Here is a 56,392-nt window from a genome sequence, read left to right on the forward strand (position 1 = left end):
GAGGCCAGCGAGGCCGGCGAGCTCCTGGTTGGTGAGGCGGCCATCGTCCTGGAGTGCGTCGAGAATCTTGAGGTCGAAGCCATCAACTGAGATCATGCGTATTTCGCCCATTCTGTGCATGGATCGTGTGTAAGATAGCGAAATAGCGGCGGATTTGCACACTCATTGCGCGCTCCATGAAGGATAGTTCTGCCAGCAGCAATTTGGGAGAACACCATGGGTCCGTTTCCGCACGATGCGCCGCCGGCCAGGATCAGCACCGACAATCCGATGGGAACCGACGGGTTCGAGTTCGTCGAATATGCGCATCCCAACCCGGAAGAGTTGCACGCGCTGTTCAAGCTGATGGGCTATACGGCCGTGGCGCGCCACAAGGCGAAGAAGATCACGGTCTATCGCCAAGGCGACATCAATTATCTCGTCAACGAAGAGCCCGGCACCCACGGCCACGACTTCGTCGCCGCGCACGGCCCCTGTGCGCCGTCGATGGCGTTCCGTGTTGTCGATGCGAAGGCGGCCTATGATCGCGCGATCGCGCTCGGTGCCAAGCCGGCCGACGTGTCGTCGTCGCAAAGGACGCTCGACGTCCCCGCCATCAAGGGTATTGGCGGCAGCCTGCTGTATCTGGTCGACCGCTATGGAGACAACGGCTCGGCCTATGATGCCGAGTTCGAATGGTTAGGGGCGCGCGATCCGCGGCCGTTCGGCGCGGGCCTGTTCTATCTCGACCATCTCACCCACAACGTCCATCGCGGTCGCATGGATGTTTGGGCCGGCTTCTACGAAAAGCTGTTCAACTTCCGCCAGATCCGCTTCTTCGACATCGAGGGCCGCGCGTCGGGCCTGTTCTCGCGCGCGTTGACCAGCCCGGATGGCAAGATCCGGATTCCGATCAACGAGGATGCCGGCGATTCCGGCCAGATCGAGGAATATCTGAAGACCTATCGCGGCGAAGGTATCCAGCACATCGCCTGCGGCTGCCGCGACATCTACCAAACCATCGAAGGCCTGCGCGAGGCCGGCCTGCCCTTCATGCCGCCTCCGCCCGATACCTATTTCGAGAAGATCGACGCGCGCCTGCCCAAACACGGCGAGGACGTCGCACGTCTCAAGACCAACGGCATTTTGATCGACGGCGAGGGTGTCGTCGATGGCGGTCAGACCAAGGTGCTGCTGCAAATCTTCTCGGCCAACGCGATCGGGCCGATCTTTTTCGAGTTCATCCAGCGCAAGGGCGACGATGGATTCGGCGAGGGCAATTTCAAGGCTCTGTTCGAATCGATCGAGGAGGATCAGATCCGGCGCGGGGTGTTGAAGGTGGACAGCGCGGCATAGCTCAGTGCCGTAGGGTGGGCAAGCGTAAGCGTGCCCACCAGTTCTGTAGCGATCTGCGAGAGATGCTCGGCACGGCGCTATGCGCCTTTTTCACCCTGCGGATTCGTGCGCTGAGGCTTACTTCGCTGCCTTCCACGCCTTCGTGACCGCACCGATCTCCGCCGCTTCCGGCTCGCGCACCGTGGAGGGTGTGCGCGAGAAGCGCGGCGCGGGCGCGGGCTGCTTCACGCCATGGCGCTCGATGAAGACGTTGCGCGCGACCATGTGCGGGTGTTGCGTGGCTTCCGACATGGTCAGCACCGGCGCGAAGCAGATGTCGGTGCCTTCCATGATCTTGCACCAGTCTTCGCGCGTCTTGCTCTTGAACACCGCCTTCAGCTTCTCCTTCAGCGCCGGCCAGGCGTTCCGATCCATCTGCGCGTCGAAATCGGCGTCGGTCAGGCCCGCATGCTGGCGCAGTAGCGCGTAGAATTGCGGCTCGATCGAGCCGATCGAGACGAAATGGCCGCAGGCGCATTCGTAGACGCCGTAGAAATGCGCGCCGCCGTCGAGGAAGTTCTGGTTGCGCTCCTCGGTCCAGCGTCCCATCGTGGTCATATCGAAGAAGAACGACATCAGCGACGCCGCGCCGTCGCACATCGCGGCATCGACCACCTGGCCCTTGCCGGATCTCTGCGCCTCCAGCAGTGCGGCCAGCACGCCGACGACGAGATAAAGCGCGCCGCCGCCGAAATCGCCGACCAGGTTGAGCGGCGGCACCGGTGCCTCTTTGGTGCCGATCGCGGCAAGCGCACCGGTGATGGAGATGTAATTGATGTCGTGGCCGGCGGCGTTGGCAAGCGGGCCTTCCTGGCCCCAGCCGGTCATGCGGCCATAGACCAGCTTGGGGTTGCGCGCGAGCACCAAGTCCGGCCCGAGCCCGAGCCGCTCCATCACGCCGGGACGGAAGCCTTCGACCAGCGCATCGGCGCTGGCCAGCAGGTCGAGCACTTGCGCGATCGCCGCCTTGTCCTTGAGGTCGAGCTCGATCACCTTGCGGCCGCGGCCCGCCACCGACTTCATGCTCTTCCTCGCGCCGACGCGATCGAGCGTGACGACGTCGGCGCCCATGTCGGCCAGCATCATGCAGGCGAACGGGCCGGGTCCGATGCCGGCGAATTCGACGATGCGAAAACCCGACAGCGGGCCGGAGGTGCGGACGGAGGAGTTTTGAGCTGGTTTGTCGAGCACGTTGTTGTTTCCTCGGGTCGCAGCGCGCGTGCGCGATGAGCGCATTCGCCTGGACGTTTCCTCTATCGAGTTAATTGATCAATTAACTTTTCCCGCCTTACACCGAACGAGGCAAGCGCTTTTCATGCATGGGCGCATAATAAAAGCGGCGCGCACCGAAGTGCGCGCCGCGGAAAATTTGCGTCGAGGCGCTGAAGCGCGAACATCACCCAGCCGCGGCTACCGCGCGCTGCGCCATTACCTTGACGAGGTTGGCCCGGTACTCGGCCGTGCCGTGGATGTCAGCCAGCAATCCGTTCGCAGAAATACTGACGCTGTCGAGCGCCGATGGCGACCAGTTCGCCTTCAGCGCGGCTTCGATTGCGGGCACGCGCATCACGCCAGACTGCGAGGCGCCGGTGGCGGCCACCCGAACCTCGCCGGACTTGGTCTGCGCGACGAACACGCCGGTCAGTGCGAAGCGCGAGGCCGGGTGCCGCATTTTTTCGTAACCCGCTTTTGCCGGAACCGGGAACGACACCGCGGTGATGATCTCGCCGTCTTCGAGCGCCGTGGTGAACAGGCCCTGGAAGAAATCCTCCGCCGCAATCGATCGCTTATTGGTCTTTACGGTCGCGCCGAGCGCCAGCAGCGCGGCCGGAAAGTCTGCGGCAGGATCGTTGTTGGCAATCGAGCCGCCGATCGTGCCGCGATAGCGCACGGCAGGGTCGCCGAGCACCGAGGTGAGATAGGCAATCGCGGGGATCGCCTTCTTCACAGCGGCATTCTGCATGATGTCGTAATAGGTCGTGGCGGCCTTGATTGTCAGCGTATCGCCTGACAGCTCGACGCCCTGCAACTCCTTGATCCTGCCGAGGTCGATCACGTCGGAGGGACTGGCAAGCCGCTGTTTCATGACCGGCAGCAGTGTCTGTCCGCCGGCGAGAAATTTCGCCTCGCTGCTCTTGCCGAACAGGCTCACGGCTTCTTCGACCGAGGAAGCCCGATGATAGGTGGTCTGGTACATCTTCGTTCCTCCCTCTTAAGCCGCGTGGATCGTGCGCCACACCCTGTCCGGGGTTGCGGGCATTTCCAGATTGTTCTTGCCGATCGCATCCGTGATCGCGTTGATCACGGCCGCAGAAGCGCCGATCGCGCCGGCCTCACCGCAACCCTTGATGCCCAGGGGATTGCCCGGGCACAGCGTCGTGGTGTGGGAGAGATTGAACGAGGGCAGATCGTCGGCGCGCGGCATGGAGTAATCCATGAACGAGGCCGTGACCGGCTGGCCGTTGGCATCGTAGATCGCGTGCTCGAGCAGCGCCTGCCCGATGCCTTGGGCGAGTCCACCATGAACCTGTCCCTCGACGATCATCGGGTTGATCAGCCGGCCGAAATCGTCGGCCGCGACGAAGTTGACGAAGGACGTCTTGCCGGTGCCGGGATCGACCTCGAGCTCGCAGATATAGGCGCCGGCCGGGAAGGTGAAGTTGGTCGGGTCGTAGAAGGCGCTTTCCTTCAGGCCGGGCTCCATTCCTTCAGGCAGATTGTGCGCGGTGTAGGCCGCGAGCGCGACCATCGGGAAGGCGATCGCCTTGTCGGTGCCCGTGACCTTGAACTCGCCGTTCTCGATGACGATGTCGGCCTCAGAAGCCTCCAGCGCATGCGCGGCAATCTTCTTGGCCTTGGATTCCATCTTCTCCATCGCCTTCAGGATCGCAGTGAGACCTACGGCCGCCGAGCGGGAGCCATAGGTGCCCATGCCGAACTGCACTTTGTCGGTGTCGCCATGGACGATCGAGACCTGGCTGATGGGAACGCCCAAGCGATCGGCGACGAGCTGGCAGAAGGTGGTCTCGTGACCCTGGCCGTGGCTGTGCGAGCCGGTCAGGATCTCGATGGTGCCGACCGGGTTGACGCGCACCTCAGCCGATTCCCACAGGCCGACGCCGGCACCCAGGCTGCCGACGGCCTTTGACGGCGCGATGCCGCAGGCCTCGATGTAGCAGGATACGCCGATGCCGCGCAGCTTGCCTTGTGCCTTTGCTTGTGCCTTGCGGGCAGGGAAGCCGGCATAGTCGATCGCCTTCATCGCCGCATCGAGCGAAGCATTAAAGTCGCCGGTGTCATAGGCCATGATGACAGGCGTCTGGTGCGGGAACTGGGTGATGAAGTTGGTCCGGCGCAGTGCGGCCGGATCGACGTTCAATTGCCGCGCCGCCGTTTCCATCAGCCGCTCGAGCAGATAGCTGGCCTCGGGACGGCCGGCGCCGCGATAGGCGTCGACCGGCGTGGTGTTGGTGTAGACCCCGATCACCTCGGCATGGATCGCCGGGATGTTGTACTGGCCGGACAGCAGCGTTGCGTAGAGATAGGTCGGCACCGACGACGAGAACAGCGACATGTAGGCGCCGAAATTGGCGTAGGTCTTCACTTTCAACCCGGTGATCTTGTTGTTGGCGTCGAAGGCCATCTCGGCATGCGTCACATGGTCACGGCCATGCGCGTCGGTGAGGAAGGCCTCGGTGCGGTCGCCGGTCCATTTCACGGGACGGCCGACCTTCTTCGAGGCCCACAGCGCCACCATCTCTTCGGGATAGATGAAGATCTTCGAGCCAAAGCCGCCGCCGACGTCGGGCGCGATCACGCGCAGCTTGTGCTCGGGGGCGATGTTGTAGAACGCCGACAGCACGAGGCGGGCGACGTGCGGGTTCTGCGACGTCGTGTAGAGCGTGAAATGCTCCTCCGCCGCGTCGTAATCGGCGATCGCCGCGCGCGGCTCCATCGCGTTGGGCGCGAGGCGGTTGTTGGTGACGTCGAGCTTGACCACATTGGCGGCCTTCGAGAAGGCTGCATCCACCGCACTCTCGTCGCCGATCACCCAGTCGTAGACCTGGTTGCCGGGGGCTTCGGGGTGAAGCTGCGGTGCTCCGGGCTTGATGGCGGCGTGCATGTCGGCGACCGCCGGAAGCTCTTCGTAATCGACGACGACGGCTTCCGCCGCGTCGCGCGCCAGATTCTTGCTCTCCGCGATCACGACAGCGACGGCCTGTCCAACGAAGCGCACCGTCTCGGGCGCCATCGCCGGCCATGCGCCCATCTTCATCGGGCTGCCGTCCTTGGAAGTGATGGCCCAGCCGCAGATCAGGTTGCCGACCTTGTCGTCGACGAGCTGCTGTCCCGTGAGCACCGCGACAACGCCCGGCATCTTCAGCGCGGCGGAAGAGTCGATCCCCTTCACCTTGGCGTGCGCGTGCGGGCTTCTGATGAAATACGCATGGGTCATGCCCTGCAATTTGATATCGTCGACGTAGCGGCCCTTGCCGGTAATGAAACGCTTGTCTTCCTTGCGCAGCACGCGTGCGCCGATGCCTTCAACACCCATGTCTGGTCCTCCCGACCGGAATTTGTTGACCCGCGCTTTCCATCGAAAGCGCCAGTGATTTTCTTGTTCGCTGCGGCCTTTACTCGGCCGCCTGCGCAACCTTCATGCGACCGGCCGCATCCAGCACGGCCTTGACGATGTTGTGGTAGCCGGTGCAGCGGCAGATATTGCCCTCGAGCTCCTGACGCACGGTGGCCTCGTCGAGCTGGCCCCCGTGGCGCTGCACGATGTCGATCGCCGACATGATCATGCCCGGTGTGCAATATCCGCATTGCAGGCCGTGATTGTCGCGGAAAGCGGCCTGCATCGGATGCAGTTCGTCGCCCTTTGCGATGCCTTCGATCGTGATGACGCTCGCGCCGTCTGCCTGTCCCGCCAACATGGTGCAGGATTTCACCGCACGGCCGTCCATGTGGACGACGCAGGCGCCGCACTGGCTGGTGTCGCAGCCGACATGGGTGCCGGTGAGGTTGAGGTGATCGCGCAGCAGCTGGACCAGCAGCGTGCGGTCCTCGACGTCAACGGCAACGGCCTTGCCGTTGACCGTCAGTTTGACAGTAGACACGGTGAAGTCCTCCCGAGATTGATTTTGATTGTTTCCAATTAGAGACCGGCGACCCGGAACTTTGCAACTGGGATTTTGGTCGCCGGCGTCATGGAAAAGTCATTGATCCAGAAGGGCGTGCAATGATTTGCCAGCGAGCCGCTGGACCCGGACGGCGCGGCCCTTCTAACCATGGGATGCCAGCCGTCGCCTTTTTGTAGCCGGTCAGCCTTTGGCCCGATGACCTTGGAATCGGGAGATGCACTGAGTTTACCGCCCCTTATCGATTGTGCCTTAGTTTTGCGCATCCAGGTCTGGGGCGGGGCGCCTCCGGGTCGCGGCTGAATGAAAATGGGGGTGGGAATGTCTGGGCGTATCGGGTCGCCGTCGAAGCGAACACTACTTCCGGCTCTCAGGTTCCGTACCAAGATCATCCTGGGCTTTGCCGCAGTGCTGGTGATCTCGGCCGGCAGCATGGCCTTCTCATATTTCGGCTTTGAGCGGGTTTCCTCCGGGGTCGGGTCCTACCGCACCAGCGTTTCCGAGGCCGACCTTGCCCGCAACATCGACCGCGAGCTGCTCGCCTATCGTTCGGCTGCCCGCTACTTTGTCGTTACCGGCAAGGAGGACGACGCCAAGGCGGCGCTGGAGGCAGAAGCCAGCCTCAAGAGCGCGATCGACCTGGCCATCAAGAACGCCAAGAAGCCGGCGCGGCAAGAGGGCCTCAACAAGCTCGCCAAGGAGTTTTCCAACTTCTCCATGACGTTTGCCAAGATCCTGCAGGCCAAGCGTGACAGCGTGCTGCTGGTCCAGAACCAGCTCCAGCGCAACGCCAATCTCCTGAAATACAAGCTCGATGACATCGGCAACAACGCCTCCGACGCGGAGGCGCAGGCGATCGAGTTCGGCACCAAGCAGGTCAATGCCCAGTTCCAGACCGCAAGCTCCGCCGCGAGCAATTTCATCCTCAATTCCGACCAGGCGGTCGCGGCAAGCGCGCTGGCGCGGCTGAAATTCGTCGAGAACTCACTCGGTGCAATCTATTCCATGGACGACAAGATCGTCGCCGGGCTGAAGGACGCCAAGGCGCTGCTGGGGGCCTATCGGGAAGCGCTGGAGAAGCTGATCGCCAACGCCAAGCTGGTCGATGAGCTCGTGACCGAAATGAGCGGCTCGGCCGGCGCCATCCTTCAGGGCTCCACCGCCATGAAGGCGGACCTCATCGCCGAACAGCAGCGGCTGGAGGCGGAGTCGGAAGCAACCATCGGGCAGACCGAGCAACTGGTGCTGATGCTCGCCGTCGGCGGCACGCTGCTGGGGGCGGTCCTCGCCTTCCTGCTCGGTACCGGCATCTCGCGTCCGATGATTGCGATGTGCAAGGCGATGCGGGAGCTGGCCTCGGGCAATTTCGACGTGGTGCTGCCGGGTCTTGGTCGCAAGGACGAGATCGGCGAGATGGCCGGAGCGGTCGAGGAGTTCAAGGTTCAGGCGGTGGCCAAGGCCGAGCGCGATGCCGCCGCCAGCGAAGCCCAGAACCGGGAGCAGGCTGCAAGCCGGCGCGCCGAGCTGATCCGCTTCGCCGACGATTTCGAGAACGCGGTCGGCGCCATCGTCTCCAACGTCTCGGCTTCCGCCGTGCAGCTGGAATCGGCAGCCTCCACGCTGACCCGCACCGCCGAGACCACGCAGAGCCTGTCGAGCCAGGTCGCCGGCGTCTCCGAGCAGGCGTCTTCTAACATGCAATCGGTCGCGACCGCGACCGAAGAGCTCTCGGCCTCGGTCGAGGAGATCGGCCGCCAGGTCCGCGATTCCAGCCGCATCGCCGAGGCCGCCGTGGTGCAGGCTAAGGAGACCGACGGCCGTATCGGCAAACTGTCGCATGCCGCCCAGCAGATCGGCGAGGTCGTCAAGCTGATCACGGCGATTGCTGAGCAGACCAATCTTCTGGCGCTCAACGCCACCATCGAGGCGGCGCGCGCCGGGGAGGCCGGCCGCGGCTTTGCCGTGGTTGCGAGCGAAGTGAAGTCGCTGGCGAGCCAGACGGCGAAGGCGACCGATGAAATCTCCTCGCATATCACCGGCATGCAGGGCGCCACGGCCGAATCGGTCGCCGCGATCAAGGAGATCGGTGCGACCATCGGTCAGATCTCGTCGATCTCGACCTCGATCGCGAGCGCCGTCGAGCAGCAGGGTGCGGCGACGCAGGAGATCGCCCGCAGCGTCCAGACCGTCGCGCGGGGCACCCAGACCGCAGCCACCGATATCGGCGAGGTCAACCGCGGCGCCGCCCAGACCGGTTCGGCCTCGGAAGAGGTGCTGAACTCGGCCAAGACGCTGTCGAGCGAAAGCACCCGCCTGCGCGCCGAACTCGACCGCTTCATGGCCAATATCCGCGCGGCGTAAGTTCACTGCGCGTCAAGCCATTCTGCGGCCGAAGCCCTCGCTATCGCCTCACATTCGGCCGGTCGTCCCGATCGGCGCTCTGCTCATCCGGGATGACGAGTTGAGTGAACTATCCCCCCGCGTCAGCTAACCGCCAGTTGCGGTGCCACAAATTTACCACAGCTTATCCTTTGCCCCGTAACGTGCCGGAGAGTCAGGAAGCGGGCTGCTTCCGGGCTGCGCCTGGTTTTCCGCGAATGGAATGGGGTGGGGGAATGTCGGTCAAGTCGAAGTCGAAACCATCGAAGCTGCCAACGCTGCGTTTTCGCGCAAAAATCATCCTCGGCTTCGTGGCGGTGCTAGCCATCCTCGCCGTCAGCATGGCTTTCGCCTATTTCGGCTTCGAGCGGATCGCAGGCGCCGTGGCCTCGTATCGGACCAGCGTATCGGAAGCCGATCTGGCGCGGACCGTCGATCGTGAACTGATCGCCTATCAGGGGCTCGCGCGGGCCTACACCCTGACCGGCGCCGCCGACGACGAGACCGCGGCCAAGGCCGCCGAAGAGAATCTGAGGGGCGCGATCGGCAAGTCGTTGTCCGCCACGACCGGCGCCGCGCGCCGCGAGCAGGTCGGCAAACTTGAGGCCGAGTTCCAGCGCTTCACGAAGGTGTTCAGTGAGATCATCACTCTGACACGCGAAAACAACAAGATCGCGGCCGATGAGCTCAACAGCGTCGGCAACAAGATCCGCTTCAAGTTCGACGATCTCGGCGACACGGCGGCGCTGGCGGGTCTTGCATCCGTCCAGACCACAGCTAAGGACATCACCTCGCAATATCTGGCGGTCTCCACCTCGGTCAGCGCCTTCGTTGCCAAGCCGGAGCCGAAGACCGCCGATGGCGTGATCGCCCGCATCAAGTTCCTGGAGACCTTGCTGGTCTCGATCTACGCGAACGACCAGAAGATCACCGACCGCGTCACCGAGATCGGCAATCTCCTGAAGCAGTATCGCACCTCCTTCGTAAAGCTGACCGAAAACGTGAAGGTCATTGTCAAGCTGAATGGCGAGATGACCAAGACGGCCGCGTCCATCGTGAAACTTTCGGGCGAACTGCGCTCGGATCTGACTGCCGACCAGCAGCGCATCGAGGCGAGCGCCAATGCGACGATCGGGGACACCGAGCGGCTGATGCTGATGATGGCGCTCGGTGGCCTTGCCGTCGGTGCCGCGCTGGCCTGGATGCTCGGCAACGGCATCTCGCGTCCGATGATTGCGATGTGCAAGGCGATGCGGGAGCTGGCCTCGGGCAATTTCGACGTGGTGCTGCCGGGTCTTGGTCGCAAGGACGAGATCGGCGAGATGGCCGGAGCGGTCGAGGAGTTCAAGGTTCAGGCGGTGGCCAAGGCCGAGCGCGATGCCGCCGCCAGCGAAGCCCAGAACCGGGAGCAGGCTGCAAGCCGGCGCGCCGAGCTGATTCGCTTCGCCGACGATTTCGAGAACGCGGTCGGCGCCATCGTCTCCAACGTCTCGGCTTCCGCCGTGCAGCTGGAATCGGCAGCCTCCACGCTGACCCGCACCGCCGAGACCACGCAGAGCCTGTCGAGCCAGGTCGCCGGCGTCTCCGAGCAGGCGTCTTCTAACATGCAATCGGTCGCGACCGCGACCGAAGAGCTCTCGGCCTCGGTCGAGGAGATCGGCCGCCAGGTCCGCGATTCCAGCCGCATCGCCGAGGCCGCCGTGGTGCAGGCTAAGGAGACCGACGGCCGTATCGGCAAACTGTCGCATGCCGCCCAGCAGATCGGCGAGGTCGTCAAGCTGATCACGGCGATTGCTGAGCAGACCAATCTTCTGGCGCTCAACGCCACCATCGAGGCGGCGCGCGCCGGGGAGGCCGGCCGCGGCTTTGCCGTGGTTGCGAGCGAAGTGAAGTCGCTGGCGAGCCAGACGGCGAAGGCGACCGATGAAATCTCCTCGCATATCACCGGCATGCAGGGCGCCACGGCCGAATCGGTCGCCGCGATCAAGGAGATCGGTGCGACCATCGGTCAGATCTCGTCGATCTCGACCTCGATCGCGAGCGCCGTCGAGCAGCAGGGTGCGGCGACGCAGGAGATCGCCCGCAGCGTCCAGACCGTCGCGCGGGGCACCCAGACCGCAGCCACCGATATCGGCGAGGTCAACCGCGGCGCCGCCGAGACCGGTTCGGCCTCGGAAGAGGTGCTGAACTCGGCCAAGACGCTGTCGAGCGAAAGCACCCGCCTGCGCGCCGAACTCGACCGCTTCATGGCCAATATCCGCGCGGCGTGACGCTCGGACCGCGCCACTTCCTCCGTCGTCATGCTGGCCAAGGCCAGGACCCATTTCCCCCGGGAAACCGTTGCTGCGCGAAGCGGGTAACTCCGAGTCTTCGCCAAACCACGTCTTGTGATGATGGGTCCTGGATCAGCGCTTCGGTTGCCCAGGACGACTGCGGAGCTCTGAAACTCACTCCTTCCCGAAAGCCCGCTTCAGCTCCACCTTTGCGCGCTCCAGTCGCGTGCGCTGCGTCTTCGGTAGCGTCTTGCCGGCGCGGTTGATGTAGAACGTCAGCATCGACAGCGCAGAGCGATAGGCGCCGGTCTTGCGACGCGAGCTGTGCTCGGCCGAGCGCTTCAGGGAGCCCGCGATTTTCCTGGGGTCCTTGAGCTTGAACACACCGTGCTTGAGATCGAGCGCGTTGCTCTCCTTCGTCACACGTTGCGACCATCGCTTCGGTGCTGCGCGGCGGCTTGACCTCTTGCGTGTCGTGCTGGCCTTGCGGCGCGCGGTGTTGCGCGCGCCTGTCTTCCGCGAATGTGTCGTCTTTCTGACCTGAGCCATGCGTCAACTCCTTGCAGCTCCATCGGAAACGGATGTTCTTGGAGGCTGTTCCCAAGGGAACTCGACTTCATGGCAGACGTTGTCGCAGGCAGGCGGAATGCCGCACCCCCATGATCGGATCGACCCCGTCCATGCCATGTGAACCGGGGCCGCTTCCATTGATCAGACGCAACAACGCGATGGAATTGCAGGAAAGCCCAGCGCTGAATTATGGACCTGCGATCTCGGCGGTGGCGACGGATCGCATCGTCGAGACCAGCATCCCCTCGCGGCTCGACGCGCTGCCGTGGAGCGGCTTTCACACGCGCGTCGTGCTCGCGCTCGGCATCACCTGGATCCTCGACGGACTCGAGGTGACCCTGGCCGGCGCGCTCTCGGGCGCGCTGAAGCAGAGTCCCTCGCTGCATTTTTCCAATCTCGATCTCGGCATTGCCAATTCCGCCTATCTCGCCGGCGCGGTGCTGGGTGCGCTCGGCTTCGGCTGGCTTACCGATCGCATCGGCCGCAAGAAATTGTTCTTCATCACGCTTGCGCTCTACCTCTCGGCGACGGCTGCGACGGCTCTGTCATGGGATGTGGCGAGCTACGCGGTGTTTCGTTTCCTCACCGGTGCCGGTATCGGCGGCGAATACACCGCGATCAACTCAACCATCCAGGAGCTGGTGCCGGCGCGGTATCGCGGCTGGACCGATCTCGTGATCAACGGCAGCTTCTGGATCGGCGCTGCGATGGGCGCGGTGGCAGCCATCGTTCTGCTCGATCCTGCCGCGATGGGGCCCGACATGGGCTGGCGCCTCGCCTATCTGATCGGCGCGACGCTCGGCCTCGTCGTGCTGTTGATGCGGATGTGGATTCCGGAGAGTCCGCGCTGGTTGATGATCCATGGTCGGCCCGACGAGGCTCATGCGATCGCCGATGAGATCGAGCGTTCGGTCATTGGACACGGCCAGGATACGAGCGACGGTCGCTTTACGAAGATCCGCCTGAGGATGCGCGATCACACGCCGATCGCCGAGGTCATCCACACGCTGTTCTCGGTTTATCGACAGCGCGCGCTGGTCGGCCTCATGCTGATGAGCGCGCAGGCATTTTTCTATAACGCCATCTTCTTCACCTTCGCGCTGGTGTTGACCGATTTCTACGGCATCAGCGCCGATCACGTCGGCTGGTACCTGCTACCCTTCGCCGCCGGCAACTTCCTCGGCCCGCTGCTGCTCGGCCGTCTCTTCGATACGCTCGGCCGCCGCGCCATGATCATGTTCACCTATGGCATGTCAGGCCTGCTGCTGGCGCTGTCAGGCTATCTATTCTCGATCGGCGCGCTCAGCGCGCAGGGGCAGACCATCGCCTGGATGGTGATCTTCTTCTTCGCCTCGCCCGCCGCGAGCGCGGCCTATCTCACCGTCAGCGAGAACTTTCCCTTAGAGGTTCGCGCGCTGGCGATCGCGGTATTCTATGCAGTCGGCACGGGCATCGGCGGCGTGATCGGGCCGGCGCTGTTCGGCGTTCTGATCGACACGGGATCGCGCACCAGCGTATTCGCCGGCTATCTGCTGGGGGCAGCCCTGATGATCGCGGCTGCAATCGTGGCGTGGCGCTATGCCGTCTCGGCGGAGCGCAAATCGCTCGAACAAATCGCACGGCCGCTTGCCGTTATGGAGTAGACTATGAAATCGGAACTGGCGGAAATGGAATTGGACGAGAAGCTCACCATCCCTGGTGACGACGAGACGCCGGAAACGGTGCCGGTGCCGCACGCGCTCGTGCCGCATCTGAACGAGACCGCGATCCTGCTCGACATCGACGGCACGCTGCTCGACCTGATGCCGACGCCGCGCGAGGTGTGGGTGCCGCCGGGCCTTTCGGACACGCTCAACCGATTGGTGGAATGTACGTCAGGCGCGCTGGCGCTGGTCAGCGGCCGCTCACTCAACGATATCGATCTGATTTTCGCGCCCGACGTGTTTTGCGCCGTCGCCGGTCACGGCGCAGAGATGCGGCTGTCCGCGGACAATGAAGCTGATGCCGTGCATGCGCCGCCGCTGGACAAGGAGCTGAAGCGACGGCTGGCTGCGATTGCCAAGCTCAGCCCGGGCATTCTGCTCGAGGACAAGGGCTATTCGCTGGCGCTGCATTACCGCCTGGCGCCGCATGCGGAGAAGGCGATCTACGAATCCGTGTCGCTGATCCGCGCGGACCTGCCCAGTGCGCCGATCGAGGTGCTGCCTGGCAAGTTCGTCTGCGAGATCAAGCATTCAGGCTTCACCAAGGCGAGCGGCGTGCGCGAGTTGATGAAGCACGAGCCCTTCAGGGGGCGTCGTCCACTGTTCATCGGTGACGACGTCACAGATGAGACCGTGTTCGCGATCATGCCTGATATGAATGGGCTCGCCTTCTCGGTCGGCCGCCGCGCCATGGGTGTGAATGGTCACTTCGATGCGCCGAGCGATGTGCGCGCGTTCCTTGCGCACCTGCTCGATCCGAGGTGAAACAAAGGCAGCGCCACTTCGCAAACACAATGCGCGCCACCCTTTCGTGGCGCATCGCAATGCATCCTGCGCAATTCCGGGCGCACGAGCTCTCTTTGCGCTGAAATCCTTGGTTCCGCGAGCGAAACCAGTTCCAACGCGCACGCCTGATTTTGGTTTCAATTCGTTGAAACGATGATCAGGAACCATATTGATGAACGGCAGTTAAACGGGTGGAATGAAACAGGAGGGGACGGCCTGTGAACTTAGTCGTCGTTTCAAATCGCGTCGCGCGCGGCAAACCCAATGAACCCATGACGGGTGGCCTCGCGGCGGCCTTGCTGCCGGTCGTGGAACATTCGGGAGCTATTTGGGTGGGTTCTTCAGGCCGCGTGCGCGATGGCCATCAGAAGGAACCGTTCGCCGAGATCGAAGCGCTGGGGTCGGGCGCGATTGCGACGTTGGATCTGCCGGCGGCGCATTACGGCGGCTATTACGAAGGCTTTGCCAATTCGGCGTTATGGCCGGCACTGCATTCGCGCAGCGATCTGATCCGCGTCTCGCGCGAGGATTATGTCAGCTATCGCGAGGTCAACGCCTTCATGGCGCGCGCCTTGATGCGCTTCCGAAAAGCAAAAACTGCGTTCTGGGTGCAGGATTATCACTTCCTTGCGCTCGGTGCGGAATTGCGCGATCTCGGCGTCGATGATCCGATCGGTTTCTTCCTTCATACGCCGTGGCCGGTCGCCGCGGTGATGCAGGGCGTGCCCAATCATCGCGAGCTGATCACGGCGATGCTGGCCTATGATCTGCTCGGCTTCCAGACCGATGAGGATTGCCAGAACTTCCTCGGTTATGTCGGCGGTGAGCTCGGCCTCGCCGTTGAGAACGGTGTTGCGATCTCTCAGCATGGCCGCACCCGCTGTGAAGTGTTTCCGATCGGCATCGATGCGGAAAAGTTCGCAGCTTATGCCGCGAAATCGGTGTCGCATCCCGACGTGTCTCGGTTGCGGCGCAGCCTCAACGGCGAGCGCCTCGCGATCGGCGTCGATCGCCTTGATTATTCGAAAGGCCTCGTCAACCGCATCAGCGCGTTCGACCGGCTCTGGACCGAGCAGCCGCAGTTTGCGCGCAGCATTTCGCTGCTCCAGATCGCGAATCCCTCGCGGGGTGGCATCGAGGCCTATGGCAACCTCCAGAACGAGGTCGCTCGTCTCGTCACCGACGTCAACGGTCGCCACGGCGAAGTGGACTGGACGCCGATCCGCTACCTCAACAAGGGCTTCAGCCAGGCCGTGCTCGCAGGCCTCTACCGCACCGCGCAGATCGGCGTGGTAACGCCGCTGCATGACGGCATGAACCTCGTCGCCAAGGAATATGTCGCCGCGCAAAACCCGGCCGATCCCGGCGTGCTGGTGCTGTCGAAGTTCGCGGGCGCGGCCAACGAGCTCGACACCGCCTTGCTGGTCAATCCGCACGACATCGACGGCATGGCGCGCGCGATCGCGGTCGCGGCCTCAATGCCGCTCACCGAGCGCAAGATGCGCTGGGACGCGATGATGAAGAAGCTGCGCGGCCACACCATCCAGCAATGGTCCGCCGATTTCGTCGCTGAGCTCGAGAAGTGCCGGACGGAGAAGGCCGCCGTCGCGCCGCTTGCCGCGCAACCGCCGCAGGCGCTACGTTGGCTGAAGTCGGCGATCTCAGGCGTGCGGTTGATCTAAGGTCTCGCCTCAGGCCGGGCTTGTCCCGGCCATCCACGTCTCACGCCTCGGCTTGAACGTGAGTGCCCGGGACAAGCCCGGGCATGACGGTGCACTGCGAGGGCGGCCCGCGGCGTCAATAACAATACGACACGCCATCCAGAATCGCGCACTGCCGCTTGTTCGGCGCGTTCGGATCATCCATCGGCGCCATACCCTTACCCTGGCCGACGAACACGCCTGGCCCGACATGCACCGAGCTTTTTTTGCCGATGATCATGCTCGGATGCGGCGAGGCGCTCGAGCGTGTGCCGTCCGGCCAGATGATGGCATCGCCCGACAGCATTCCGCGCCGCCCGTCGTCGCAGCTCACCTCGACGCCCTGCCGCGTGCAGACCTGCGCCAGGGCCGGCGCGGCGAGGGCGATACCCAAGGCCGAAATCAGGCTCAGCGCGGTGATGGTCTTGCAGATGGTCATGGCGTCCCTGGCATGTCTGGCGTCCTCACGTGAATCGTCGCCCCAAACCCACCGATGGTTCAGCCGACCGGCGCGTCAGGACGTTGGCCGGCGCGAGATATTCTCTCGTAAATCCAATATGTTGCGGAAAATTTCACCCGATTTTACCGCGATCCCTTGCAAAATCGTCGGCGCCCCTTCAAGAGAGGGCGCTCCGGAGAGATGGCCGAGTGGCTTAAGGCGCACGCTTGGAAAGCGTGTGTGCGGGAAACCGTACCGTGGGTTCGAATCCCACTCTCTCCGCCATTGGTTTCATCCCGCCAGCTTCCATCTCCCGTCTCCGGCCCGCTTCAGCACGGGATCGCTCACCCGCACGTGCTCGGCCAGGAAATCGATGAACGCACGGACGCGTGCCGGGAGCGGCGCAGTGTGGCCGACATAGACGGCGTGGATGTCTTCGCGGTCGCCGGGATTGTGGCTTTGCAGCACCGGGACGAGGCGGCCCGATTCGATGTCGGGGCCGATGTGGAAAAGGGCAAGGCGCGCGAGGCCGACGCCGCCCAGCGCAAGGCGGCGCGCGGCTTCGCCGTCGCTGGCGCGCGCGACGGGCGGCGGCACCGCTTCTTCGGTGTGGTCGCCGCGCTTGAATGGCCAGCCCCGGATACTGCGCGGAAACGTCCAGCCGATGCCGCGGTGATTAGCGAGATCGGCCGGCGTCCTCGGCGTGCCGCAGCGTGCGAGATAGTCGGGCGCGCCGACCACGACCATGCGGCTGGTGCCGAGTTTTCGGGCGATGAGACGTGACGCACGCAACGGGCCGACCCGGATCGCGACGTCGGCGCGCTCCTGCATCAGGTCGATGACCGTATCCGTGAGCACGAGATCGAGCGTGACGTCGGGATGCTCTTCCAGGAACCGCGGGATCAGCGGCATCACATGCAGCATGCCGAATGGAATGTTGCTGTTCACCGTGACGCGGCCGCGTGGGGCCGCACCAGAGGCCGCCTCGCGCTCGGCTTCCTCCATCTCTGCGAGGATGCGCACGGCCCGTTGGTAGAACGCCTGCCCTTCTTCGGTCAGGGTCAGCTTGCGTGTGGTGCGGTTGACGAGGCGCGAGCCGAGCCGTGCCTCCAGCCGTGAGATCACCTTGCTCACGCCCGATGGCGTCAGGCGCAGTTTTCGACCGGCCTGGGTGAATCCGCCGAGGTCGACGACGCGGACGAAGACCTCCATCTCGGCGGAGCGGTTGGTGTCGAAACGGCCCATGTTGAATTCACGTCACAAATGATTGGATTGCGGCCATGCTAACGGTTTTGCCCACGCGCGGCTATCTGCGTGGCTCGTCTCATCCATCGGAGCCACGCATGCCTTCCGCCGTCCTTGCGCTCACCGCCGGTGCCTTTGGCATCGGCACCACCGAATTCATCATCATGGGCCTGTTGCTCCAGGTCGCCGCCGAGATGCACGTCTCGGTGCCCGTCGCGGGCCTGCTCATCTCCGGCTATGCGCTCGGCGTGTTCGTCGGCGCGCCCGTCCTGACGCTGGCGACGCGGCGAATGCCACGGAAAACCGTGCTGCTCGCGCTGATGGCGATCTTCACGCTCGGCAATGCGGCCTGCGCACTGGCACCGAACTACGAATTGCTGATGGCCGCGCGCGTGTTGACTTCCCTTGCCCATGGTACCTTCTTCGGCGTCGGCTCGGTGGTGGCGACCAGCCTCGTCGCCGAGGACAAGCGGGCCTCGGCGATTGCCACCATGTTCATCGGCCTTACGGTCGCGACATTGCTGGGTGTGCCCTTCGGCGCCTGGGTCGGCCTGATGCTCGGCTGGCGCGCGGCGTTCTGGGCCGTGACGGTCATCGGTGTGATCGCCTTTGCCGTGGTTGCCGCGCTGGTGCCCGGCCATGTCGGCAACGGCGACAAGCCGGTCTCGCTTGCCGACGAAGTCTCGGTGCTCGGCCGCCCGCAGGTGCTGCTCGGCCTTGCTATGACCGTGTTCGGCTTTGCCGGCCTGTTCGTCGTCTTCACCTACATCCAGCCGATCCTGACGCGCTTCACCGGTTTTTCGGAGGCCGCGGTCTCACCGATCCTGCTGGTGTTCGGCGTCGGCCTCGCGATCGGCAACGTCGCCGGCGGCAAGCTCGCCGACCGCGGGCTCGCCGGCGCGCTGATCGGGACGCTCGCTGCGCTCGCCATCGTGCTTCTTGGCCTTGCCGCCGCGCTGTCGCTCAAGATCGCCGCGGTCGTGCTGATCCTGCTGCTGGGCGTCGCCGCCTTTGCGACCGTCGCCCCGCTCCAGCTTCGCGTGCTGGAAGCGGCAGGCCCAGATGGCCGCACGCTCGCCTCCAGCCTCAACATCGCCGCGTTCAATCTCGGAAACGCCCTCGGCGCCTGGGCCGGCGGCGTCACCATCGACCGCGGACTCGGCCTTTCGGCGCTGCCTCTGGTCGCAGCCGGCATCACCGCTGTCGGTCTCCTGCTGGCGCTGTGGAGCCTCCGGCTCGACCGCGCCCAGGCCGCCGTTGCGGCTTGCCCCGCGGAATAGCGCAGCGGTGCGTTCGCGGACAATTCGCCGCGTCGCGCCATCGCGCCATGCAGAAAACGCACCTGTACACGTCCTTTGGCCATCCGTAACGTCTGCGGCGCAATTTCAGGAGATGCGACGTGGCGAAGGCGACGACCAAGAAGAAAACGGCTTCGAAGAAACCGGTAAAGACCTCCAGCAAGAAAAGCACAAGCCGCAAGGCCGTCGCTGCAAAGAAGGCAAAGAAAGCCACGCGACTCAAGCCGGCCTCACCGCGCCGTCCCAAGGGGCCGGCTTGGCAATGGTCGGCCGTCGAGACCGCGGCCGCGATCCGCTCCGGTGCAATCTCCGCCGTCGAGACGGTCGAAGCCCATCTCGAACGGATGCGCGCCGTCAATCCCCGACTGAACGCCGTCGTCGTCGATCTCTCCGAAGAGGCGTTAAAAGCGGCGCATGCGGCCGACAGGCAGCGCGCAAAGGGCGGCGAGCTCGGCCTCCTGCATGGCGTGCCTGTAACCATCAAGGAAAATGTCGACTACGAAGGGCGGCCAAACTTCAACGGCGTTCCCGCTAACAAGGACCTCATCGCGCCGTCCGATTCCCCCGTGGTGCGCAACTTGAAAAAGGCCGGCGCGATCGTGATCGGGCTCACCAACACACCGGAATACTCCTTCCGCGGCTTCACCGACAATCCTCTGCACGGGCTGACGCTGAACCCCTGGGATCCGAACATCACCTGCGGCGGCTCCTCGGGCGGCGCGGGATCGGCGGTGGCGGCCGGCATCGGCACCATCGCCCATGGCAACGACATCGGCGGCTCGCTGCGCTGGCCGGCGCATTGCAACGGTGTTGCCACCATCAAGCCGACGCAGGGACGGATCCCCGCTTTCAACGGAAGCGCCACCGCCGAGCGGCCGATGCTGGCGCATCTGATGTCGGCGCAGGGGCCGCTCGCCCGCCACGTCGCCGACGTTCGTCTCGCCCTGGAGGTGATGAGCCAACGCGATCCGCGCGATCCCTGGTGGGTGCCGGCGCCGCTCGTCGGGCCGAAGCCAAAGGGGCCGATCAAGGTCGCGCTGGCCAAGATCCCTGATGACATGGACGTCGACCCGCAGGTTGCCGCGGCGCTGCGCCAGGCCGCGGATCATCTCGAGCGGTCCGGCTATCGCGTCAGCGAGGTCGAGGTGCCCGACATCAACGGCGTCTGGCAGACCTGGTGCGACATCATCACCAACGAGACCGTTGTCATGCAGGAAGCCAGCATGCTGAAGGTTACGTCAGAGGATTTTCACAAGGCGTGGGGTGGCATGAAGACCAAGGCCAACGTGCTCGATCTCAAAGCCTGGATGCAGGCCACGGCCGCGCGCAACGGCCACATCCGCGCCTGGCAATTGTTCTTCGACGAGTATCCGGTCGTGCTGGCGCCGACCACGGTGAAGCCGACGCCGGGCCCGCGCGAGGATACCGTCAGCCCCGAGCGCGTGCGCGAGATCTTCTGGGGCGAGATCCGTTTCATCTCCGCGATCAACGTGCTGGGCCTGCCTGGCGCGGTGGTGCCGGTGGCAGTGCATGACGGCAGGCCGATCGGCGTGCAGCTCATTGCGGGGCGCTATCGCGAGGATCTCGCGCTCGATGCCGCGGCCGCGATCGAGAAGCGCGCCGGCGTGCTCGCTCATCGACTGTGGGAGACGATGGCCTGAAGCCAAGCAGGCTGTCGACGGGTTGACGGTGCACCCTCTTCCCTTATGCGGTCCCCAAAACCCGTAAGGGGAGAAGGGAAAAGCAACGCCGCTGGCGCGGCAACCTCGTCAATTCGTTAATCCAGTTTAACCCCAATTCTGGCCACCTCGCCAACAAGCGTTAGGGTTACTTCCTCGATCTCTAGGCGAATTATTGTCCGCTTTACCACCCCCCTCTAACAGGAGGATGGCGGACAACGCACGCGCCTCATACAGGCCGATAAGTGCGGCCCGCTCCACGCGGAGGTGGCACGATGCGCAACGAGACGATCGCTATTCACGCCGGCTACGAACCGGAAGCCACAACGCACGCCGTCGCCGTGCCGATTTACCAGACCGCAGCCTATGCCTTCGACAGTGCCGATCATGGCGCGGCGCTCTTCAATCTCGAGGCCGAGGGCTTTCGTTACAGCCGCATCGCCAATCCGACCAGCGTGGTGCTGGAGAAGCGAATCGCTCAGCTCGAAGGCGGCGTCGGCGCGCTTGCGGTTGCGACCGGCCAGGCGGCGCTGCATTTCGCCTTTGTCAATGTCGCCGATCACGGCGGCAACATCGTCTCGGTGCCGCAGCTCTACGGCACCACGCACACGCTGCTCTCACACATCCTGCCGCGGCAGGGCATCACTGGCCGCTTCGCCGACAGCGACAAGCCCGAGGCGATCGAGAAGCTGATCGACGAGAGTACCTGCGCCGTGTTCGCCGAGACCATCGGCAACCCCGCCGGCAATGTCTGCGACATCGAGGCGCTGGCGAAAATCGCGCATTCGCATGGCGTGCCGCTGATCGTCGACAACACGGTCGCGACTCCGATTCTGCTCAAGCCGTTCGACTACGGTGCCGATATTGCCGTGCATTCCCTGACCAAGTTCCTCGGTGGCCACGGCACCACGCTCGGCGGCGCCATCGTTGATTCTGGAAACTTCCCCTGGGGGAAACACGCCGACCGATTCCCGGCTTACAACAAGCCGGATGCGTCCTATCACGGCCTCGTCTATGCCGAGCGCTTCGGCAGGACCGCCTACATCGAGCGCGCGCGCAGCGTCTATCAGCGCACGATGGGTTCGGTGCTCTCGCCTTTCAATGCCTTTCTGCTGCTCCAGGGCATCGAAACCGTGGCACTGCGCATGGAGCGCCACGTCGAGAACGCCCGCAAGGTCGCCGAATTCCTCCGTGGCGATCCGCGGGTGGCCTGGGTCAATTACACGGGCTTCCCGGACAGCCCCTATTATCCGCTGGTGCAGAAATATCTGAACGGCAACGCCTCTTCGCTGTTTACCTTCGGCATCAAGGGCGGCATGGAAGCCGGCAAGACCTTCTATGATGCGCTGAAGCTGATCACGCGCCTCGTCAATATCGGCGATGCCAAGTCGCTGGCCTGCCATCCGGCGTCGACGACGCACCGGCAGATGTCGGCAGAGCAGCAGCGCGTAGCGGGCGTGCTGCCGGAGACGATCCGCCTGTCGATCGGCATCGAGCATTCCGCAGACATCATCGAGGATATCGATCAGGCGCTGGAAAAGGCCTGTCCGTCGTCGCGTCTGCAGGCCGCGGAGTAGGCGGCGGCGCCAATGACGATCTTGATCGACAGGGATCAAGTCATATCAAGCCCGGCACTGGTGCCGGCCGAAGGTGATCTCGCGCGTGATCGCGGCGCCGAGCTGACCATCGGGCTGATCAACAACATGCCGGACCCGGCGTTGAAGGCGACCGAGCGGCAGTTCATGAAGCTGCTCCAGGCGGCTGCAGGCTCGCGTCGCATCCGCTTCCACTGCTTCTCGCTTCCTTCGGTGAGGCGCTCGCCGGACGCCAAGTGGCATATCGAGAGCGAATATTCCGATCTTGCGGATCTCAGGCGCCGTAAATTCGACGGGCTGATCGTGACCGGCGCCGAGCCGGTCGCGCCCGAACTCGACCAGGAGCCGTACTGGCGCGACCTGACGGAGCTGATCGACTGGGCCAAGGTCAACACGCGCTCGACGATCTGGTCGTGCCTCGCCGCGCATGCGGCGGTGCTGCACCTCGACGGCATCGCGCGGCGGCGGCTGCCGAGCAAATGTCACGGCATCTTCGACTGCGAAGCCGTGACGCGCGATCCGCTGACGCGCGGTGCGCCTATGCCGCTCAAGGTCTCGCATTCGCGCCTGAACGAGATCGCCGAGAGCGAGCTCGTGGAAGCCGGGTACCGGGTGCTGACGCGCTCGGAAGAGGCCGGTGTCGACGTCTTTATCCGCCAATATGCCAGCCGCTTCGTGTTCTTCCAGGGCCATCCGGAATATGACGCGCTGTCGCTCCAGCGCGAATATCTGCGCGACGTCGGCCGCTATCTCGCCCGTGAGCGCGAGAATTATCCGAACTTGCCCGTGAGTTATTTTGACGCAGCGACGGAAGAGAAGCTGGCCCGCTTCGAGAAACAGGCACGGCACCAGCGCCATCCCGCGCTCACCAACGAACTGCCTGCGCTGAATTTGCGCGCCGATATCGCCGCCGGCACCGCAGCGGCAGCGTTATTCCGGAACTGGCTGCAATATCTCGGTACGGATGCCGGCGTATCGGTCCCTGCGTGTTAGCCGAAGGGTGTTGGCTCCATGTTAGGATTACCCGAGCGTTAGGCTTGCCTCAACCAGCGCACGAATGTTTCAGTAGCGAATACGGAATCACGGGAAATGCAGCGTGTGGTCGGCACTCCAGGGACGCGTGAGCAATCGGCTGGCTCGGCATTTCCGCGCCGCGCCGCACCGGTTGCCTGCGCGCGCGCCGATGGTGAGCTTCACCTTCGACGATGCTCCAGATAGCGCCGCAGGCGAGGGTGCCGAACTCCTCGAGAAACATGGCGGTCGCGGCACATTCTACCTCTCGGGCAGCCTGATCGATCAGCCGTCGGATCACTGGCAGGGCCTGTCGAATGACGCGATCGTGCGGCTTCACCGCGCCGGCCACGAGATTGCCTGCCACACCTTCTCGCACCAGAGCGCGGTCGATCTCGACGAAGCCGCCATGGAACGCGAGATCGAGCGCAACCGCGACCACTTCCGCAGCATTGATTCCTCGATCATGCTGGAGAACTTCGCCTATCCGTATGGTCTCGCCTCGGTTTGGCGCAAGCCGCAGCTTGCAAGAGCCTACCGTTCGGCGCGCGGCATCCTTCCCGGCGTCAATCACGGCGTCATCGACCTCCAGTTCCTGCGTGCTTCGCCCTTGATCGACCGCGACATCGATACGACAGGCATCGATCGCTATTTCGACGAGGCGGTCGCAAGCGGCGGATGGCTGATCTTGTACGGCCATGACGTCGCCGACAGGCCGAGCCCCTATGGTTGCACGCCGCATTTGATGTGCCATGCGCTGAAGGCGGCCGAGAAGCGCAGTGTGCCGATCGTGACCGTCGCGGAGGCGCTGCGAAGGATCGGGGCATAGCGGCTGTTCTTCCCTTCTCCCCTTGTGGAGAAGGTGGCGCGAAGCGCCGGATCAGGGGTATGTCGCCGCGAAACAAGTCTCATCGAATGCGCGGTCAGAGACCCCTCACTATGCGGCCAGCCACTCTCTCCCACAAGCGGAGAGGGGAGCACTATACCCTGCCGCGCAAACGGTCTTGCCATGCCCGCTCGGTCGTGCGACTGGCGTTGACCGAAAGCTCAATGTCCTCACGCCCATGTCCTCTCCTTCCACCGCTCCGCTGTCCGCGCCGGCCAACGGCCGCGACGCGCTGTCGGTCTTGCATTCGGTGTTCGGTCTGCCGGGGTTCCGCGGCGCGCAGGGTGAGATCATCCGGCACGTGACCGAAGGCGGCAATTGCCTTGTGCTGATGCCGACCGGCGGCGGCAAGTCGCTCTGCTATCAACTCCCCTCACTGCTGCGCGAAGGCTGCGGCATCGTGGTCTCGCCGCTGATCGCGCTGATGCGCGATCAGGTTGCAGGCCTGATCGAAGCAGGTGTCAACGCAGCCGCGCTGAACTCGTCGTTGACTCCGCACGAAGCCTCGGAGGTGGAGCGTCGCCTGATCGCGGGCGATCTCGACCTGCTCTATGTCGCGCCGGAACGGCTGGTGACGCCGCGCTGTCTGTCGATGCTGGCGCGGGCGAAGGTGGCGCTGTTCGCGATCGACGAGGCACATTGCGTCTCGCAATGGGGCCACGACTTCCGGCCCGAATACGTCGGTCTGTCCATCATCGCCGAGCGCTTTCCCGATGTCCCACGCATCGCGCTGACCGCGACAGCCGACGATCTGACCCGCAAGGAAATCGTCGAGCGGCTTCAGCTTACCGGCTCCCCGCAATTTGTCTCCAGCTTCGACCGGCCCAACATCCGCTACGAGATCGTCGACAAGCGCAATGCGGTGTCGCAGCTGAAGGAGTTCATCCGCGAGCGCCACATGGGCGATGCCGGCGTGGTCTATTGCCTGTCCCGCAACCGCGTCGAGGAGGTCGCTGCCGCGCTTCAAGACGCAGGCATGGCCGCGCTGCCCTATCATGCCGGCCTCGACAGCAGCGTGCGCTCCCGGAATCAGGACCGCTTTCTCAACGAGGACGGCATCGTCATCGTCGCGACCATTGCGTTCGGCATGGGCATCGACAAGCCTGACGTGCGTTTCGTCGCCCATCTCGATCTGCCCAAAAGCATCGAAGCCTATTACCAGGAGACGGGGCGCGCCGGCCGTGACGGCAAGCCCTCCGCCGCTTGGATGGCCTACGGCCTCTCCGACATCGTGCAGCAGCGCCGCATGATCGACGAGTCGAACGCTTCCGACGAATTCAAGCGGGTCTCGATCGGTAAGCTCGAAGCACTGGTCGGCCTTGCCGAGACGCCGCATTGCCGGCGCCGGCGGCTGCTCGCCTATTTCGGCGAGATCGTGATGGCCGAGAGTTGCGGCAATTGCGACAATTGCCTGATGCCGCCGAAAATGCGCGACGGCAAGGTGCTGGCGCAGAAGCTGTTGTCCTGCGTCTACCGCACCGGCCAGCGCTTCGGGGCAATGCATTTGATCGACGTGCTGGTCGGGCGCCTGACCGAGAAGGTGACGCAGTTCGGCCACGACAAGCTGTCGGTGTTCGGCATTGGCCGCGAGCTCAACGAAAAGCAGTGGCGCACGGTACTGCGGCAATTGGTGGCAATGGGGCATTTGCAGAGCGACAGCGAAGCATTCGGCGCGTTGAAGCTGACGGACTCTTCGCGCGGCGTGCTGCGCGGCGAAACGGAAGTGTGGCTGCGCGAGGAGGCGCCCGGCAGCCGCATCCGTTCGAGCCGGGCCAAATCGCGCCGCGGCGACCTCGCGCCCGCGGCGAGCGCACCGCAAGGCGACGTCGATCCCGAATTGCGCGCGCGGCTGCGCTCCTGGCGTTCCGACGTCGCCCGCGAGCGCGGCGTGCCCGCCTATGTCGTGCTGCACGATGCCACCATCGACGGCATCGTTCGGGCCTGGCCGACGACGCTGGATGAACTCCGCAACGTGCCCGGGATCGGCGACAAGAAGCTCGAGCATTACGGCGACGAGCTGTTGCAGATCGTCAGGGCGAGGTAGCGAGTAGTCTTCGCCAAACGCGATCCTGTGGCTATCAGTGCCGGATGCTTGTCCGGGACGACAGCCGTGTATGAGGCGAGATCTGCGCAACCTCACCCATTCCTGAACGCATAGGCATACCCGTTCAACGCGGGCGCGCCGCCGAGATGGGCGTACAGGATCTTCGCGCCCTTCTCGAAATAGCCCTTCTTCGCAAGGTCGATCAGGCCCTGCATCGACTTGCCCTCGTAGACGGGGTCGGTGATCATGCCTTCGAGCCGCGCGGTGAGGCGGATCGCTTCCTTGGTCTCTTCCGACGGCACGCCATAGGCGGGATAGGCATAGTCCTCGATCAGCACGACGTCGTCGGGGACGAGCTCCTTGCCGAGCTCGACGAGCTTTGCGGTGTTCTGCGCAATCTCGAGCACCTGGGCTTTCGTCTGGCTAGGCGTGAACGACGCATCGATGCCGATCACCTTGCGGGCGCGGTCGTCGGCGGCGAAGCCGACCAGCATGCCGGCATGGGTCGAGCCGGTGACGGTGCAGACGACGATGTAGTCGAACTTGAAGCCGAGCTCCTTCTCCTGCTTGCGCACTTCCTCGGCGAAGCCGACGTAGCCGAGGCCGCCGAATTTGTGCACGGAGGCGCCAGCGGGAATCGCGTAAGGCTTGCCACCCGCCGCCTTCACCTCCTCGATCGCCTGCTCCCAGCTCTTGCGGATGCCGATGTCGAAGCCGTCCTCGACCAGGCGCACGTCGGCACCCATGATGCGCGAGAGCATGATGTTGCCGACGCGGTCATAGACCGCGTCCTCGTGCGGTACCCAGGCTTCCTGCACCAGACGGCACTTCATGCCAAGCTTGGCGGCGACCGCCGCGATCATGCGGGTGTGGTTGGATTGAACGCCGCCGATCGATACCAGCGTGTCGGCGTTGGAGGCGATCGCATCGGGAATGATGTATTCGAGCTTGCGCAGCTTGTTGCCGCCATAGGCAAGGCCTGAATTGCAGTCCTCGCGCTTGGCGTAGACCTCGACTTGACCGCCGAGATATTTCGATAGCCGCTCAAGCTTCTCGATTGGCGTCGGACCGAAGGTGAGCGGATAGCGCGCGAATTTTTTCAGCATCATGGGGCATCCCAATTGGCATTGAGCTGGCCGCAGCGATTAGCACTTGCTGCAAGAAAGGTGCTCTCAAATGCTCCGTCAATATTGCGCCGTTGCTTGCGAAAACGACATCAATTACCCCTACTTGTTCCGTAATGATGGATGAAATGAGAGATTCTTCCATGTCTTCCCGTCTCGACCGTATCGACCTTAAGATATTGCGATTGCTTCAGAATAACGGCCGGCTCAGCAATGCCGAGCTGGCCGAAACCGTCGCGATCAGCCCCGCCACCTGTCATCGCCGCACCCAGCGCCTGTTCGAGGACGGCTTCATTGCGACCGTGCGCGCCATGGTGGCGCCGAAGAAGGTGGCCAAGGGCACGCTGGTGATGGTCGGCGTCGTGCTCGACCGCTCGACCCCGGAGAGTTTTGCCACTTTCGAGCAGGCGATTACAAAACTGAAATTCGTGCTTGATTGCCACCTCGTCGCCGGCGATTTCGACTATTTCCTCAAGATCCGTGTCGGCGACATGGAGGATTTCAACCGCATCCATGGCGAGCAGCTGATCGCGCTGCCCGGGGTGCGCCAGACCCGCACCTTCTTCGTGATGAAGGAAGTCGTCGACAACGCGCCGCTGGAGTTTTGAGCGCGCCCGTCACAGCAACTTCACTTGCCCTGCGCGCGCATGCAGGCGAGCCTCGCATCTTCTCAAAGAGGAGATCGCCGCCGTGCGCCTTCCCATTCTCGATCCCAAGAATCTGGCCGACGAACAGAAGCCGCTTTATGACGACATGCGAGCCGGCATCAAGGACCATTTCAAGGGTTTTGTGAACATGCGCGACGACGGCGCGCTGCTGGGGCCCTGGAATCCCTGGCTGCGCGAGCCGCGCTTCGGCAAGCCGGTATGGGAGCTGGTCAAGGCGATCGCGTCGAACCCGCTGCTGCCGGCGCCGGTGCGCGAGGTCGCCATCCTCGTCACCGGCTCGCATTTCCGCTCCGGCTACGAGCTCTACGCCCACGTCCTGGTTGCCGAGCAGCGCGGCTTGTCCGACGAGAAGCTCGCGACCATCGTCGCCGGACAGCGGCCGGTCGATCTCACCAGGCAGGAGGCCGTCGCCTACGATATCGCGTCCGCGCTGGTCGGCGGCGGTGTTCTGCCGGAATTGACCTGGCGCGCCGCCGTGAAGGAGTTCGGCGAGCGCGGCGCGGCCGAACTCTCCTATCTCGTCGGCGTTTACTGCATGGTCTCGGTCACGCTCAACACGTTCGACGTTCCGGTTCCGGAGTGAAGCCTGTTCCGGCAATCACTCCGCCGCCTTGCTTGCAGGCGGCGGGGGCGCGAAGGCGATGCAGCGATTGCGGCCCTCGGCCTTAGCCTGGTAGAGCGCGTGATCGGCCGCACTCATCAGTGTGTCGATGCCGGACATGCTGACGGTGGCCTCCGCGATGCCGATGCTCACGGTGACGCCGAACTGAACCTTTCCGGCGACGATCTGCGCGCTTATCACGTGTTTGCGGATGCGCTCGGCGACAATCCTCGCCCGGGACAGGCTGGTTTCGGGCAGAAGCACGGCGAACTCCTCGCCGCCGAGGCGGCCAACGATGTCCGACTTGCGTTTGCCGTCGAGGCACGCCGCCGCAACCGCCTTGATCGCGACGTCGCCCACCGCATGGCCATGGCGATCGTTGACCGACTTGAAATGGTCGATGTCGAGCATCAACACCGAGACGGAGCGATAGTAGCGCTGAAAGCGGCTCCATTCCGCACCGAGACAGTCGAGAAAGTGGCGGCGGTTGGAGAGGCCGGTGAGCGGATCGGTGGTGGCGAGCGTTTCCAGCAGCGCGGCTTTTTGCGTCAGATCGGTGATGTCGACATAGGTCAGCATGCGGCCGCCATTGGCCATCGTCGTGCAATGGGCCCTGATGCGCCGGCCATCCGGCGTCTGCAGGTCGCGGACATGATCGCCGGCCTTGACCTCTTCGACGCGTCGCGCCGGAAATTTCGCGAGTTCGTTCGTCGGAAGATTGGGCGCGCTGGCGCGATGCAGGCGTCGCACCAGCGACGAATAGGTCGGTCGATTCGCGGCCTCCTCGTCGCTGACCTCCCAGAACCGCCGCATACGCCGGTTCATGAAGGTAGCGTGCAGGTCGGAATCGAGAAGGAGGACCCCATCCTGAACATTCTCCAGCGCATCCCGCAGCAGCTTCAGCTCGTCGGAGGTGCGCACAATGTCAGTGACGGGCGTGTAGGTCAGCATGCGCCCGCCGTCGGGCAAAGGCGTGACCTGTACGCGCACCACATCGCCGTTGGTCCGCCGTAGGTCGATCGGCGTCGGATCGCCCGCCTCGATCACACGGACGCGTTCCGCCACCAAGGCATCGAGCTCAGGATCCGGCACCTCATAGGCGCCGGTGTCACGTCCATGATGAAGCAGCGTGAGAATGGAAGGATTGCTGTCAGCAACCTCGTCTGGCAGGCGCCACATCTGACGAAACGACCGGTTGATCAGACGTGCCCTGAGGCTTGAGTCGAGCAGCACGATGCCCGTCGGCACATGATCGAGCGCGGCGCGCAGCGCCAGCATCTGGCCGCGCATCAGCGCGTCGGACGAGCGTTCCCGCTCCTCGCCACTCGGGCGCTCGACGCTGCCTGGCAGCTCGAAGGCGGCTCCGACCTGACGGTCCGATCGCCAGATCACGCGGCAGGCCAATATCTCGCGTCCCGCGACCCTGAGCTGGAATCGCTCGGGTACGCCGAGGCCGCTCTCCATCTCGAGCGTCGCAGCCTCCTCGGACAGCCGACGCACGATGCAGTCAATCGACGACTGGCCGAAATTGAAGAAGATCTTGCCAGCAAGGAACGTCCGTTCCGGAAACAAGCGGGACATTCTCAGCCTCCAGGGCGAAACGAAAACCGGTCTCAGTATGGCGCAAGGTTCCTTGCGGCGATGTAACGCAATCAGTGTTTTCCGATGAAGGCTAACAACCCGTTGACGCGGGATGCTGCGCACCGGCGCAAAAACCCTTTTGTATCAGGGCTCTGTGCCGGGTCACGTGCTGGCCTCCGGTTGCGCCCGGAATGCGATGTCCGCCGCGCCAGCTCGATGGAACGTGATCGGTCCGGCGGTATCTGCAATTGATGGACTACACCGATACGCGCAGTTACCCTGTCGTGATCGCACCGACACATTCGCCCGCCAGAGTGCAGGCTGAACAATGGGGAACGACAGCCATGAACACGTCACGCCGCATCGTGCTCGCCGGACTGGCGGGACTCGCCATCGCGCCAACCGCCGCAGGAGCCGCTCCGGCGCCGGCAGTCGATGACGTGACGGTGGCCGAGGAACGGTTCGCACGTGTGATTGCGGCCGCACATGCGCCCGATCTCACTTGCGCGCGGCAGGCCGAGCGTTATGCGGACGCGCATTGGCCTGAGTATGTCGTGGCTGCCCGGGCCGTGCTCGGCGCGCGCGTGTGACTCACGCTGTTATTTCTCGACCGCGCGCCTGACCTGCTCGCCGATTTGCGACAGCACGAGCTGCGCCTGCGGCAGGATGGCGCCCATGGCGTGGAAATTGTGAATCATGCCGTCATGGCAAGTGTGCTCGACGACCACGCCCGCGGTCAGCAGCTTGCGCGCATAGGCGTTGCCTTCGTCACGCATCGGGTCGAATTCGGCGGTATGGATGATCGCCATCGGCAGGCCCGCGAGCCGTGTCGCGCGTAGCGGCGAAATGCGGGGATCGGCGGCATCCAAGCCCTGAGGCAGATAGTCGGCGAGGTCGGCTTCCATGGTGGCGCGATCGATCAGGTGGCCCTCGGCGAACGCCTCGCGTGACGGCGAGATCTCCTCGAAATCCAGCACCGGGCAGATCAGGCATTGCGCGACGATGGAGAGGCCTGCGTTCTGCATCGCCTCCTGGCACACGATCGCAGCCAGCGTGGCGCCGGCGGAATCGCCGCCGACCACCAGCCGTTCCGCATCGATGCCGAGTGTTGGCGCTTCACGCGCGACCCACTCGGTCGCGGCGATCGCATCGTCGACGGCGGCAGGAAATTTGTGCTCGGGCGCGAGCCGGTAGTCGACCGAGACGAGGCGGCAGCCGGTCGCATGCGCCAGCGCCGCTGCGATGCGGTCGTGTGTGGCGATGCTGCCGGCGACGAGCCCGCCGCCGTGAAAGAACACGAATCCCGGCATGCGTTCACCGGCACTTGCGGGCGCATAGAGGCGATAGGGCAGCTCGCCGCCAGGACCCGGCAGCCTACCGTTGGACGTCGTCACATCCGGCGCATCAGCGCGCGCGAACTGCATCAGTTTCGCTAGCGACTGCCGCCGTGCCTCGACGCTCGGCCGGCTTCGTGTCTGCGGCGCGGCGGCAGCCATCATGGTCAACAAGCGTTTTGCGAGCGGATCGAGCGGCATGGATCTTTCATTCTCCGACAAGGGAAGAGGGTAACTATCTTCCCGCAGGGAATCATTTAGAAATTGCGACCAATAGTGGCGCTGTAATGCGGCATCACGCCAGGGAGGCCGGTCATGGCCGAGATCAGGAAGCCCATCGAATATTCACCGAGCTGGACCTTCTTCGAGGGCAAATGGCAGGACGGCAATGTGCCGATCATGGGCCCGCGCACGCATGCGGCTTGGCTCGGCTCTGTCGTGTTCGACGGCGCGCGTGCGTTCGAGGGTGTGGCGCCCGATCTCGACCGCCACGTCGTCCGCGCCAATCAATCGGCGGTCAACTTTGGCCTCAAGCCGGCGGTCGATACCGACACCTGGCTCACGCTCACGCGCGAGGGCATTGCGCGCTTTGCGGCCAACGCCGAGCTCTACATCCGTCCGATGTATTGGGCGCAGCACGGTTCGGGCGGCGGCGTGCTGTTCGATCCCGAGAGCACCAACTGGTGCCTGTGCATCTACGAGGCGCCGATGCCAAAACCCGTCGGCAACGCCATCACGCTGTCGCCGTTTCGCAGGCCGACCGCCGAATGCGCGCCGGTCGAGGCCAAGGCCGCCTGCCTTTATCCGAACAATTCGCGCGCGCTCGCTGAGGCCGCCTCGCGCGGCTTCCAGAACGCGTTGATGCTCGACATGCTCGGCAATGTCGCCGAATTCGGCAATTCCAACGTGTTCATGGCCAAGGACGGCGTGGTCTACACGCCGGTGCCCAACGGAACGTTCCTCAACGGCATCACGCGCCAGCGCGTCATCAACCTGCTTCGCGGCGACGGCGTCGCCGTGGTCGAGAAGACGCTGCGCTATGCCGACTTCCTCGCTGCTGACGAGATCTTCTCCACCGGCAATTTCGCCAAAGTCGCGCCGGTTGTCCGCATCGACGAGCGCGAGCTGAAGCCGGGTCCGTTCTACGCCCGGGCGCGAAAACTCTATTGGGATTTTGCGCATGCGGTGAAGCTAGCGGCGTAGCTGCCATTACTCCGCTGTCATCGCCCGACTTGATCGGACGATCCAATATTCCAGAGACAGTTGTGACTCCTTGATATGCGCGGCGTACCGGATGCCCCGGTCAAGCCGGGGCATGACATCGTTTCTAATGGCTTCGCTGAAACCGGCTGAACTGAAACGCCTGCGTCGAATGCCACGGCGTATGGTGGATTTCGCTACGCGTTTCGATCAGCTTGAAGTCGGGCCCGAGTTCCGCCGCGAGGCTGACGCTGTCATGGCGCTGCACCGGCAGGCCGCTGCATTGCTCCGGGCCGTCGGGCGCGAACGTCGCGATGATGACGTAGCCGCCGGGCGCAAGTGCCGACCGCAGGCGCTCGACATAGGCGGCCCTGTCGCGGGATTCGGTCAGGAAGTGAAACGCCGCGCGATCGTGCCATAGATCGTAGGTCTTTGCTGAGCGCCATGTCGTGACATCGGCAACGATCCACTCAACCACTGAAGCGGCTGCGCCGAGTCGCTTCTTCGCGACGTCAAGTGCGTTGGCGGAGAGATCCAGCACGGCGACGTCGCGATATCCGTCCTGCAACAGAGCATCGACTAGTCGCGATGCGCCGCCGCCAATGTCAATGATGGCGGCCTCGCGGTCCAGATTGGCTGCTCTGATCATCGCGAGCGAGGTCGCCGGGCTGTTCTGAAACCAGCTGACCTCGGCTTCGCCTTTGGTGGCGTAGACGTTGTCCCAATGCGCGCGTCGATCGGACATGTTGCGTCCTACGGTTCGCGGTGAGCCGGCTCAATGGAAGGGACCTACTCGTCCTTCTTCGACATCCGCTCGAGGCGTTCCTGCATTTCCTTCATCTGCTGGCGCAGATCGTCGATGTTGCTGTCCTTCGGCGCCTCGGCATTTGCATCGGGCTCCGGCTCCGGGGTGGCCGCCGGACGGGGCGCGACGAAGGGCTTGAACATCGAGAAGGTCTGCTGGAATAGCTCCATGTTGCGGCGGACCTGCTCCTCGAGCGGCGCAAACGGTGTGCCGGACAGCGTGTTGGCGATCTGCTTGCGGAACTTCTCCTGCTCCTGGGTCAGTGTCGCGATCGACTGTTCCAGATATTTCGGCACCACCATCTGCATGCTGTCGCCGTAGAAGCGGATGAGCTGGCGCAGGAAGGTGGTCGGGAGCAAGTTCTGGCCGGCCTTGTTCTCCTGCTCGAAGATGATCTGGGCGAGCACGGAGCGGGTGATGTCGTCGCCGGTCTTGGCGTCGTAGACCAGGAAATCTTCGCCGTCCTTGACCATGGCGGCGAGGTCTTCGAGCGTCACGTAAGTGCTCGTTCCGGTATTATAGAGCCGGCGGTTCGCGTATTTCTTGATGGTGGTGGGTTGGTCTGATTTCGCCATGGGCTCTCACTTGCAAGCGCGGAGAACGGGAACCCAGCGGGCTATGCCGCAGGGCGGGAAGAGTACGCAACGCAACAAAATAAGCATTTTCAAAGGGGTCACGCTACCGTTTTGTGCGGCACGGTTAATCGGACAGCAAAATCGTGCTTGCGAAAGCGCCAAGAACGCTATTTTGAATGCGCTGCGGCATGAATTCGGTCGCCGGCCGATTGACATGCCGCGATGACGTTAACAGGATGCCGATCGAGACTGGCGAGCCGTTTTCCCCAGCCCCGCCTGCCCCCATTCAACCTCAGGAGATGCCCATGTCAGACGATGTCGTCATCGTCAGCGCCGCCCGCACCCCGGTCGGAAGCTTCAACGGAGCGTTCGCGACCCTTCCCGCCCATGATCTCGGCGCCATCGCCATCAAGGCTGCACTGGAGCGCGCCGGCATCGAGCCCGGTCGGGTTTCGGAAGTCATCATGGGTCAGATCCTGACCGCAGCTCAGGGCCAGAACCCAGCCCGTCAAGCCTCGATCGCCGCCGGCGTTCCCGTGGAGAGCCCGGCCTGGGGCGTCAACCAGCTCTGCGGCTCCGGCCTGCGCACGGTCGCCCTCGGCTACCAGGCGCTGCTCAACGGCGATTCCGAGATCGTGGTCGCTGGCGGACAGGAGTCCATGAGCATGGCGCCGCACGCGCAGCACCTGCGCGGCGGCGTCAAGATGGGCGGTCTCGAATTGGTCGACACCATGATCAAGGACGGCCTGTGGGATGCCTTCAACGGCTATCACATGGGCAACACCGCCGAAAACGTCGCGCGGCAATGGCAGATCACGCGCGCCCAGCAGGACGAGTTCGCGGTCGCCTCGCAGCAGAAGGCCGAGGCCGCGCAGAAGGCCGGCAAGTTCAACGACGAGATCGTTCCCGTCACCATCAAGACCCGCAAGGGCGACGTCGTCGTCAGCGCCGACGAATATCCGCGCCATGGCGCGACGCTAGACGCGATGGCCAAGCTCAAGCCGGCTTTCGAGAAGGACGGCACGGTCACTGCGGGCTCTGCTTCGGGCATCAATGACGGCGCTGCCGCCGTGGTGCTCATGAGCGCAAAGCAGGCTGCCAAGGAAGGCAAGAAGCCGCTTGCCCGCATCGTGTCCTGGGCGCAGGCCGGCGTCGATCCGAAGATCATGGGCTCGGGCCCGATCCCGGCCTCGCGCGCCGCGCTGAAGAAGGCCGGCTGGAGTGTCGGCGATCTCGACCTGATCGAAGCCAACGAAGCCTTCGCGGCACAGGCCTGCGCCGTCAACAAGGACCTGGGCTGGGATACCTCCAAGGTCAACGTCAATGGCGGCGCGATCGCCATCGGTCATCCGGTCGGCGCGTCCGGCGCCCGCGTGCTGGTCACGCTGCTGCATGAAATGCAGAAGCGCGATTCGAAGAAGGGCCTTGCCACGCTGTGCATCGGCGGCGGCATGGGCATCGCGATGTGTCTGGCACGCGACTGAGAAGGACCTGACACGTACTTAACTTGCGCGTGCGCTGCACACGTCAATGAGTGCGTTGCACGCGATTAAAAAGGCGGCGGTTGCAAATCAAATATTCTTCGCAATTGCGCAGGCCTCGACTAAAGAGAAACGCCCGGCTCGATGCCGGGCGTTTTGTTCTTGATGTCCGTCAAACGTCCCGCATAATCCGCAGTTAAAAAACGATCGCGTCAGAAACGTCCGAAGAGTCCAAGGGAAGGAATACGACATGGCACGTGTTGCATTGGTCACGGGTGGTACGCGGGGCATCGGTGCTGCCATCAGCAAGGCGCTGAAGGCGGCGGGCTACAAGGTTGCGGCGAGCTATGCCGGCAACGATGCTGCGGCGGAGAAGTTCAAGGCCGAGACCGGCATCGCGGTCTACAAATGGGACGTCAGCAGTTTCGACGCCTGCGCCGAGGGCGTGAAGAAAGTCGAGGCCGATCTCGGCCCGATCGAGGTGCTGGTCAACAATGCGGGCATCACCCGGGACACCGCGTTCCACAAGATGACGCTCGAGCAGTGGAACGCTGTCATCAACACCAATCTCGGCTCGCTGTTCAACATGACGCGTCAGGTGATCGAGGGCATGCGTGCGCGCAAGTTCGGCCGCATCATCTCGATCTCGTCGATCAACGGCCAGAAGGGGCAGTTCGGGCAAGTCAACTATTCAGCGGCGAAAGCCGGCGACATCGGTTTCACCAAGGCGCTCGCGCTCGAGAACGCCAAGGGCGGCATCACCGTCAACGCGATCTGCCCCGGCTACATCAATACCGAAATGGTGCAGGCGGTGCCGAAGGACGTTTTGGAAAAGAGCGTGATTCCGCAGATCCCCGTCAACCGGCTCGGCGAGCCCGAGGAGATCGCGCGGGCAGTCGTGTTCCTGGCGGCGGACGAGGCCGGCTTCATCACCGGATCGACCATGACCATCAATGGCGGCCAGTATCAGGCCTGATACGGCCGCAGGCTATTGGGCCAAAAGCCTGTAGCTTCAGGCGCGACGAGGCGATAGTGAAGACGCAAATGCCCGGCTCCGCGCCGGGCATAAACGTCCTCAGAGCCCTTTGATCGATGACTCCCCGCACCGCGACGCTGATCGGATCGACCGCGATCCTGATGTGGTCGCTACTGTCAGTGATGACGGTAGCGACTGGAAAGATCCCGGCGTTCCAGCTCGCCGCAATGACCTTCGCGATCGGCGGCCTCGTCGGCCTGCTCACCTGGATCGGTCGCGGCGAGGCGGCAAGCAGCGTGCGCCAGCCGCTCGTCGTCTGGGTCGTCGGCGTCGGCGGCCTATTCGGCTATCACGCGCTCTATTTCCTTGCCCTGCGCTTCGCCCCGCCGGCAGAAGCCGGCCTCTTGAATTATCTCTGGCCGCTGCTGATCGTGCTGTTCTCGTCCTTCCTGCCGGGCGAGCGGCTCGCCCTGCATCACATCGCCGGCGCCGTGCTCGGACTTGTCGGCACCGTGCTGCTGTTGGCCGGCAACACCTCGGGCTTCGCGTCGGGCGCGGTGCCGGGACTGGCCGCGGCCTTCATTGCCGCCTTCGTCTGGGCGAGCTATTCGGTGCTGTCGCGCCGGCTCAAGGCGGTGCCGACCGACGCGGTCGCGGGCTTCTGCCTCGCCACCGCCGCGCTTGCCGCGCTGATGCATGCTCTGCTCGAAACCACGGTCTGGCCGGAGACCGCGCTGCAATGGCTCTCCGTGGCCGCGCTCGGCATCGGTCCCGTCGGTGCTGCCTTCTACGCCTGGGACATCGGCATGAAGCGCGGCGACATCCGCGTGCTCGGCGCCGCCTCCTATGCGACGCCGCTATTGTCGACCGGCTTCCTCATCGCTGCCGGCTTTGCGAAAGCCAGCACCAACATCGCCATCGCCGCCATCCTGATCGCCGGTGGCGGCCTGATCGCGGCGAAGGACATGGTGCTGCGGAAGCGGTGAACGAGGCCTACGGCTCCCAGCCCGGCGGCGCGAGCTCGAAATTCGCGAACTCGAATGCGGGCGCGACGGTGCAGCCGACCAGCGTCCATTCGCCGGTCGTTTCCGCCATCTGCCAGGCATTCGCCGGCACGATCGCCTGCGGCCGCTCGCCGCTCACGAGATCCGTGCCGAGCTGCACCTCGTGCTGCGAGCAGCCGTCGTGCGCGATGCGCAGCATCAAGGGGCTGCCGGCGTAATAGTGCCAAACTTCGACCGCATCGATGCGATGCCAGTATGAGCGCTCGCCGCGCGCGAGCAGGAAATAGATCAAGGTCGAACGCGAGCGCCCGTTGCTATCCGTGGTCTGGTCGCGAAACGTCTCGCGGTAGTGCCCGCCTTCGGGATGGGGGCGAAGTTCGAGGCGGGCGATGATCTCGGCTGCAGTCGGCATCGATCCCCGTCAGGACTTGTGCTTCAGGATTTGTTCTTGCGCTCGCGTAGCTCGCCGAACACCTCGGCGGCATCCGCACCCTTCATGTGAAGCCTGGCTGCGACCGATGGCTCATCGGCGCGCAGGAACACGTTGGCCCGCTTCTCGTCGCCGAGCAGGGCGGGAATGGTCGGCTTGTTCTCGGCCCGCAGCCTCGCAACTTCCGCTGCGCGCGCCTGGAGCGCCGCGTTGTCCGGCTCGATGGTGAGCGCGAACTTGACGTTGGACGCCGTGTATTCGTGGCCGCAATAGAGCTTGAAGTCATCGGGCAGGGCCCGCAGCTTCAACAGCGAGTCCCACATCATCGGATAGGTGCCCTCGAACACGCGGCCGCAGCCGATCGAAAACAGCGTATCGGCGGCGAACACGGTCTTCTCATTGTCGAATACGTAGGAGATGTGGTCGAGCGTGTGGCCGGGCGTCTCCATGACGCGCGCCAGCAGGTTGCCGATCTTGACCACGTCGGCATTGGCGACACGCAAATCGACGTCGGCAATTCTCGTCGTCTTGTCGTGCGGCGCGACGACGCGGCAACTGAATTTCCGCTTGAGTTCGGCGACCCCGCCGACATGATCGCCATGATGATGGGTGATCAGGATGTCGGTGAGTTGCCAGCCCTCGCGCTCCAGCGCCCTGAGGATGGGACCTGCCTCCGGCGCGTCGATCGAGGCGGTCGCCTTGGTTTCCACATCGTGGATCAGATAACCGAAATTGTCGCTTAAACAGGTGAAAGTACGAATTTCGGCGGCCATGACATCTCCATCGCGCTCAGCCCCGCCAGACAAATATGGCGTTAACGTTGCGCAGGCAATGCAATATTCCGCGCGCGGCGGCGGCCTTGCGCATGTTACATTGCCGCCATGACCATCGACGTCGTCGACCTCCGCGAGTTCTATTCCCGCCGCCTCGGGATCGTGGCGCGACAAATGATCAACCGCGGCATCAGGCAACGCTGGCCGGGCGCGGCGGGTCAGCGCGTACTCGGCATCGGCTATCCCACGCCCTATCTCGGACTGTTCCGCGAGGACGCGGAGCGCTGCCTCGCGTTCATGCCGGCGGCCCAGGGGGTCCTGAAATGGCCGACGGGGCGGCCGGCGCTGGCCTCGCTGGTCGATGAATTCTCGCTGCCGCTTCCTGACGCCGCGGTCGACCGCATTCTCCTGGTCCACGCGCTGGAGATGTCGGACGACCCGGCTGCGCTGCTGCGCGAAGTCTGGCGCGTGCTGGCGCCGTCTGGTCGCGTCATTGCGGTGATCCCGAATCGGCGTGGGGTGTGGACGCGCACCGACAGCACGCCGTTCGGCCATGGCCGGCCCTATTCGCGCTCACAGATCACCGAGTTGCTGCGCCAGACCTGGTTCACGCCGACCGCCTGGGGCGAGGCGCTGTTCATGCCGCCTTATGCCGGCGGCTGGGTCTTGAAATCGGCGCAGATGTGGGAGCGCGCCGGCGCGGCGCTGTCACTGCCCTTTGCCGGCGTGCACATCGTCGAAGCCACCAAGCAGGTCTACCGCGCGCTTCCCGCCAAGCGCGAGCGGACACGGCTGATTCCCTCGTTGGCGAAGCCCGTCTTGGTGCCGTCCTCGACGACGGTAACCCGGAGCTGAAAACAAATCGCCCCGGCGGAGCCGGGACGACTCAGTTTACGAAACCAACCAGCTCATTCGCCGGGCGCGAGATCGTCGTTGGATGCCGCCGGCGCGGCTTCGCGCTCGGGGCGGGGGCCATGCGGCCGGCGCCGCCGCCGCGGATAACGCTCGCTGCCGCCACCGCCCTCGAAACCGCCCTGGCCGCCATTCGCGCCGACATTCACTTGCGGCTGCGCGCCGGTGATGAAGGAGGGCAGGCGATCGACGTTGCCGGCATCGGCAATGACGGGCTGCGGCTGGTTCGGCGGTTGCGGCGGCTGGTATTGCGGTTGCGGACGATGGTCGCGTTCGCGGTGCTCGCGCGGCTGTTGCTGGTCGCGGTGATATGGCTGCTGGTTCTCGCGCTGCTGATCACGCTGGCCGTCGCGGTCGCGCATGAAAGGCTGCTGCGGCGGCTGCGGGACGAAGCCCGGCTCCTGGCCGAAGGCCGAGAAATTCTCGCCATCGTCCTCGCCATCGTCGTTACTGGCGGTCGGCTCGTCACCGCGCGGCTGCTGCTGGTTCTGGCGGAACTGCTCCTGGGCAGCGGCGATCAGGCGGAAATAATGCTCGGCATGCTGGTAGTAGTTCTCGGCTGCAACGGGGTCGCCGGAGGAGCGCGCATCGCGCGCGAGCTGAAGATACTTTTCAGCGATGTGCGAAGCCGTGCCGCGGATCTTGATGTCGGGCCCGTTGGACTCGTAGACCCGGGTCATCGGGTTCTGGCCGCGGCGGTTGTTGTTGTTATTGTTGTTGCGGTTGCGCATCCGCTGCTTGTTCTGACCGTTTCTCATGTCCTGCCTTTAATTCCAGCCCTAAAGGTTGCACGCGTTACGGACCGCGTGCAAGAGGGGCCTGAACCCTGCCGATGTTCGTCGACCGTCGCGTTCAACAAAGACGCGTTCCCCACCCGCCAGCATTCATTGCCAGCGAACCCATTCATATCGCCTGCCGAAACAAGCCCAGCTTTCTCGCGTAAGTCTTCAAGCGCAAATTCAGGCTTTCGTTCACGTTGCGGTCGGAGAGCAGCGCAGCTCCACTGGCCATCGCGCTCAACAGGACCTGCGGCTTGGAACCTATATCAGTAAAGCTCTCGCCCGAGAGCCCGGCTTTCGCCCGTAGGTCTACGGGGCCGGCACCGATGTGTTGACCGGAACGTAGTCGTTCCCACGGGATATTCCAAGAGGTTTTTACAGGCCATTCCGGCTTTTATGGGGGCATTTTTCGGGCCGAAACGGCCCGCGGAATACCCGCCAGATCGGCCTTGGGTGGCCTGTCCACCACTAACGCCGCAGCCAGCATCAAGGTTTCAATATTTCCGGCCTGGCCCTGTCCGGCCTCCACGATCAGCGCGCCGCCGGGGGCAAGACGTTCGCTCGCCTGCGGGATCAGGGCGCGATAGGCGTCGTATCCGTCATTGCCGCCGTCGAGCGCCAGATGTGGATCGTGCTCGCGCACCTCGATGCTCAAGTTAGGGATTTCGGCGGATGGAATATAGGGCGGATTCGACACGATGAGATCGAAGGGACCCGAGAGCGCGGCGGCATAGGAGCAGGCAATGAAGGCGGCGCGGTCGGCAAGGCCGAGCGTTGTGGCATTGTCCCTGGCGGTTGTGAGCGCGGTCAGGCTGAGATCGGTGGCGACGCCGAAAGCGTCAGGGATCTCATGCAGCAGCGCCAGCAGGATCGCGCCGGATCCGGTGCCGATGTCGGCGATGCGAGGTGGATAAGCTGCCTTCTGCTCGCGAAGGATTTCGAGTGCAAGCTCGACCACGGTCTCGGTATCGGGACGCGGGACCAGGGTTGCTTCGGACAGGCGAAATGGCAGTCCCCAGAATTCGCGTGTCCCGAGGATGCGCGCCACCGGCTCGCCGGCGATGCGACGCTGTGCGTGCTGCGCGAGCCGAGACGCCTCGGCATCCGTGAGCGAGCGGGTAGCCTGCGCGATCAGGCCGGTGAGGTCGAGGCCGAGCACCGCACCGAGCAGGATGCGGGCATCGAGATCGGCTTCGTCGCGCTGCGCCGATCTCAATTGTGTGGCCAGCGTGCGCCGTGCACTCTCGATCGATTGTCCGGTGAAGGGATTGCTCACGCGTCAGGCCGCCGCACCTTGCGCGGCGAGCTGTGCGGCCTGGTGCTCGGTGGTCAGAGCGTCAATCAGCTCGCCGAGTGCTTCCCCCGCGATCACCTGTGGCAGCTTGTAGAGCGTCAGATTGATGCGATGGTCGGTCACGCGCCCCTGCGGGAAGTTATAGGTGCGGATGCGCTCGCTGCGGTCGCCGGAGCCGACCTTCTCCTTGCGCTCGGCCGACCGCGCGGCGTCGACGCGCTGGCGCTCGGCGCCGTAGATGCGCGAGCGCAGGATGTTCATGGCGGAGGCGCGGTTCTTGTGCTGCGAGCGGCTGTCCTGCATCATCACCACGATGCCGGTCGGGATGTGGGTGATGCGGATCGCCGATTCGGTCTTGTTGACGTGCTGGCCGCCGGCGCCCTGCGCACGCATGGTCTCGATGCGCAGATCGTCGTTCTTGATGTCGACGTCGACGTCCTCGACCTCCGGCAGCACCGCGACTGTCGCCGCCGAGGTGTGAATACGTCCTTGCGTCTCGGTATCGGGCACGCGCTGCACCCGGTGCACGCCGGATTCGAATTTCAGCTTGGAGAACGCGCCGCGGCCCTGCACCTCCGCGATGATCTCCTTGTAGCCGCCAACGGTGCCTTCGCTGGCCGAGATCACCTCGACCTTCCAGCCCTGCAGGCTGGCGAAGCGCTCGTACATCCGGAACAGATCGCCGGCGAACAGCGAAGCCTCGTCGCCGCCGGTGCCGGCGCGGATTTCCAGCACGACGTTGCGGTCGTCCATGGCGTCTTTGGGCAGTAGCGCGACGCGGATCTTCTGGACCAGATCCTCGATCCTGGCCGTCAGCTCGTCGCGTTCGGCTTCCGCCATGCTGCGCATCTCGGCGTCTGTCGCGGGATCGGCGATCAGGGCCTCGGTGTCGGCGAGCTCCTTGACCGCGGAACGATAGGTCTTCACCGCCTCGATCAGCGGCGTGATCTCGGCGAGCTCGCGGGTGATCTGCACATAACGTTCGGAGGCGAGCTGGCCGAGCGATTCGGCCTCGAGCGAGGCGTGATGCGCGAGCAGGACGTCGAGTTTGGCTTCGGGGAGTGACGACATCGGTTCAGTCTCAAATGGGCGGCGTGCGGAGGCGAGGTGAGCGGAAGCGGCGCCAGGCCCGCTACAACGCCAGGCCTTCGACCTCGGCAAATTCCGTCAGCTTCTGCCGGATCGAGACGCTGCCCGCGGGCGCGTCCAGCAACGGGCCGAGCATGGCTTCGGCCTTCCTGGCGTCGAGGTCGAGCACCATGGCCTTGACCGGGCCGAGGGCGGTCGCCGAGAGCGAGAGCGAGCGATAGCCCAGCGCGATCAGCGCCAGCGCGCCGACCGGCTTCGAGGCCATTTCGCCGCAGAGCGAAAGCGACTTCTTGGCCGCATGGGACTTGCGTGCGATGTCGCGCAGCGCGCGCAAGATCGGCGCCGACATGGTGTCGAAGCGCTCGGACACTTTTGGGTTGCCGCGATCGACCGCGAACAGAAACTGGAACAGATCGTTCGAGCCGACCGAGATGAAGTCGACCTTCCTCAGGAGCTCGTCGAGCTGGTAGAGCAGGGCGGGCACCTCGACCATGGTGCCGATGTCGATCCGCTCCGGCAGCGTGTGGCCGTGCTGGCGCAAATATGTGAGTTCGCGCTCGACCAGCGCCTTGGCCGCATCGAATTCGGCGACTTCCGAGATCATCGGGAACATGATGCGCAGTGCGCGGCCGCCGCCGGCGCGCAAGAGCGCGCGGATTTGGCCGCGCAACAGGCCGGGACGATCGAGCCCGAGCCGGATCGCGCGCCAGCCGAGCGCGGGATTCTCCTCGACCACCGCTTCCATGTAGGGCAGCGCCTTGTCGCCGCCGATGTCGAGGGTGCGGAAGGTGACGGGCTTGCTGCCGGCCGCATCCAGCACGGTGCGATAGAGCGCGAGCTGGTCGCTGGTGCGCGGCAGGCTCTGGCCGACCATGAATTGCAATTCGGTGCGGAACAGGCCGATGCCGGCGCTGCCGGTGTCCTCGATATGGGGCAGGTCGATGGCGAGACCTGCGTTGATCATGAGCTCGACCTTCTGGCCATCCTTGGTCACGCAAGGCCGGTCGCGCAGTGCGAGGTACTGCGCCTGGCGGCGGGCGCGGAAGCGCACGCGCTCGGCGAAGGCGGCCTCGATTTCCTGCGAGGGGCGCACGTAGATCGAGCCCGACGTGCCGTCGACGATGATGGCGTCGCCGGGATCGGCGATACCCGGCGCGTTCGGGACTTCGCCGACCGCAGGAATTCCGAGCGCGCGCGCCACGATCGAGACGTGGGAATTGGCGGTGCCTTCCTCCAGCACGATGCCGCGCAGGCGCTTGCGGTCGTAGTCGAGCAGCGCCGCCGGGCCCATCGCACGCGCGATGACGATGGCGTTGTCGGGCAATTGCTCGCGTGAGGGCGCGTGGTCCTGGCCGACCAGCTGCCGCATCAGGCGGTAGCCGAGATCTTCCAGGTCGTGCAGGCGGTCGCGCAGATATGGATCGGTCGAGCGCAGCATGCGCGCGCGGGTGTCGGACTGGACGCGCTCGACGGCGGCCTCCGCGGTGAGGCCGGTGGCGACCGCCTCATGCAGCTTGTGCGACCAGCCCTGGTCGTTGGCGAACATGCGATAGGCTTCCAGCACCTCGCGGTGCTCGCCGCCCTCCGCGACGTCGCCGCGCTCAAGCATGCGGTCGAGATCGGCGCGCAGCTTGGCGAGCGCGGTGTCGAGCCGCTTGATTTCCTTCGGCAGGTCCTCGGCGATGTAGTCCTTGATGACCACGCGCGGCTCGTGCAGCACGACATGGCCGAGCGCGATGCCTTCCGACAGGATGGCGCCGACCTTCTGCGCGGAATGGCGCGCGGCAGGCTCCTGGCCCGGCTGGGCCAGCGCGGATAGTTCGCCGGAGGCAATCAGCTCCGCCAGCACCATGGCGGTGGTCTGGAGCGCCTCGAGCTCCTCCTCGACATAGTTGCGCTTGGCGCGGTTCTGCACCACCAGCACGCCGAGCGTGTTGCCGGCCCGCAGGATCGGCACGCCAAGGAAGGAGTGGTAGATTTCTTCGCCGGTCTCGGGGCGGAACGAAAAAGCCGGGTGGCTCTGCGCATCGCTGAGATTGAGCGGCGTCGCCTCGCTGGCGACGAGGCCAACCAGGCCCTCATGGGCGCTGAGCACCGTGTGATGCACCGCCTCGCGATTGAGACCTTCGGTGGCGTAGAGCTCGAGCGTGTTGTCGACGCGCAGCACATAGACCGAGCAGACCTCGGCCACCATATTGGCGGCGATCAGCACCACGATCTTGTCCAGCCGCTCCTGGGCCGAAACCTGCTCCGCCATGGTTTCGCGGAGCCGTCTCAATAAGACGCGGGGACCTCCCGACGCGCTCCGCATGAACCGTCAATCTCCTCCGTCTGCCGAGCCCGAAAGGGCCGTCGGCGGCTGGCCCAGAAATCCAGAAAAGCAACAAAGCCTGCTCGTCCGGCGCCGGCCCAAGCTCAATCTAGTGAGCCTTGACGCTTTTGCCGAATCGACACCGCTTCAACTGGGGCACAGTTTTCGGCAGCCAACCCTGTTCGCCGTATAGCGAATTGGGCCTTGTTTTGCCAAGCAAAACGCCTGCCAAACGCGAATGTGTGGACGCCTTCGCGTTTGCTGCGACCGCTAAGAGAAAATTCGTCTAAGTCTGGTCGAGGCCGTAGAGCGTGTGCAGGGTGCGCACTGCAAGCTCGGTATAGGCCGCATCGATCAAAACCGAGAATTTGATCTCGGAGGTTGTAATGGCCCGGATATTGATATTCCGTCTGGCGAGGGCCGAGAACGCCTGGGCGGCAACGCCGGCATGGCTGCGCATTCCGCTGCCGATCACCGAGATCTTGGCGACGTCGGTGGCGGTATCGAGCCGGGCATAGCCGATCTTGGCCTTGGCGGCGGTGATTGTGTCCTTGGCGCGGGTGTAGTCGGCGGCCGGCACCGTGAAGGTGAGGTCGGTGGTCTTGCCGTCTTCAGAAACGTTCTGAACGATCATGTCGACGTTGATGTTGGCGTCCGCCAGCGGGCCGAAGATCGAGGCCGCGACGCCCGGCTTGTCCTCGATCTGGCGCACCGAGATCTGGGCCTCGTCCTTGGAGAAGGCGATACCGGTGACGACGTGGCTTTCCATGATCTCCTCCTCGCTGCAGATCAGCGTGCCGGGCGGCTGGTTGGCATGCGGGTCGATGTCCTCGGGCTTGTCGAAACTTGAGCGGACGAAAATCGGCATGTTGTGAACCATGCCGAGTTCCACCGAGCGGACCTGGAGCACTTTGGCGCCCTGGGAGGCCAGTTCCATCATGTCTTCGAATGCGATCTTGTCGAGCCTCTTGGCCCTCGGCACGATTCGTGGATCGGTCGTGTAGACGCCGTCGACATCGGTGTAGATATCGCAACGGTCCGCCTTGACGGCGGCGGCGACCGCCACGGCAGAGGTGTCGGAGCCGCCACGGCCGAGCGTGGTGATGCGACCAGTCTCGGGGTTGATGCCCTGGAAGCCGGCGATCACCGCGACCTCCTTGCGCTCCCTAAAGCGCTTGATGATCTCGCTGCCGTCGATGTCCTCGATTCGGGCCGAGGCATGGGCGTCGCTGGTCTTGATCGGTATCTGCCAGCCCTGCCAGGAGCGGGCCTGGATGCCCATGCCCTGCAGCACGATGGCAAGCAGGCCGGACGTCACCTGTTCGCCAGAGGCCACGACGGCGTCGTACTCGCGCGCATCGTGCATGGGCGAGGCCTCGGTGCACCAGGCCACCAGCTCGTTGGTCTTGCCGGACATCGCCGAGACGACAACGGCCACTTCATGGCCAGCGTCGACCTCGCGCTTCACATGGCGCGCGACGTTGCGGATACGTTCGATGTTGGCGACGGATGTGCCGCCGAATTTCATCACGAGGCGGCTCATGACGACGCGTGCATTCCCTCATAAGGATCAGTATGGTGACCGCACCGGACGGGTGCCTCGCGGATACCGACCGCGCGTATACAGAGCGGCGGGGCCGGGGGCAAGCGGGTTCCTGCGGGGGCAGGTGCGGGGCTAGTGGGTTAAACACAGATCATGGCGCGTTATATCGACGAGATCCTGCAACCGGGCGAGCGGGTGCTGTATTCGACCAATGCGCATTGGATCTTCTATTTTCCGGCCATCGTGGCCTGGATCGTGGCGCTGGCGCTGCTGATCCTGTCGCGGCAGGTCACGGTTGACTGGCTCGTCTTGCTTTGCCTGGGAGCCGCGGGTCTCGTCGGCCTGGCGGCCTTGTATTGGACCATCAAGGGTTGGTTCCATCGCTTCACCACCGAGACCGACGTCACCAATCTCCGGGTCGTGCACAAGACCGGGTTCATCAAGCGCCGTACCTTCGAGATGGCGCTGGACAAGGTCGAGAGCGTCGACGTCGACCAGACCATTCTTGGACGGATTCTCAACTATGGCGACGTGACGATTCGCGGCGTCGGCGAGGGAATTGAGACGATCAAGACCATCGCCTCGCCGCTTGCTTTCCGTAGTTCGATCACCACGCGGTAGGACCGCGCGTAACCATGAGCATGCAGCAAAATACTTCCGCAACCACTCCGCTGGGTTCGACCGTCGACGCCGCCGAGATCGCGAAATTCTCAAAACTCTCGGCGGAGTGGTGGGACCCCAAGGGCAAGATGGCGCCGCTGCACCGGATCAATCCGCTGCGGCTCGGCTACATCCGCGATGCCGCTTGCCGCAAGTTCGAGCGCAATGTGCGCAGTCTCAACTGCCTCGGCGGCCTGCGCGTGCTCGACATCGGCTGCGGCGCCGGCCTGCTCTGCGAGCCGCTGTCGCGCCTGGGGGCGCAGGTCATCGGCGTCGACCCTTCGGCGAGCAACATCGCCGCCGCAAAGCTGCATGCCGACAAAAGCCATCTCGCGATCGACTACCGCTGCACCACCGTGGAGGAGATTGATCCGCGCGAGCGCTTCGACATCGTGCTGGCGATGGAGGTGGTCGAGCACGTCACCGACGTCGGTCTTTTCCTGAAGCGCTGCGCATCGATGCTGAAACCGAACGGCCTGATGGTGGTCTCGACGCTGAACCGGAACTGGAAGAGCTTTGCGCTCGCGATCGTCGGCGCCGAATACGTCCTGCGCTGGCTGCCGCGCGGTACCCACGAGTGGAGCAAGTTCGTCACCCCCGACGAGCTCGCAAAATACCTGCTCGACAACCGCCTCGTCATCACCGAGCAGACCGGCGTGGTCTACAGCCCCTTTGCCGACAAATGGACCCTCTCCTCCGACATGGACGTGAACTACATGGTCGTGGCGGAAGGGATGGTGTAAGGCCGCGCTGCATCCCACTCATTTGGTGTCGTCCTGGCGTAGGCCGCCAAGGACCCATTATCCCAGGGAGAAGTTGTGGCGCGAGGTGGCAACTACGAGTCTTCGGAAAGCCACTCCCTGGGTCATGGGTCCTGGATCTGTGCTACGCTTGTCCAGGATGACCTGAGGGTGTGGCGAGAGCATCGCTCCTATGACGCAGGCATGATTGACCTGTTGTCGCGTCGCCGGCAGTTTGCACGAGCCGTCATATAGCCCGCCAACCCATCCCATGTTCACGATCGCCAGCCTCTGGATTCCCTTTACCGTTGTTGCCGCGCTCGGGCAGGTCGCGCGCAATGCGATGCAGCGGTCGCTGACGAAGCCGCTGGGGACCTGGGGCGCGACCAACATCCGCTTCCTGTTCGGCTTCCCGTTCTCGCTGCTGTTTCTCGCGGCCGTGCTGGTCCTCTCCGGCGATCATCTCAGCATGCCGCCGGTCGCGTTCTGGCCGTGGCTCTTGCTCGGCGCACTCAGCCAGATCGTCGCCACCGGGCTGATGCTGCTCGCCATGAATGACCGCTCCTTCGTGGTGACGACGGCCTACCTCAAGACCGAAGCGATCCAGACCGCGATCTTCGGCTTCGTCTTCCTCGGCGATCACCTGACCTCGCTGAAGGTGCTCGCGATCGTGATCGCGACCGCCGGGGTCGTCATCACCGCGCTCCGGCCAGGCGGCGAGAAGAGCTTTGCCGAGTTGAAGCCGACCATCACCGGCCTCGTCGCCGCGGCGGCCTTCGCACTCTCCGCGGTCGGCTTTCGCGGCGCGATCATCACGGTGCCGAACGTGTCGTTCGTGACGGCGTCGTCCTTCACGCTAGTGCTCGGCCTGTTCGTGCAGACGCTGGTGCTGACGATCTATCTGCTCTGGCGCGCGCCGAAGATATTGCGGGGCATCCTGGGACTATGGCGGCCGTCGATGCTTGCAGGCTTCACGGGCGCCTTCGCATCGCAATTCTGGTTCCTGGCGTTCGCGCTGACCGCGGCCGCCAATGTCCGCACGCTCGCTTTGATCGAGGTGCTGTTCGCGCAAGGCGTGGCGTATTACTCGTTCAAGCAGCCGATCGCGCCGCGCGAGCTTGCAGGCATCGCGTTGATCGTGATCGGGGTCGCTGTTCTGGTAGGGACTTAATTCCGGTCTTCCGGCAGCACCGGTAACGGCGACACCTCGATGCCTTCGTCGATCAGCGACTTGGCTTCGTCGGGCGAGGCCTCGCCATAGATCGGACGATGCTCCTTGTCGCCGTAGTGCATGGCGCGGGCTTCGTTGGCAAAGCGCTCGCCGACATTGTCGGCGTTCTTGACGATGTGGTCGCGCAATTCCTTCAGCTTGGCGCGCAGCTCGCGCTCCTGCGCCATCAGCAGCGAGGTCGGTCCTGACGGCGCAGCCTCGGGTGCAGGCGTAGTGGACGCCGTGGGCTCCGGCGGCGGCGTAGCGCGCCCGCGGCCCTTCTTGCCGACGATGCGCGGGGCCATGATCGCCTTGTCGACCCTGGCCGAGCCGCAGATCGGACACGTCACGAGCTTGCGCTTCACCTGGGAATCATAGGCCGACGAGCTCTGAAACCAGCTTTCGAAGGCATGGTTCCGGTCGCAGTGCAGTGCGTATCGGATCATGCCGATCCCCGCACGAGATGCAGATGGTCCGGCCCGGCCTTGGCATCGGAGACGCCGAAGCGGCGGCCGTGCTGGAGCGAGGGGATCGCCCGGCGCGCCGTCTCGACCTTGGCCGGGTCGATCTTGGCCATGATGACGCCGGGCTCGACGCCACCCTCGGCGAGGATCTCGCCCCAGGGGTCGATGATAAGGGAGTGGCCGTACGTCTCGCGCTTGTTCTCGTGTAGGCCGGCTTGAGCCGCGGCGAAGATGAAGCAGCCGGTCTCGATCGCGCGCGAACGCAGCAGCACGTGCCAATGCGCTTCCCCGGTCTTGCGCGTGAAGGCCGAGGGCACAGTGATGAAGGATGCGCCGCTCTCGGCCAGCGCGCGGTAGAGCGCAGGGAAACGGACATCGTAGCAGATCGTCAGACCGACGCGGCCCCAGGGGAGGTCGGAAATTACCGCCGTCTCACCCGGCTGGTAATTGGCGGATTCGCGATAGCTCTCGCCGTCCGGCAGCTCGATATCGAACATGTGGATCTTGTCGTAGCTCGCGAGCACGTTGCCCTCGGGCCCGATCAGAAAGGAGCGGTTGACCGCTTTCTCCGGCGAGAAACGCAGCGCCAGCGAGCCGACATGGATGTGGATCCCGAGTTCCGCTGCGAGCGCCCGATACGCCTTCAGAGAGGCGTCGTCCTCTTCGCTCTGAAGATGCTCGAACAATGCCTTACGGTTCAGCTGCATCATGTTGCTGACTTCGGGCGTCTGCACGTAGTCGGCGCCGTTTGCCGCAGCCTGCCGGATCAGCTTGGTAGCCTGCGCGAGGCTCGGTTCGGGCAAGAGCCCGGTGCGCATCTGCACCATGGCGGCGGTGAAGGTCCGATCCTCGCTCATGAGACGGCCTTGACGCTGTCGAGCATGCGGTCGAGCTTGCCTTCACGATCGAGCGCGTAGAGCTCGTCGCAACCGCCGACATGGGTTCCACCGATCCATATCTGCGGGAACGTCGAGCCTTCGCCGGCGCGGTCGTACATGTCCTGGCGCCAGGACGGGTTCTTGGCGACATCGAATTCCGTGAAGATCGCCTTTTTGCGGGTCAACAGCGACCTTGCCGCGGAACAATAGCCGCAGCCTGGCCGGGTGTAGATCTCGACAGCAGCAGTCATGGCGTCCAGCGCTTTCACGTCATGAATTCATTGAATTATATGGGACGGGGGCCGCTTTCGACAACCCGGGCAAAGACCAGCACGTCGACCTGGGCGGCCTTGGCGCGCAGCAGGGGCCGCGCGCAGGCATCCAGCGTGGCACCCGATGTCAGGACATCGTCGACCAGGACGATGCGACGGCCCTGAATCTCGGCTTGGCGGTCGGGGGATACCTGGAACGCGCCCTGCACATTGGTGGCGCGCTGGGCCCGCGACAGGCCGATCTGCTGCTCGGTGGCGCGCACCCGCCGCAACACTTCGCCCCGGACCTCGACCCCGCTCTGACGCGCGATGATGCGCGCCAGCGCGCCGGACTGGTTGTAGCGGCGCCGCCAGGCCCGCCGCCAATGCAGGGGAACGGGTATCAGCATGTCGGCCCCGCAGAGCAGCTCTGCGCCGGCCCGCATCATCCAGCGGCCCATGGCGGGGGCCAAATCAGTGCGGTCCTGGTATTTCAGCGCATGGACCAGCGTGCGCGCAACATCGTCATAGCGCACCGCGGCGCGTGCCCGCATGTAAGCCGGCGGGTTCGCGATCGCCTCCATCGACAGCATGTCGGGACCGGGGTCATACACAAAGGGAATGCCGAGCCGCGGGCAATAGGGCCGTTCAATGAACGACAGTCGCGCCCAGCAGGAAGCGCAAACGCCCTCGCCGTCGACCGGCTCGTGGCAGGACACGCACTGCGTCGGCAGTGCGATGTCGAGGGCGAGCCGTGCAGCGCGCGACAGCACCTGACGGCCAGCCGTCCACGCGGCACGCAGTGGTGCGGCGATGGATCGGGAGGGAGCGGTTTCGGCTTCCATCAGGGAAGGCTAGCGTTCCACGATCATCTGCTCAAGCCACCCTCTCGTGCCGCGGACGCAGCGCTCTTGCAGTGCGCTGCCGAGCCGGGGCCCAGAAGAGCCGCATGCGCAGAAGCGTGGGGTCCCGGCTCTGCGGAAGCGTCGCTTGGTGCCGCACCGCGTTCGGGACACGAGACCGATTGCAATAGCCAGCATGATCGGCGTAACCAGCGGCATGGCCCAAATTCCGCAAACCCCGCCCGCTTTGTTCGACCGCGCCTTGCTGCATGCACGGCAGCAACGCGCACTTGCGCAAGGCCCGGTCACCTTCCTGCTCGATCGCGTGGCCGAGGATATGTCCGACCGGTTGGCCGCGGTGACGCGGGAATTTCATGCGGCGGTGGATCTGTGGACACCCGGCGAGGGTCTCACGACGTTGCGGTCGTGCCTACGTTCGATCGAGCGGATTGCGTCGGGTGCGGCCGGCGAGGAGAAGCTGCCCTTCGAACCGGAGAGCCGCGATCTCATCATCTCGGCGCTGGCGCTGCAATTCGTCAACGACCTGCCGGGTGTGCTCGCGCAAATTCGTCGCGCCCTGAAGCCGGATGGGTTGCTGCTCGCCGCCATGATCGGCGGCGACAGCCTGACCGAGCTGCGTCAGGCGTTTGCGGCCGCCGAAGCCGAATGCGAAGGCGGCGTGTCGCCGCGCGTCGCGCCGTTCGCGGACTTGCGCGACATCGGAGCGCTGCTACAGCGCGCGGGCTTTGCGCTGCCGGTCACCGACGTCGATCGTGTCGTGGTACGCTATGGCAATGCGTTCGCTTTAATGCAGGATCTTCGCCGCATGGGTGCGGCCAATGTGCTGATCGAGCGTCGGCGCGTGCCGAGCCGTCGCACGACGCTGCTGCGGATGGCCGAGATCTATACCGAACGCTTCGCCGATGCGGACGGCCGCGTCCGTGCGACGTTCGATATCATCTGGCTCTCCGGCTGGGCCCCGCATGCGAGCCAGCAGCAGCCGCTCAAGCCCGGCTCGGCCAAGGCGAGCCTCGCCGAGGCGGTGAAGAAGGCGAGAGAAATATAGGCTGTCACTCCCCGTCATGGCCGTGCTTGACCCGGCCATCCACGTCATTCAGCTCGGCACGAAGATTGTGGATGCCCGGGACAGCCAGGCATGAGGCTGAGAGCGTGATGGCTCCCCGAGCTCACATCAGCAAGTCGATCAAATGCGGGATCAACGGGATGTCGGCGGGTGGCATCGGGTAATCGCGCAGTTTGTTGGCGCGGACCCAGGCCAGAGCCTGGCCTTCGCGCGCCGTAATCTGCCCCTCCCAGCGCCGGCAGATGTAGAGCGGCATTAGCAGGTGAAAGGTCTCGTAGCCGTAGCTCGCAAAGGTCAGCGGGGCCAGGCACGGCTCGGCGACCGTGATGCCGAGCTCCTCGTGGAGCTCGCGGATCAGGCTCTGCTCGGGCCGCTCGCCGGGCTCGAGCTTGCCGCCCGGGAATTCCCAAAGGCCGGCCAGCGCCTTACCCTCGGGGCGTTGCGCGATCAGGATGCGCTTGTCGGCGTCGACCAGCGCGCAGGCCACCACCAGTGTGAGTTTGAGATCGGCCATGCCCATGTCGTTTGCTGAAGGATCGCTCGCAACGGTTCGTTAACCCGCTTGGGGCCGCGTTCTACCGCCTCCATAAGTCATATTTAATCGACGGTTCCTAGAGTGGAAACGCTGAAACCATTCCGGGTCCCGCTCCATGCGCGCTGCCATTGGCATCATCATCCGCCGATTCATCCATGACCGGCGCGGCAATATCGCGGTGATCTTCGCACTCTGCTGCGTGCCGCTGATCACGGTGGTCGGCTGTGCGGTCGACTACTCTCGTGCGACGCAGATCCGCTCCAAGCTTCAGGGCGCGGCCGATGCGGCCAGCGTCGGCTCGGTGGCCAAGTCCTCGCCGGCCTTTGCCGCCGCGGGCACGATGACATCGGACGGCCCGATTTCCGTCGGCGTTACCGATGCCCAGAACATTTTTGATGCGAACCGCGCCAACCTGACCGGCTACACGCTCAAGAACATCACGCCGACGGTGGTCAAGAGCGGCTCGACCGTCAAGTCCACGGTCTCATTCAGCGCCGAGCTGAACACCATGTTTCTCGGCGTGATCGGCAAGACCGCGCTGACCGTGAGCGGCACGTCGACCGCGACGGCCAGCATGCCGCTCTACATCGACTTCTACCTGCTACTCGACAACTCGCCTTCGATGGGCGTCGGCGCGACGCCCGGCGACGTGCAGACGATGGTCAACAACACGTCGGACAAGTGCGCGTTCGCCTGCCACGATCTCAAGGACAAGAACAATTATTACGACCTTGCCAGGAAGCTCGGCGTGACCACCCGGATCGACGTGCTTCGGAGTGCCACGCAGTCGCTGATGGACACGGCGAGCGCAACCGAAACCTATTCAAACCAGTTCAGGATGGCGATCTATGATTTCGGCGGCTCCGCAAGCACGATCGGTCTGCGCAATCTGTTCTCGCTGTCGGCGTCGCTCTCCAGCGCCAAGTCGGCGGCCGGCAAGATCGACTTGATGTCGGTGAACGGCCAGAACGAGAACGGCGATCAGGACACGGCATTCACCGCGATATTTCCTGCGATCGACAAGGAGATCAGTTCACCCGGCCCCGGCACGTCATCCAGCCCGCTCAAATATCTGTTCTTCGTATCCGACGGGGTCGCTGACGAGAGCAACACCGCCTGCCTGAAGCCGCTCTCAGGCAGCACACGATGCCAGTCGCCGCTCAACCCATTGCTGTGCAAGGCCATGAGGGATCGCGGGGTCAAGGTTGCGGTGTTGTACACGACGTATCTCGCGCTGCCCACCAACAGCTGGTACATGAAATGGATCAATCCATTTAATGCCGGCCCCTATGGTCCGTCGCCGAACAGCGAGATCGCGCAGAACATGCAGAGCTGCGCCTCGCCGGGCCTGTATTTCGAGGTCAGCCCGACGCAGGGCATCTCCGAAGCGATGAATGCGTTGTTCAAGAAGGCGGTCGCCGACGCGCGGATCTCCGGGTGAGATGAAGCAGAACTCCATCGCCGTCATCGTGAGACGGCCGCTTCTTCAGCGGCCCTCGCAGGGGAACGGCGCCCCAGTTCTCTCCGTGCGGCGGTAGCGCGGCCGTTCATCCTTGGAGGGAAGGCGTGCATCGCTGCGCGCTGCGCGCATCGCACCTCAATCACGGAAGAGTCAGGACCTGTAGTCGCCGTTGATCGCGACATATTCCTTGGTGAGGTCGCAGGTCATGACGCGGTCGCGGCCCTTACCAAGGCCGAGCGAGACCTTGATCGCGATCTCCGGTGCCTTCATCGCCTCCGAGACCTGCGCTTCGTCATAGGACGGATCGCGCGCGCCGCTCTTGGCGACGCGAATGCCGTTGAAGGAGATCGAGAGCTTGTCGCGATCGGCCGGCTCGCCGGCCTTGCCGACCGCCATCACCACGCGGCCCCAGTTGGCGTCCTCGCCGGCGATCGCGGTCTTGACCAGCGGTGAGTTCGCGATCGACATCGCGATCTTGCGCGCCGAGGCCTTGGTCTTGGCGCCCTCGACGGTGATCTCGACCAGCTTGCGTGCGCCTTCGCCGTCGCGGGCCACCTGCTCGGACAGATTGGCGAGCACCTGGTTGAATGCCTTGACGAAGCCCTTCAGCCTGGGATCGCTGGCCCGGCTGATCTTCGGCGCACCATGTTTCGCGGCGGCGCCGGTCGCGAAGGCGAGCAGCGTGTCCGAGGTCGAGGTGTCGCCGTCGATCGTCACTGCATTGAAGGTGTCCTCGACGCCCCTCTTGAGCAGGGCTTGCAGCGCGGCGGGCGCGATCGGCGCGTCCGTGAAGATGAAGGACAGCATGGTCGCCATATCGGGAGCGATCATGCCGGCGCCCTTGGCCATGCCGTTGATGCTGATCTTGGCCTTGCCGAGCTTGACGGTCGCGGTCGCGACCTTCGGGAAGGTGTCGGTGGTCATGATCGCCTTGGCCGCGGCGAGATAATCGTCCGGCTCGGCGCTCTCGGCGAGGCGGCCGAGCACGCCATCGAACTTGGTCGCGTCCAGCGGCTCGCCGATCACGCCGGTCGAGGCGAGAAAAATCTCGCTCTCGCTGCACCCAACGGCCTTGGCCGCGATCTTCGCGGTCAGCGCGGTGGAGGCGCGGCCGGTCTTGCCGGTGAAGGCATTGGCGTTGCCAGAGTTGACGACCAGAGCGCGGGCCTTGCCGCCCTTTAATTTGGCGCGGCACCATTCGACCGGCGCGGAGGGGCATTTCGACCTGGTGAAGACTCCGGCCACGGCCGTGCCCTTGTCCATCACCGCCAGCAGCACGTCGGTGCGGTTCTTGTAGCGGATGCCGGCCTCGGCGGTCGCAAGACGGACGCCCGCGATCACGGGCATGTCGGGAACGGTTTTTGGGGCGAGCGGGGAGACGGTCGAAGACATCGCGGGGGGCGCCTTGGTGGGGTCTGACATGCAGATGGCCGGGCGATGCCCGGCCATTGCGATGCTTAGATACTCTTGGCGTCAGCGAAGTGACAGCAAATTCTTACTTCTTCGCCGGCGGCGCCATCTTGCTGTCAGACGGCTTGGCGTCCGACTTGGCGGCGTCCGCTGCCGGCTGGTCCAGCCGCTCGACCTTGGCCTCGGCACGCAGCTTGGCGACGTAATCGGCCTGGGCCTTGCGGGTGACGTAGTTCTCGATCTGGGTCTTCAC

Annotated in this window: 52 protein-coding genes and 1 tRNA gene (2 of these 53 running past the window's edge); 26 read left to right on the top strand and 27 right to left on the bottom strand. The window is 64.3% G+C overall.

The window, feature by feature from the left end; translation table 11 throughout:
* Positions 1-96, bottom strand: the beginning of a protein-coding gene (locus IVA78_RS30760; protein ID WP_247469220.1) for an Lrp/AsnC family transcriptional regulator. Its footprint begins 384 nt before the window's first position; 96 of the gene's 480 nt are visible here — the first part of the coding sequence; it begins with the start codon at positions 94-96; its stop codon lies off the left edge, out of view.
* A 120-nt stretch (positions 97-216) separates the two neighbouring features.
* Here IVA78_RS30760 and hppD point away from each other — a divergent pair, with 120 nt between their 5' ends.
* Entirely contained in the window at positions 217-1,335 is a 1,119-nt protein-coding gene (gene hppD, locus IVA78_RS30765) for a 4-hydroxyphenylpyruvate dioxygenase (RefSeq protein WP_247469222.1), read from the top strand.
* A 117-nt stretch (positions 1,336-1,452) separates the two neighbouring features.
* Here the strand turns inward: hppD and IVA78_RS30770 are convergent, their stop codons facing one another.
* The 4 genes from IVA78_RS30770 to IVA78_RS30785 all read right to left on the bottom strand — a co-directional run bounded on the left by IVA78_RS30770 (position 1,453) and on the right by IVA78_RS30785 (position 6,494).
* Positions 1,453-2,565: a CaiB/BaiF CoA-transferase family protein gene (locus tag IVA78_RS30770; RefSeq protein ID WP_247469225.1), complete on the bottom strand. Its 1,113-nt coding sequence runs from the start codon at positions 2,563-2,565 to the stop codon at positions 1,453-1,455.
* A gap of 205 nt (positions 2,566-2,770) precedes the next feature.
* On the bottom strand, positions 2,771-3,571 hold the full coding sequence (locus IVA78_RS30775; protein WP_247469227.1) for a xanthine dehydrogenase family protein subunit M: 801 nt from the start codon (positions 3,569-3,571) through the stop codon (positions 2,771-2,773).
* Positions 3,572-3,586: 15 nt separating this feature from the next.
* A complete protein-coding gene (locus IVA78_RS30780; protein WP_247297719.1) occupies positions 3,587-5,929 on the bottom strand; it encodes a xanthine dehydrogenase family protein molybdopterin-binding subunit in 2,343 nt (780 codons plus the stop codon).
* A 79-nt stretch (positions 5,930-6,008) separates the two neighbouring features.
* Positions 6,009-6,494 carry a (2Fe-2S)-binding protein gene (locus IVA78_RS30785; RefSeq protein WP_247469230.1) on the bottom strand — a complete coding sequence of 162 codons (486 nt, stop codon included), beginning with the start codon at positions 6,492-6,494 and terminating at the stop codon, positions 6,009-6,011.
* A gap of 342 nt (positions 6,495-6,836) precedes the next feature.
* Here IVA78_RS30785 and IVA78_RS30790 point away from each other — a divergent pair, with 342 nt between their 5' ends.
* Both IVA78_RS30790 and IVA78_RS30795 read left to right on the top strand, forming a co-directional pair.
* Complete coding sequence (locus IVA78_RS30790) at positions 6,837-8,876, top strand: HAMP domain-containing methyl-accepting chemotaxis protein (RefSeq protein WP_247469232.1); 2,040 nt, start codon at positions 6,837-6,839, stop codon at positions 8,874-8,876.
* 254 nt (positions 8,877-9,130) lie between these two features.
* Positions 9,131-11,164, top strand: a complete 2,034-nt coding sequence (locus IVA78_RS30795; RefSeq protein WP_247469234.1) for a HAMP domain-containing methyl-accepting chemotaxis protein — start codon at positions 9,131-9,133, stop codon at positions 11,162-11,164.
* A 177-nt stretch (positions 11,165-11,341) separates the two neighbouring features.
* Here the strand turns inward: IVA78_RS30795 and IVA78_RS30800 are convergent, their stop codons facing one another.
* Positions 11,342-11,716 (bottom strand): DUF3175 domain-containing protein, encoded by a 375-nt coding sequence (locus tag IVA78_RS30800; RefSeq protein ID WP_247469236.1) that lies wholly within the window; start codon positions 11,714-11,716, stop codon positions 11,342-11,344.
* A 179-nt stretch (positions 11,717-11,895) separates the two neighbouring features.
* Here IVA78_RS30800 and IVA78_RS30805 point away from each other — a divergent pair, with 179 nt between their 5' ends.
* The 3 genes from IVA78_RS30805 to IVA78_RS30815 all read left to right on the top strand — a co-directional run bounded on the left by IVA78_RS30805 (position 11,896) and on the right by IVA78_RS30815 (position 15,908).
* Positions 11,896-13,380: an MFS transporter gene (locus IVA78_RS30805; protein WP_247469323.1), complete on the top strand. Its 1,485-nt coding sequence runs from the start codon at positions 11,896-11,898 to the stop codon at positions 13,378-13,380.
* Positions 13,381-13,383: 3 nt separating this feature from the next.
* Positions 13,384-14,205, top strand: coding sequence for a trehalose-phosphatase (gene otsB, locus IVA78_RS30810; RefSeq protein ID WP_247276735.1), 822 nt, complete (start codon positions 13,384-13,386; stop codon positions 14,203-14,205).
* 239 nt (positions 14,206-14,444) lie between these two features.
* Positions 14,445-15,908 (top strand): trehalose-6-phosphate synthase, encoded by a 1,464-nt coding sequence (locus IVA78_RS30815; RefSeq protein ID WP_247469238.1) that lies wholly within the window; start codon positions 14,445-14,447, stop codon positions 15,906-15,908.
* Between the two features lie 115 nt (positions 15,909-16,023).
* Here IVA78_RS30815 and IVA78_RS30820 read toward each other — a convergent pair whose 3' ends face one another.
* Positions 16,024-16,365, bottom strand: coding sequence for a hypothetical protein (locus IVA78_RS30820; RefSeq protein ID WP_247469240.1), 342 nt, complete (start codon positions 16,363-16,365; stop codon positions 16,024-16,026).
* Positions 16,366-16,560: 195 nt separating this feature from the next.
* On the opposite strand from IVA78_RS30820, the gene IVA78_RS30825 reads away from it, so the two are divergent.
* A tRNA-Ser gene (locus IVA78_RS30825) sits at positions 16,561-16,650 on the top strand.
* A gap of 6 nt (positions 16,651-16,656) precedes the next feature.
* Here IVA78_RS30825 and IVA78_RS30830 read toward each other — a convergent pair.
* Complete coding sequence (locus IVA78_RS30830) at positions 16,657-17,610, bottom strand: LysR family transcriptional regulator (protein ID WP_247469242.1); 954 nt, start codon at positions 17,608-17,610, stop codon at positions 16,657-16,659.
* Between the two features lie 98 nt (positions 17,611-17,708).
* On the opposite strand from IVA78_RS30830, the gene IVA78_RS30835 reads away from it, so the two are divergent.
* The 6 genes from IVA78_RS30835 (at position 17,709) to recQ (ending at position 26,123) form a co-directional block, all read left to right on the top strand.
* A complete protein-coding gene (locus IVA78_RS30835; RefSeq protein ID WP_247276247.1) occupies positions 17,709-18,890 on the top strand; it encodes an MFS transporter in 1,182 nt (393 codons plus the stop codon).
* Between the two features lie 119 nt (positions 18,891-19,009).
* Positions 19,010-20,569, top strand: coding sequence for an amidase family protein (locus IVA78_RS30840; RefSeq protein WP_247469244.1), 1,560 nt, complete (start codon positions 19,010-19,012; stop codon positions 20,567-20,569).
* Between the two features lie 293 nt (positions 20,570-20,862).
* On the top strand, positions 20,863-22,164 hold the full coding sequence (locus IVA78_RS30845) for an O-acetylhomoserine aminocarboxypropyltransferase/cysteine synthase family protein (protein WP_247469246.1): 1,302 nt from the start codon (positions 20,863-20,865) through the stop codon (positions 22,162-22,164).
* A gap of 12 nt (positions 22,165-22,176) precedes the next feature.
* Positions 22,177-23,175 carry a homoserine O-succinyltransferase gene (locus IVA78_RS30850; RefSeq protein ID WP_247469247.1) on the top strand — a complete coding sequence of 333 codons (999 nt, stop codon included), beginning with the start codon at positions 22,177-22,179 and terminating at the stop codon, positions 23,173-23,175.
* Between the two features lie 103 nt (positions 23,176-23,278).
* A complete protein-coding gene (locus IVA78_RS30855) occupies positions 23,279-24,022 on the top strand; it encodes a polysaccharide deacetylase family protein (RefSeq protein WP_247469249.1) in 744 nt (247 codons plus the stop codon).
* Positions 24,023-24,257: 235 nt separating this feature from the next.
* Positions 24,258-26,123, top strand: coding sequence for a DNA helicase RecQ (gene recQ, locus IVA78_RS30860; protein WP_247469251.1), 1,866 nt, complete (start codon positions 24,258-24,260; stop codon positions 26,121-26,123).
* Between the two features lie 92 nt (positions 26,124-26,215).
* On the opposite strand, the gene IVA78_RS30865 is transcribed toward recQ, so the two are convergent.
* A complete protein-coding gene (locus IVA78_RS30865; RefSeq protein ID WP_247469324.1) occupies positions 26,216-27,229 on the bottom strand; it encodes a 1-aminocyclopropane-1-carboxylate deaminase in 1,014 nt (337 codons plus the stop codon).
* Positions 27,230-27,390: 161 nt separating this feature from the next.
* On the opposite strand from IVA78_RS30865, the gene IVA78_RS30870 reads away from it, so the two are divergent.
* Together IVA78_RS30870 and IVA78_RS30875 are read left to right on the top strand one after the other, a co-directional pair.
* Positions 27,391-27,855: an Lrp/AsnC family transcriptional regulator gene (locus IVA78_RS30870; protein WP_247469253.1), complete on the top strand. Its 465-nt coding sequence runs from the start codon at positions 27,391-27,393 to the stop codon at positions 27,853-27,855.
* Between the two features lie 82 nt (positions 27,856-27,937).
* Complete coding sequence (locus tag IVA78_RS30875; protein WP_247469255.1) at positions 27,938-28,498, top strand: carboxymuconolactone decarboxylase family protein; 561 nt, start codon at positions 27,938-27,940, stop codon at positions 28,496-28,498.
* A 15-nt stretch (positions 28,499-28,513) separates the two neighbouring features.
* Here IVA78_RS30875 and IVA78_RS30880 read toward each other — a convergent pair whose 3' ends face one another.
* The gene (locus tag IVA78_RS30880; protein WP_247469257.1) at positions 28,514-30,097 is read right to left on the bottom strand and encodes a sensor domain-containing diguanylate cyclase; all 1,584 of its coding nucleotides are present in this window, start codon (positions 30,095-30,097) and stop codon (positions 28,514-28,516) included.
* Between the two features lie 344 nt (positions 30,098-30,441).
* Between IVA78_RS30880 and IVA78_RS30885 the strand changes: the two genes are divergently transcribed.
* Positions 30,442-30,687, top strand: coding sequence for a hypothetical protein (locus tag IVA78_RS30885; protein WP_247469260.1), 246 nt, complete (start codon positions 30,442-30,444; stop codon positions 30,685-30,687).
* A gap of 9 nt (positions 30,688-30,696) precedes the next feature.
* Here IVA78_RS30885 and IVA78_RS30890 read toward each other — a convergent pair whose 3' ends face one another.
* Positions 30,697-31,632: an alpha/beta hydrolase gene (locus tag IVA78_RS30890; protein ID WP_247469262.1), complete on the bottom strand. Its 936-nt coding sequence runs from the start codon at positions 31,630-31,632 to the stop codon at positions 30,697-30,699.
* A gap of 114 nt (positions 31,633-31,746) precedes the next feature.
* Here IVA78_RS30890 and IVA78_RS30895 point away from each other — a divergent pair, with 114 nt between their 5' ends.
* A complete protein-coding gene (locus IVA78_RS30895; protein WP_247469264.1) occupies positions 31,747-32,634 on the top strand; it encodes a branched-chain amino acid aminotransferase in 888 nt (295 codons plus the stop codon).
* Between the two features lie 124 nt (positions 32,635-32,758).
* On the opposite strand, the gene IVA78_RS30900 is transcribed toward IVA78_RS30895, so the two are convergent.
* Both IVA78_RS30900 and phaR read right to left on the bottom strand, forming a co-directional pair.
* Positions 32,759-33,376, bottom strand: a complete 618-nt coding sequence (locus IVA78_RS30900; RefSeq protein ID WP_247469266.1) for a class I SAM-dependent methyltransferase — start codon at positions 33,374-33,376, stop codon at positions 32,759-32,761.
* Between the two features lie 44 nt (positions 33,377-33,420).
* Positions 33,421-34,011 (bottom strand): polyhydroxyalkanoate synthesis repressor PhaR, encoded by a 591-nt coding sequence (gene phaR, locus IVA78_RS30905; protein WP_247469268.1) that lies wholly within the window; start codon positions 34,009-34,011, stop codon positions 33,421-33,423.
* A 305-nt stretch (positions 34,012-34,316) separates the two neighbouring features.
* Between phaR and IVA78_RS30910 the strand changes: the two genes are divergently transcribed.
* From IVA78_RS30910 to IVA78_RS30920, 3 genes are all read left to right on the top strand, one after another.
* Positions 34,317-35,495, top strand: coding sequence for an acetyl-CoA C-acetyltransferase (locus IVA78_RS30910; protein WP_247469269.1), 1,179 nt, complete (start codon positions 34,317-34,319; stop codon positions 35,493-35,495).
* Positions 35,496-35,742: 247 nt separating this feature from the next.
* Entirely contained in the window at positions 35,743-36,468 is a 726-nt protein-coding gene (gene phbB, locus IVA78_RS30915; RefSeq protein WP_247276261.1) for an acetoacetyl-CoA reductase, read from the top strand.
* Positions 36,469-36,584: 116 nt separating this feature from the next.
* Positions 36,585-37,454 (top strand): EamA family transporter, encoded by an 870-nt coding sequence (locus tag IVA78_RS30920; protein WP_247469271.1) that lies wholly within the window; start codon positions 36,585-36,587, stop codon positions 37,452-37,454.
* A 7-nt stretch (positions 37,455-37,461) separates the two neighbouring features.
* On the opposite strand, the gene IVA78_RS30925 is transcribed toward IVA78_RS30920, so the two are convergent.
* Together IVA78_RS30925 and gloB are read right to left on the bottom strand one after the other, a co-directional pair.
* On the bottom strand, positions 37,462-37,884 hold the full coding sequence (locus IVA78_RS30925) for a cupin domain-containing protein (protein ID WP_247417021.1): 423 nt from the start codon (positions 37,882-37,884) through the stop codon (positions 37,462-37,464).
* 23 nt (positions 37,885-37,907) lie between these two features.
* Positions 37,908-38,675 carry a hydroxyacylglutathione hydrolase gene (gene gloB / locus IVA78_RS30930; RefSeq protein WP_247469273.1) on the bottom strand — a complete coding sequence of 256 codons (768 nt, stop codon included), beginning with the start codon at positions 38,673-38,675 and terminating at the stop codon, positions 37,908-37,910.
* Positions 38,676-38,783: 108 nt separating this feature from the next.
* Here gloB and IVA78_RS30935 point away from each other — a divergent pair, with 108 nt between their 5' ends.
* Positions 38,784-39,530 (top strand): methyltransferase domain-containing protein, encoded by a 747-nt coding sequence (locus IVA78_RS30935; protein ID WP_247276265.1) that lies wholly within the window; start codon positions 38,784-38,786, stop codon positions 39,528-39,530.
* A gap of 53 nt (positions 39,531-39,583) precedes the next feature.
* Here IVA78_RS30935 and IVA78_RS30940 read toward each other — a convergent pair whose 3' ends face one another.
* The 5 genes from IVA78_RS30940 to IVA78_RS30960 form a co-directional block, all read right to left on the bottom strand.
* Entirely contained in the window at positions 39,584-40,345 is a 762-nt protein-coding gene (locus IVA78_RS30940) for a DUF4167 domain-containing protein (protein ID WP_247276266.1), read from the bottom strand.
* A gap of 415 nt (positions 40,346-40,760) precedes the next feature.
* Complete coding sequence (prmC, locus tag IVA78_RS30945; protein ID WP_247469275.1) at positions 40,761-41,642, bottom strand: peptide chain release factor N(5)-glutamine methyltransferase; 882 nt, start codon at positions 41,640-41,642, stop codon at positions 40,761-40,763.
* Positions 41,643-41,645: 3 nt separating this feature from the next.
* Positions 41,646-42,731, bottom strand: a complete 1,086-nt coding sequence (prfA, locus tag IVA78_RS30950) for a peptide chain release factor 1 (protein ID WP_247469278.1) — start codon at positions 42,729-42,731, stop codon at positions 41,646-41,648.
* A 61-nt stretch (positions 42,732-42,792) separates the two neighbouring features.
* On the bottom strand, positions 42,793-45,060 hold the full coding sequence (gene ptsP, locus IVA78_RS30955; RefSeq protein WP_247469281.1) for a phosphoenolpyruvate--protein phosphotransferase: 2,268 nt from the start codon (positions 45,058-45,060) through the stop codon (positions 42,793-42,795).
* Between the two features lie 286 nt (positions 45,061-45,346).
* Positions 45,347-46,603: an aspartate kinase gene (locus IVA78_RS30960; protein WP_247469283.1), complete on the bottom strand. Its 1,257-nt coding sequence runs from the start codon at positions 46,601-46,603 to the stop codon at positions 45,347-45,349.
* 153 nt (positions 46,604-46,756) lie between these two features.
* Here IVA78_RS30960 and IVA78_RS30965 point away from each other — a divergent pair, with 153 nt between their 5' ends.
* The 3 genes from IVA78_RS30965 to IVA78_RS30975 all read left to right on the top strand — a co-directional run bounded on the left by IVA78_RS30965 (position 46,757) and on the right by IVA78_RS30975 (position 49,174).
* Positions 46,757-47,224 carry a PH domain-containing protein gene (locus IVA78_RS30965; RefSeq protein ID WP_247276271.1) on the top strand — a complete coding sequence of 156 codons (468 nt, stop codon included), beginning with the start codon at positions 46,757-46,759 and terminating at the stop codon, positions 47,222-47,224.
* Positions 47,225-47,238: 14 nt separating this feature from the next.
* On the top strand, positions 47,239-48,006 hold the full coding sequence (ubiG, locus tag IVA78_RS30970; protein WP_247469284.1) for a bifunctional 2-polyprenyl-6-hydroxyphenol methylase/3-demethylubiquinol 3-O-methyltransferase UbiG: 768 nt from the start codon (positions 47,239-47,241) through the stop codon (positions 48,004-48,006).
* Between the two features lie 268 nt (positions 48,007-48,274).
* Positions 48,275-49,174, top strand: a complete 900-nt coding sequence (locus IVA78_RS30975) for an EamA family transporter (RefSeq protein WP_247469285.1) — start codon at positions 48,275-48,277, stop codon at positions 49,172-49,174.
* Here the strand turns inward: IVA78_RS30975 and IVA78_RS30980 are convergent.
* Genes IVA78_RS30980 through IVA78_RS30995 form a run of 4 tightly spaced genes read right to left on the bottom strand, consistent with a single transcriptional unit; the run spans position 49,171 to position 51,651 of the window.
* Positions 49,171-49,659: a DUF1178 family protein gene (locus IVA78_RS30980; protein WP_247276274.1), complete on the bottom strand. Its 489-nt coding sequence runs from the start codon at positions 49,657-49,659 to the stop codon at positions 49,171-49,173. The two genes, IVA78_RS30975 and IVA78_RS30980, sit on opposite strands and share 4 nt — an antisense overlap.
* The gene (locus tag IVA78_RS30985; protein ID WP_247450043.1) at positions 49,656-50,534 is read right to left on the bottom strand and encodes a carbon-nitrogen hydrolase family protein; all 879 of its coding nucleotides are present in this window, start codon (positions 50,532-50,534) and stop codon (positions 49,656-49,658) included. Before IVA78_RS30985 ends, IVA78_RS30980 begins: the two co-directional genes overlap by 4 nt.
* Entirely contained in the window at positions 50,531-50,806 is a 276-nt protein-coding gene (grxC, locus tag IVA78_RS30990; protein WP_247276437.1) for a glutaredoxin 3, read from the bottom strand. Before grxC ends, IVA78_RS30985 begins: the two co-directional genes overlap by 4 nt.
* Positions 50,807-50,841: 35 nt before the next feature.
* Positions 50,842-51,651 carry a ComF family protein gene (locus IVA78_RS30995; RefSeq protein WP_247469286.1) on the bottom strand — a complete coding sequence of 270 codons (810 nt, stop codon included), beginning with the start codon at positions 51,649-51,651 and terminating at the stop codon, positions 50,842-50,844.
* A 193-nt stretch (positions 51,652-51,844) separates the two neighbouring features.
* Between IVA78_RS30995 and IVA78_RS31000 the strand changes: the two genes are divergently transcribed.
* The gene (locus IVA78_RS31000) at positions 51,845-52,714 is read left to right on the top strand and encodes a methyltransferase domain-containing protein (protein WP_247469287.1); all 870 of its coding nucleotides are present in this window, start codon (positions 51,845-51,847) and stop codon (positions 52,712-52,714) included.
* A gap of 121 nt (positions 52,715-52,835) precedes the next feature.
* On the opposite strand, the gene mutT is transcribed toward IVA78_RS31000, so the two are convergent.
* On the bottom strand, positions 52,836-53,246 hold the full coding sequence (gene mutT, locus IVA78_RS31005; protein WP_247469288.1) for an 8-oxo-dGTP diphosphatase MutT: 411 nt from the start codon (positions 53,244-53,246) through the stop codon (positions 52,836-52,838).
* Positions 53,247-53,382: 136 nt separating this feature from the next.
* On the opposite strand from mutT, the gene IVA78_RS31010 reads away from it, so the two are divergent.
* The gene (locus IVA78_RS31010; RefSeq protein ID WP_247469289.1) at positions 53,383-54,708 is read left to right on the top strand and encodes a TadE/TadG family type IV pilus assembly protein; all 1,326 of its coding nucleotides are present in this window, start codon (positions 53,383-53,385) and stop codon (positions 54,706-54,708) included.
* Between the two features lie 171 nt (positions 54,709-54,879).
* Here the strand turns inward: IVA78_RS31010 and argJ are convergent, their stop codons facing one another.
* Both argJ and IVA78_RS31020 read right to left on the bottom strand, forming a co-directional pair.
* A complete protein-coding gene (gene argJ, locus IVA78_RS31015; protein ID WP_247469290.1) occupies positions 54,880-56,121 on the bottom strand; it encodes a bifunctional glutamate N-acetyltransferase/amino-acid acetyltransferase ArgJ in 1,242 nt (413 codons plus the stop codon).
* Between the two features lie 103 nt (positions 56,122-56,224).
* Positions 56,225-56,392: the 3' portion of a peptidylprolyl isomerase gene (locus IVA78_RS31020; protein ID WP_247469291.1), read on the bottom strand. 744 nt of this gene lie beyond the right edge of the window; 168 of the gene's 912 nt are visible here — the last part of the coding sequence; its start codon lies beyond the right edge, outside the window — the gene reads right to left on this strand; it ends in the stop codon at positions 56,225-56,227.

The sequence above is a fragment of the Bradyrhizobium sp. 137 genome (assembly GCF_023074095.1).
GTDB lineage: Bacteria > Pseudomonadota > Alphaproteobacteria > Rhizobiales > Xanthobacteraceae > Bradyrhizobium.

Bases quoted from the DNA above. Each gene is read 5' to 3' on its own strand.
- hppD (WP_247469222.1), top strand. From the start codon at position 217: ATGGGTCCGTTTCCGCACGATGCGCCGCCGGCCAGGATCAGCACCGAC.
- IVA78_RS30775 (WP_247469227.1), bottom strand. From the start codon at position 3,571: ATGTACCAGACCACCTATCATCGGGCTTCCTCGGTCGAAGAAGCCGTG.
- IVA78_RS30780 (WP_247297719.1), bottom strand. From the start codon at position 5,929: ATGGGTGTTGAAGGCATCGGCGCACGCGTGCTGCGCAAGGAAGACAAG.
- IVA78_RS30790 (WP_247469232.1), top strand. From the start codon at position 6,837: ATGTCTGGGCGTATCGGGTCGCCGTCGAAGCGAACACTACTTCCGGCT.
- IVA78_RS30795 (WP_247469234.1), top strand. From the start codon at position 9,131: ATGTCGGTCAAGTCGAAGTCGAAACCATCGAAGCTGCCAACGCTGCGT.
- IVA78_RS30800 (WP_247469236.1), bottom strand. From the start codon at position 11,716: ATGGCTCAGGTCAGAAAGACGACACATTCGCGGAAGACAGGCGCGCGC.
- IVA78_RS30805 (WP_247469323.1), top strand. From the start codon at position 11,896: ATGGAATTGCAGGAAAGCCCAGCGCTGAATTATGGACCTGCGATCTCG.
- otsB (WP_247276735.1), top strand. From the start codon at position 13,384: ATGAAATCGGAACTGGCGGAAATGGAATTGGACGAGAAGCTCACCATC.
- IVA78_RS30820 (WP_247469240.1), bottom strand. From the start codon at position 16,365: ATGACCATCTGCAAGACCATCACCGCGCTGAGCCTGATTTCGGCCTTG.
- IVA78_RS30830 (WP_247469242.1), bottom strand. From the start codon at position 17,610: ATGGGCCGTTTCGACACCAACCGCTCCGCCGAGATGGAGGTCTTCGTC.
- IVA78_RS30835 (WP_247276247.1), top strand. From the start codon at position 17,709: ATGCCTTCCGCCGTCCTTGCGCTCACCGCCGGTGCCTTTGGCATCGGC.
- IVA78_RS30845 (WP_247469246.1), top strand. From the start codon at position 20,863: ATGCGCAACGAGACGATCGCTATTCACGCCGGCTACGAACCGGAAGCC.
- IVA78_RS30850 (WP_247469247.1), top strand. From the start codon at position 22,177: ATGACGATCTTGATCGACAGGGATCAAGTCATATCAAGCCCGGCACTG.
- recQ (WP_247469251.1), top strand. From the start codon at position 24,258: ATGTCCTCTCCTTCCACCGCTCCGCTGTCCGCGCCGGCCAACGGCCGC.
- IVA78_RS30865 (WP_247469324.1), bottom strand. From the start codon at position 27,229: ATGCTGAAAAAATTCGCGCGCTATCCGCTCACCTTCGGTCCGACGCCA.
- IVA78_RS30870 (WP_247469253.1), top strand. From the start codon at position 27,391: ATGTCTTCCCGTCTCGACCGTATCGACCTTAAGATATTGCGATTGCTT.
- IVA78_RS30880 (WP_247469257.1), bottom strand. From the start codon at position 30,097: ATGTCCCGCTTGTTTCCGGAACGGACGTTCCTTGCTGGCAAGATCTTC.
- IVA78_RS30885 (WP_247469260.1), top strand. From the start codon at position 30,442: ATGAACACGTCACGCCGCATCGTGCTCGCCGGACTGGCGGGACTCGCC.
- IVA78_RS30890 (WP_247469262.1), bottom strand. From the start codon at position 31,632: ATGCCGCTCGATCCGCTCGCAAAACGCTTGTTGACCATGATGGCTGCC.
- IVA78_RS30895 (WP_247469264.1), top strand. From the start codon at position 31,747: ATGGCCGAGATCAGGAAGCCCATCGAATATTCACCGAGCTGGACCTTC.
- IVA78_RS30900 (WP_247469266.1), bottom strand. From the start codon at position 33,376: ATGTCCGATCGACGCGCGCATTGGGACAACGTCTACGCCACCAAAGGC.
- phaR (WP_247469268.1), bottom strand. From the start codon at position 34,011: ATGGCGAAATCAGACCAACCCACCACCATCAAGAAATACGCGAACCGC.
- IVA78_RS30910 (WP_247469269.1), top strand. From the start codon at position 34,317: ATGTCAGACGATGTCGTCATCGTCAGCGCCGCCCGCACCCCGGTCGGA.
- phbB (WP_247276261.1), top strand. From the start codon at position 35,743: ATGGCACGTGTTGCATTGGTCACGGGTGGTACGCGGGGCATCGGTGCT.
- IVA78_RS30920 (WP_247469271.1), top strand. From the start codon at position 36,585: ATGACTCCCCGCACCGCGACGCTGATCGGATCGACCGCGATCCTGATG.
- IVA78_RS30925 (WP_247417021.1), bottom strand. From the start codon at position 37,884: ATGCCGACTGCAGCCGAGATCATCGCCCGCCTCGAACTTCGCCCCCAT.
- gloB (WP_247469273.1), bottom strand. From the start codon at position 38,675: ATGGCCGCCGAAATTCGTACTTTCACCTGTTTAAGCGACAATTTCGGT.
- IVA78_RS30935 (WP_247276265.1), top strand. From the start codon at position 38,784: ATGACCATCGACGTCGTCGACCTCCGCGAGTTCTATTCCCGCCGCCTC.
- IVA78_RS30940 (WP_247276266.1), bottom strand. From the start codon at position 40,345: ATGAGAAACGGTCAGAACAAGCAGCGGATGCGCAACCGCAACAACAAT.
- prfA (WP_247469278.1), bottom strand. From the start codon at position 42,731: ATGTCGTCACTCCCCGAAGCCAAACTCGACGTCCTGCTCGCGCATCAC.
- ptsP (WP_247469281.1), bottom strand. From the start codon at position 45,060: ATGCGGAGCGCGTCGGGAGGTCCCCGCGTCTTATTGAGACGGCTCCGC.
- IVA78_RS30960 (WP_247469283.1), bottom strand. From the start codon at position 46,603: ATGAGCCGCCTCGTGATGAAATTCGGCGGCACATCCGTCGCCAACATC.
- IVA78_RS30965 (WP_247276271.1), top strand. From the start codon at position 46,757: ATGGCGCGTTATATCGACGAGATCCTGCAACCGGGCGAGCGGGTGCTG.
- ubiG (WP_247469284.1), top strand. From the start codon at position 47,239: ATGAGCATGCAGCAAAATACTTCCGCAACCACTCCGCTGGGTTCGACC.
- IVA78_RS30975 (WP_247469285.1), top strand. From the start codon at position 48,275: ATGTTCACGATCGCCAGCCTCTGGATTCCCTTTACCGTTGTTGCCGCG.
- IVA78_RS30980 (WP_247276274.1), bottom strand. From the start codon at position 49,659: ATGATCCGATACGCACTGCACTGCGACCGGAACCATGCCTTCGAAAGC.
- IVA78_RS30985 (WP_247450043.1), bottom strand. From the start codon at position 50,534: ATGAGCGAGGATCGGACCTTCACCGCCGCCATGGTGCAGATGCGCACC.
- grxC (WP_247276437.1), bottom strand. From the start codon at position 50,806: ATGACTGCTGCTGTCGAGATCTACACCCGGCCAGGCTGCGGCTATTGT.
- IVA78_RS30995 (WP_247469286.1), bottom strand. From the start codon at position 51,651: ATGGAAGCCGAAACCGCTCCCTCCCGATCCATCGCCGCACCACTGCGT.
- IVA78_RS31000 (WP_247469287.1), top strand. From the start codon at position 51,845: ATGATCGGCGTAACCAGCGGCATGGCCCAAATTCCGCAAACCCCGCCC.
- mutT (WP_247469288.1), bottom strand. From the start codon at position 53,246: ATGGCCGATCTCAAACTCACACTGGTGGTGGCCTGCGCGCTGGTCGAC.
- IVA78_RS31010 (WP_247469289.1), top strand. From the start codon at position 53,383: ATGCGCGCTGCCATTGGCATCATCATCCGCCGATTCATCCATGACCGG.
- argJ (WP_247469290.1), bottom strand. From the start codon at position 56,121: ATGTCTTCGACCGTCTCCCCGCTCGCCCCAAAAACCGTTCCCGACATG.